Consider the following 57,163-nt stretch of genomic DNA (forward strand, 5'->3'; position numbering starts at 1 on the left):
CCGAAACAAGCCATGCTGTCAGCTGAGTGACATACGGATCCAGCTTGCTCGGACGATCCGGCGTCTGAAACGCTGGCTCAACAATCCCCTCCCGCAAATACTTCTTGATCGTGTTGCGCGAGATGCCCGTGCGCCGCGCGATCTCGCGAATGGGCATCTTCTCTCGCAGCGCCCATCCCCGGATAACTTTTAAAAAACTCATGTCTATCACTCCAAGTGCCCCCAGCTGATTCAAGCTGAGGCAAGGTTGCACATGGGTCAGTTCTCAGTGACAATTTTTGCTGTTGCCGGGTCAGTTCTCAGTGACAATCAACACCAATAATGCCTCAGACGGCAGACCACTCTCGATGATATGGTTCGGGGCCAAGGCCTGGATGACACCGTCCCAGCCTTTGAACGCGTATTTCGGGCGGCGGGTGATGATGACCCGGAACTTCGCCGGGATTACATCCAGCCGTTCGGCCACGTCTTCGCCAATGAGCACCTTCTGCTTGCCGGCATGTTCTGGCAGGTCGTCAGGCTCAATGACCACTTCGACACGCTCGAGATGCGGTGGGAAGCCTTTACGTGGCCGGGGTGACCGCTTCTCGTGTGAAGCCTGGCCCTTGCCGATCTGCGCCCGCAGGGCCGAGATACCCGTCTCGATCTCCTCGAAGAGGAAAGCCTGCTGCGCATCCTCATCACCCGTCGCGGCAGAACCAAGTTTCTCGGACCGTCGTCCAAACCGTGCCCAATCATAAGCCTTCAGGATCTGCATCAACCGCTTGATCCGCTCATCGGCATCCGCGTTACGAGCTCTGAGCGTCTGGATCTCACGCTCCAGCGCGTCCGTACGGGACGCTTGCGCCGCCATGGCGCGCACCATGGATTTCAATTGATCCATGTCATCAGGAAGGGGGGATTCACTGCTGCTCATCACCTTCGATTAGAGCATGGTTCCCCTTGTTTTACTCGCGTTTTCTTCATGGAGCGGCTCAAATTATCACTCCAGCAGGACCGGTCAGTCGACTGTTTCGGGGCGCCGGATGGAGACCGGCCGCACCCGTTTCCAGTCCAGATCATACACCAGCGCCATCAGCTGGACAGTCTTCAGCTGAACCCGGGCATGACCGATACGGGGCCAGTAGAACCCGGCTTTCTCCAGACGCTTCGCATAAAGGCAGACCCCGCTGCCGTCCCACCAAACGACCTTGATGCGATCCGCACGTTTCGCACGAAACACATAAAGTGCCCCGCTGAACGGGTCGCTCCCTGCATCGCGGACCAGCGCCAGCAAGCTGTCCGGTCCCTTGCGGAAGTCGACAGGGTGGCTGGCGAGGAAGACCTTCACGCCGGACGGGATCATGCTGTGCGCACCGCACGAATGATCCGACACAGATCCGCTTCCCCGATATCCGGGTTGACACGAATGACTGCGTCCCCGATCACGATCTCCGTCAGTGCCTGCAGGGAGCGATGCGCTGATGCCGCCTCATCTTGGGTCCTGAGATATGCCCTGCGCCAGCCAAACAGTTGCGCCGGCGAAATCCCCAATCGACGCGCCAAAGCTGAAATATTGACCTCTGGAGCCATGGCCGCGGCGACAGCCTGCGCCTTGTACTCATCAGACCAGCGACGACGCTCGCCCACCGGCCCACCGTCAAGACGTTCGACAACGGCCTCAATCAACTGAAAGCTACCACCCGTAGGCATAGGCGTAGGACTGGTCGTAGACATAGAACCTCGGCGCTTGCGTGAACGTCGCAAACCTACCCCGGAATAGGCCGCCGATTAACCCACGGGGCTGCCTTTTCGCTTACGTCAGAGTAGTATCCTCCCAAAAACGGTCGCTTTTGGATGTCGCTGTCAGCCGAAGTTGCCGCCTACAATCATGATATTCGCGGGTGCATTTTTTGGACGCAATGGGCACAAGCCGACCATTGCAGCGGAGCCAGTTTTTTAGGCACCAGTAGCTGTATGCTGACCCACCTCGCGCTTTATAATAGCGGCAGCGAGCTTTGAGCTCCGGTCGATCAAGCTGGCGATTTTCTGGTTGAGCCCCTCCGTGAACGGTGTGGTCAATGCAATCGATGCCTTGCCGTGCTGAATCATCGGCACAAGGTTGAACACTTCGCCTTTGTCATTCAGCTCGGGATGGAGCCAGAACGGTTTGTGCGCCATCGAGTTGCGAATGGTGCGCAGTTCGGTGAGGTCACCCCGGAGGTTGTTCACCTCATCTTTGGTCAGGAAATGCGGGGCAATCAGCAGCACCACGTTGATACGTCGGTCGAAGGTGAGCGTTGTTAGCAGCCCTTCGTCAAATGCAGTTTGCACTTCGTCGCGCTCAACTCTGTCACCAAGCATGAAGTAAACAATTGCTGCGCTCAAATGGCGCTCGATGGTGAAGACGCCACCAAGCACCCCGCCACGCACCTGCCGCACCCACTCGTAGATCGACTTGTGGCGAGCATCCATGTCGAAGCCTTCAGCCTCTGGCTTAGGTCCGTTAGGGCCCCAATTTGACGCACCATCTTCAATCATCATTGCTTATCGTTCATTAACTTTACGAACGCCGAAAGCGTGGCGGATTATTCGATGAATGTCAGATATAAGCAGAAAGCGCGACCACGTTCTGCGAGTTTTCAGCGTCCGTTCTCTGCACATAGTTGATACTCGGGTGATATACCAAAAACCCTCGTTTTGGAAACATATAGAAATAGCCGCGTTTGATGCCACCAAAAACCCCGTTCAAAACCGGCGCAGTTGTTGAAGGTTTTTTCTCACCTGTGAGGAACGGCCTTCATGGCGCTGAGGAGGCGCTTGTGTCGTTTCCCCCACAAACAAAAACGGCGCGCGGGTTGCACTGCGCGCCGTCTTATTTTCGTCTTTAACGCTTACTTCAGCTCAGTCGCGCGTTCTGCATCAACCACGCCTTGGGCGGTTGCCACGGCTGCCATGAACGCATCCAGTGTTTCTGGGCCGCCTTTGACTGAGGACTTGAACCATTCGAACACTGGCGCGGCGGCGGCTTTGAAGGCGGCTTTTTCATCGGCGGTTGGAACGTAGATGTCACCACCAGCGGCCTTGAAATCAGCATAAGCCTGAATTTCCTTACGCTTTGGGCTGGCGAAAGTGGCTTGTTGCAGGGCGGCAAAGCCATCCAGCACGACCATTTTCTGCGCGTCGGTCATGCTGGCGAAACGGTCTTGGCCCATCCACCAGAAAGCCCCCATGTAGGAGTGGCCATCCAGCGTCAGGTATTTCAGGCCGGCATCAGGGAACTTCATGTTCATGATGTCGGTGATGCCGTTTGCGGTGCCTTCAACCACGCCGGTTTGCAGCGAGGTGAACAGTTCTGGCCATGCGATTGGGGTTGGCGATGCACCCACGGCGCGGGCGGATTCCTGTGGCAGATCGGCAGGCACAGTGCGCATTTTCAGGCCTGCAAGGTCGGCAGGGCCCATGACGCGCTTTTTGGTGTTGGCATAGTTGCGCCAGCCGCCGGTGTTGCCGATGGTCATCAAGCGGATTTTATCGCCCGAGTCTGCCATAACCATGCCGCGCAGTTTCGACGTAAAGTCGGTGCTGGTCAGCACGGTTTCGGCGACGCGGTCGTCCGACATCAGGTAGGGCAGATCGAGGACCTGAATGTAGGGGAACAGGCCAGCAGCGCCGCCCGAAGTGGAGATATAGATGTCGATGGAGCCATCGGCCACGCCGGCCAAGCATTCATCGCCCTTGCCGCACAGCTGGGTGCCGATGAACAGTTCCACGGCGATATCGCCGTTGGACGCATTTTCGACATAGTTTTTGAAGACGACAAGGCCGTCATAATCTTCGTCGTTTTCGTTCGAGTTTGCGGTGGCGCGCAGAGTGATGGATTGCGCCATTGCCATGCTGGTTGTGCCTGCCAAAAGGGTGGCGAGCAGTAGTGTTTTGATGGTGTTTTTCATTGGTCTTCTCTCCCTAAGTCGTTTGGTTAGTTGGTTGGTTACTGGACGAACCCGAAAAATCGGGGGACGGCTAGGCTTATCTCGGGGATGAAAGTGATCATGAAGATCACGATGATTTCAACCGCGAGAAAGGGTAGGGTGGCCTTGGCGATGGTTTCGACGCGCAGGCCGGACACCGAGGAGGTGACGAACAGAACAAGGCCCATGGGGGGCGTCAGCAGGCCGACAGTTAGGTTGACGGCCATGATGATAGCGAAATGGACACTATCGACGCCCAACGAGGTAAAGATCGGCCCAAGGATGGGGCCAAGGATAATGATCGCGGGGCCTGCGTCAAGGAACATGCCGACGATGAACAGCAGCAGATTGATGAGGAACAACAGGATCAGCGGGTTGTCGGACAGGCCAAGAATGATCGATGCCAGCAGTTCGGGTGTGTGGCTGAGGCTGGCTACGGTTTTGAACGCCATTGCGGCGCCGACAAGAAGAAGAACCACGGCGGATGTCATGCCTGCGTTGGTCAGGACCTCGGGAAGGTCGCGCAGGTGCAGGGTGCGCATGACGAACAGGCCGATAAGAGTGGAATAGCCCACAGCGACGGCTGCCGCCTCGGTCGGGGTGAAGACGCCGAGGAGGATGCCGCCCATGATGATGACGGGGGTCATCAGGGGCCAGACGGCCTTGAGGCTGGCCTGTCCGCGTTGGCCCCATGTGGCGCGGGTTGTGCGGGCGGGCAGGTCGTATTTATCGGCGAGGAAGTGGATCATCAGCATTAGACCGCCGCCCATCAGCAAGCCCGGCACGATGCCTGCAAGGAACAGGGCGGCCACGCTTTCGCCCATGACATAGGCGTAAATGATCATGATGCCGGATGGGGGGATGATGGGGCCGATGATCGACGAAGCGGCGGTGATGGCAGCGGCAAAGCTGCGGGTGTAGCCTTGTTTTTCCATCGCGGGGATCAGCATTGACCCCAGCGCCGACACGTCGGCCACAGCCGAGCCGGAGAGGCCTGCAAAGAGCATAGAGGACAAGACGTTCACATGGGCCAGACCGCCGCGCAGGTGGCCCATCATGGCTTGTGAAAATTCGACCAAGCGCAGGGTGATGTTGGAGCGGTTCATCACCTCGCCCGCCAGCATGAAGAACGGAATCGCCATGAGCGGGAAGCTGTCCATGCCGTTATAGACATTGCGGTAGAGCAGCACGATGTCGCGTTCTTGGCCGTTGAGCCAGAGCAGGATCGCGGGGGCGGCGATGAGGCCAAAGAACACTGGCAGCCCGAACAGCAGCAGGACGAGGAACAGGGGGAGGAAAAGAGACAGCATTATTCGGCCCCCCCCATTGCGGCGTGCGGGATGGCGATAAGCTGATTGGCGCGGCCCGAAAGCGTGAGCAGGCTGCGCAGGATCAGTTCAATGCAGACCGATATCAGCATGGCAAGGCCCACCACCAGCGACAGCATCATCCAGGATTTGGGCACCTTGGCCCATGTGGAAAGGTCGAATGCGGTGGGGTAGTGCAGGCTGTCCGTGGCGAAACGGCCGCCGAGGCCTGTCACCTCGGACCAGCCGATCTGGACGCCGACGACCATGACGGTCAGCGACAGGCCCAAGAGCAGCAGCGACAGGATGGCCGATGGGGCGGGTGGCAGCAGGCGGGTTAGCATTTCGATAGATACAAACCCGCCGCGGCGAAAGGCAGTGGGGGCCATGAGGCCGGTCATCCAGAGCATCAGGAACCGCGCCGCCTCTTCCGGCCAGGCGAGCGCATTGCCGAGGACATAGCGGAAGAACACCTGTAGGAGGATGACGATAACCATCACGGCCACCATGCCAGCCCCCGCGCGGCGGCCAAAGGTCAGTAGGGCGGCGTTCACCATCCCCAGCCCATTGGTCAGACCCAGCACTGCGCCCATGGCGCGTCCCTCCCTAATACCCGCCCAGCCTTTGTGGCCGGTGCGTCCCTTTTGTCTGTTTGCCCTCTTATTGGGGCATTCAGCCGTCTTATCAGTCGGCGGTAAACCCGCCGTACTGACCTTGTGTAAACACCAGTGGCGCGCCTGTGCCTTTGGCGCAGCGCACCACACGGCCCACGACGATCAGGTGATCGCCTCCATCATGGGTCGCGTGTTGTTCGCAGTCAAACCGCGCCAATGTGCCGGGTAATAGCGGCACGCCTTCGTCATTGCGGTGATAGGACATGCCTTCAAACCCCAAACCGCCACGGATAAAGCGTTGGATCAGGTCGGTTTGGTTATGGGCCAGCACGTGAATGGCATAGTGCTGCGCCGTGGCATAATGGGCAAAGCGCGACGATGATTTGGCCGGCGACCACAGCACCAAAGGCGGGTCCATCGACAGGCTGGCAAAGCTGTTGGCGGTAAAGCCCATTGGACCATCGGCGGATTGCACCGTGACGATGGTCACACCCGTGGCAAAACACCCTAGCGCATCGCGAAATTCGCGGGCATTGGCGGCATCGGGGACAAAGCTGGTTTCGGCCAGCGTTGCCACGTTTGGCATTTGATCGGCGGAAACAAGGTTATCTGGCATCATGCAACCTCATGCCCCAGCATCAGGGTATAAAGTTCAAACCATGTTTGACGGTCCATCTGAATGTCCATTGCCGTGCCGATGGTGTCGATCCGCGACAAGCTGTTGGTGCCCATGACCGGAATGATGCGCGCAGGGTGGCGCAACAACCATGCCACGGCGGCGGCGGACCAATCGGAGCCATAAGTCGCGCCAATTTCTGTCAGGCGGGCGCGCAAATCCTTGCCGGATTCGGCCAGCAGACGCCCGCCTGCCAGTGGCGACCATGCCATTGGGGGGATGCCGCGTTCTTGGTGGAATGCCAGATCGCCGTTGGTGAACGCCTCATGCGCCACAAGGCTGAGTTCGATTTGGTTGGTGACCAAAGGGGTTTTCATGCCTGATTGCAGCAAGGTGAAATCCCACGGGCGGAAGTTGGACACGCCAACGGCGCGCACCTTGCCCGATGCAACCAGCGCGTCCAATGCGGCACCCGTTTCCATATGGTCCATCAACGGGTCGGGCCGGTGGATCAGCAGCAGGTCGATATGGTCAATCGCCATATCCGTCAGGCTGGCATCGACGCTTGCGTTGATATGGGCTGCGGACGTGTCGTAATGCTTGACCCGCGCGCCTGCGTGGCGGCCAACGGGGGCGACAATATCGCATTTTGTGATGATTTCCATTGTGTCGCGCAGATGGGGGGCCGCGCGCAAGGCGTGGCCCAACAATGCCTCGGCTGTATAGCCGCCATAGATATCGGCTTGGTCAAAGGTGGTGATACCTTGGGCCAAGCAGGATTCGATTTTTGCCTGCACGTTTTTGGCGCTGGTGTCGGTATCATCGCCCAGCCGCCACATGCCATAGACAAGGCGTGACAGGTCGATGTTGCCCAGTGAAATCCGTTCCATTAGCGCCGTTCCCCAATTCCGAGTGGTGTGGCGGGGGTGCTGGCTGGCACCCTGCCGTATGCGTGTGGCAGTGAGCAGGTTTTAAGCTGCGGTAGCACCTTTGTACCGAAATGATCGCATTCATCCATATGCGGGTAGCCCGAAAAGATGAAAGCACGGATGCCCATTTTCTGATACGCCTCAATTTCCGACATAACCTGATCAGTGGACCCGACAAGGGCAGCACCACAACCCGAGCGCGCGCGGCCAATGCCTGTCCACATATGCGGTTCGATATAGCCGAACTGATCGGCCAATTCGCGGGCGCGGGCTTGGTGTGACACGCCCAAGGATATGCTGTCATGGGCGCGATCGCGGATCAGTTTGCCGTATTCATCATCCAGTTTGCTGGCGATGTATTCGGCGTATTCCTTGGCCTCGGTTTCCGTGTCACGCACGATCATATGCACGCGCAACCCGTAGTCGAGCGTGCGGTTATGGGCCGCCGCGCGGGCGTGAACCGCCTTCATCCGTTCGGCCAGTGTGTCGCGGGTTTCGGGCCACATCAGGTAGACATCACATTGCGCGCCGCACAGTTCCAACGCATCGGGGGAATAGCCGCCGAAATAGAGCAAGGGGCCACCGTTTTGCTGATACGGACGCGCGGGATCAGCGGAAACCTTGCTGATCTTGTAAATCTCGCCATCATATTCGATGTGATCTTGCGTCCACGCCTGACGCAGGATTTCGACGACTTCATGGCTGCGTTTGTAGCGGTACTTGCTGTCGGCCACTTCGCCGGGGAAATCCGAGGAGATGACGTTGAGGGTAAGGCGTCCTTTCAGCATATGGTCGAGCGTGGCCACGGTGCGGGCGAGCATGACAGGCTGCACCTCGCCGCAGCGAATGGCGGCCAGAAAGTTGATGTTTTCGGTGATCGGCGCGCAACCGGCCACGAAAGACAGGGTGTCTTGGCCGACCTGATAGGAGGAGGGGCACAGGATGTTGCGGAAACCGTGCTGTTCGGCGCGTTTCACGATGCCCGAGCAGTGATCCCATGAGGAGCGGAGTGCGCCATCGGGTTGGCCAAGGAATTGGTAATCATCAGAACACAGGGCGGCGAACCAGCTGACCTCGGCTGCGTCCAGATCGGGGGAGGTGATGGGAACGACGGTCATGATAATTCTCCCTGCGAGCTGCGCGTGATTCTCTCTACCAGAGAGTCAGCTTTTCACTTGCGTAGCATTGGAATTGATGTAGATCAATACTGTATCAATTTATTCAGATGTGGTGCTGATGCCCTCTCCCGGTTCCCTTCCGTTGTTTTTACAGATCAGCGAATTGCTGATCCGTGACATTGCGGCTGGGCGGTTGATTGACGGAGAAAAACTGCCGCCCGAGCGTGAGATGGCGGCGCAATTGGGGATCGCCGTGGGCACCTTGCGCCAAGCGCTAAAGGAACTGGTCGCCAAGGGCATGCTGGTGCGCGTGCAGGGGTCGGGGAATTACATCCGCGCAGTTAGCGATCCGGCCTCGGTCTATGCGCTGTTTCGGTTGGAACTGGTGACGGGGGGCGGGTTGCCCACGGCGCGGGTTTTGTCGGTGGAGCGGCGTGTGAAGGATGCAGAGCTGCCTGCGTTTGGCGACAGTGCGGACGGGTTTCGCATTCGGCGCTTGCGGTATCTGTCGGGCAAGGTGGCGGCGGTTGAAGAGATTTGGCTGGATGGCAGTTATGCGGGTGCGATTGCGCCTGCGGATTTGTTAGAGTCGCTGTACCTGTATTACCGCGAAAAGCTGGGCCTGTGGATCGCACGGGCCGAGGATCGGGTCGGGCTAGGGCATTGCCCCGTTTGGGCGCCCGAGACATTTCCGCATGTCGCAGGCACGGCGTTGCCCCAGATCACGCGGGTCAGTTGGGGCCAAGATGGCCGCAAGGCCGAGGCCTCTTGGACGTGGTACGACCCGAATGTCGCGCAATATGTGGCGCGTTTGAAATAGGGCGCAGGGATTTGCTTTGAATATAAGGGGCTTGGGATGAAAACGGTTCGGTATGGCATCATCGGCTGCGGCATGATGGGGCAAGAGCATTTGCGCAACATAGCCTTGTTGCCACAGGCCGAGGTGGTGGCGATATATGAGCCCGATGCAGGGATGCGCGCGCTGGCGGCCGCTATGGTCCCGGGCGCCGCAATGGTGGACAGCGTGGCTGCGGTGCTGGCGGTTGAGGCGGTGAATTGCCTGATGATCGTTAGCCCGAACTTCATGCATTTGCAGCAGTTGGAAGAGATTGCCGCCATCCGTCCGCTGCCTGTGCTATGCGAAAAGCCGCTGTTCACCGACCCCGCCGATACCCCGCGCCTGAACGCGTTGCGGGCCGCATACCCCGCGCCTATTTGGGTGGCGATGGAATACCGCTATATGCCGCCCGTGGCGCATTTGATCGCGCAAGCACAGGCGGCGACGGGGGGTGTGAAAATGCTGACGATCCGCGAGCACCGCTTTCCGTTCCTTGAAAAGGTCGGCGATTGGAATCGCTTTAACCGCAATTCCGGTGGGACTTTGGTTGAAAAATGCTGCCACTTCTTTGATCTGATGCGGCTGGTTGCGGGCTGTGACCCTGTGCGGGTTATGGCGTCGGGCGGGCAAACGGTGAACCATCTGGATGAGGTGTATAACGGCGAGGCATCGGATATTTGGGACAATGCCTATGTGATCGTGGACTTTGAAAACGGTATGCGCGCGATGTTGGAATTGTGCATGTTCGCCGAAGGGTCGCGATACCAAGAGGAAATCAGCGCAGTGGGGCCGTTGGGCAAGATTGAAGCGTTGGTGCCGGGGCCAGGGCGGTTCTGGCCGGCGCATTTGGGCGCGGCGCCGGTGCCGCAAGTGGTGGTTTCGCCGCGCAGCCCTGCAGGCCCGCGCGTGCTGGATGTGCCCGTGGACCCGTCCTTGCTGGCGGCAGGGGATCACAACGGATCGACATTCTACCAGCATCGCGGCTTTGCCGATGTGGTGGCGCATGGCGGCGTGCCCGAGGTGGGGCTGGCCGATGGCTGGTGGGCCGTGGCGATGGGCATGGCGGCCCAAATCTCGGCGGCCGAGGGGCGTGCGATTGGGGCCGAGGAGTTGCAGGGGTTCGCGCCCTAGGCGCGCCCGCCTGCACCCGCTTTGACCAATTCATCGACCAAGGCGCGGGCGATATGGGGTAGGGCCGCAATGTCACGCACCAGCACGCTGCGGTCGCGGATGGCCCATGGATCTGAAATAGTGATCAGGGCAATATCCATTGTTTTTGCATGGCGGCGGGCCGCGCTTTCGGGGGTGATGCCAATGCCAACACCTGCTTCGACCATCCGGCACATTGCCTCAAAGCTGCGCACCTGAATGCGCAGAGCGCGGTCATATCCGTGCCGTTCCATCAGGCCGCGCAGAAAGGCCAGCAGGGTGCTGCCTTCGTGCAGGCCGATATGTTCATAAGCCAACGTATCGGCAAAGCTGACCGATGTTTGCGCGGCCAGCGGGTGGTTGCGCGGGGTGGCTAGCAACAGGTGATCGGTGGAAAACCGGATCGCCTGCAACCCTGCATCCGGGATTGGGCCCGAAGTAATGCCTAAATCGGCGGTGCCATCCAGAATGCCGCGCTGGATGTCTTGGGTTAGGCGTTCTTGCAGATCGACCGTCACTTTTGGGCGGTCTGCAAGGAAACGCGCAAGGATTTCGGGCATAAATTCCGTCACAGCAGTGGTGTTGGCGAAAATGCGGACATGGCCGCGATCGGCCGCGCCTAGATCATCTTTGAGGAATTCGATTTGGCGCAGGATCAAGCGGGCGTGACGGAGCAGGGCTTCGCCCGATTTGGTCAAGCTGACGCCGCGATTACCACGATAGAGAAGGGGCTGGGCAAGGCTGGTTTCCAGCGCCTTGATGCGTGCCGATGCGGCAGGGGGCGACAGAAAGGCACGTTGCGCGCCAAGCGTCAGGTTGCCCGCTTCGGCGATGGCCACAAACAGGCGCAGGTCAGATAGGTCCATTATGTCAGCCTTTTGCAATTTGGAATGCAGGCCCCAGAAAATACGAATTTGCAGAATGTGCAAGCCGTGGCAAACAGGGGCAAAGCAAGGTGGGGCATTTCGCGTGATTGATATTGAACATTTGCAGGGTTGGGTCGGGCGGTCGGAAACTGTCACGGATCAGATTACACCGTTTCAGCCGAATGCGCTGGCCGCGACCCTGAACCGCGATGATCAGTTTGCCACTGGGTCGGACCTGCTGCCCCTGTGGCATTGGCTGCATTTCCTGAAAATCTTTCGGCTGGACGAGGCGGGCTATGACGGGCACCCCGCGCTGGGCGGATTTTTGCCCCCCGTGCCGCTGCCGCGCCGAATGTGGGCGGGGAGCCGTTTGAAGTTTTTGGCACCGTTGAAGGTGGGGGAGGTGGTGACAAAAACCTCTACCGTGACCCGCGTTGACCATAAGGCGGGGCGGTCTGGGGATTTGGTGTTTGTCACCGTGCGCCATGTGTATGACGAGCGGATTGAGGAGGAACACGACATCGTTTACCGCGATGTGGCGGCACCGGATGCGCCTGTTGCGGTGCCTGTGGCCGCGCCCGATGTTTGTGATTTTTCGCGCGATGTGGTGCCCGACCCCGTGTTGTTGTTTCGCTATTCCGCGCTGACGTTCAACGGCCACCGCATTCATTATGACCAGCCGTTTTGTACGGGAACCGAGGGGTATCCGGGGTTGGTGGTGCATGGGCCGCTGCTGGCGACGCTGTTGCTGGACGGGTTGCGCAGGCATTTGCCCGATGCGGTGGTGACAGAGTTTGAGTTTAGGGCGATGGCCCCGGTGTTTGATACGGACCGTTTCGCAGTGCAAGGTGCGGCGGTAGAGGGCGGCTATCGGCTGTGGATACGGCGCGGTGATGGTGCGTTGGCGATGGATGCAAAGGCGGTGTTGGCATGAATGATTATCAGGACATTCGGGATGCGGTGCGCGACCTGTGCGCGACATTTCCGGCAGAGTATCACCGCAAGGTGGACATGGAACGGGGATACCCAGAGGCGTTTGTGGATGCTTTGACCAAGGCCGGTTGGTTGGCGGCGATGATCCCCGAGGCGTTTGGCGGATCGGGGCTTGGGCTGACCGAGGCGAGCGTGATCATGGAAGAGATCAACCGATCAGGCGGCAACTCTGGCGCGTGCCACGGCCAAATGTACAACATGGGCACGCTGCTGCGCCACGGGTCGGATGCGCAAAAACGGGAATATTTGCCACGAATTGCCAGCGGTGAGCTGCGGTTGCAAAGCATGGGCGTGACCGAGCCGACCACGGGCACTGACACCACCAAAATTCGCACAACGGCGGTGCGAAGGGGTGACCGCTATGTGATTAACGGGCAAAAGGTCTGGATTTCGCGGGTCCAACATTCGGACCTGATGATCCTGCTGGCCCGCACCACGCCGCTTGAGCAGGTGACGCGGAAATCACTGGGGATGTCGATTTTTCTGGTCGATTTGCGCGATGCGATTGGCAAAGGGCTGGAGGTGAAGCCCATTCCGAACATGGTGAACCATGAGACGAATGAGCTGTTTTTCGACAATCTGGAAATTCCGGTCGAGAATTTGATTGGTGAGGAAGGGATGGGCTTTCGCTATATTCTTGATGGATTGAACGCCGAACGGACCCTGATCGCGGCGGAATGTATTGGGGATGGCTATTGGTTCATCGACAAGGTGACCGCCTATGCCAAGGAGCGCGTGGTGTTTGGGCGGCCGATTGGGCAAAACCAAGGCGTGCAGTTCCCCATTGCGGAAAGTTTTATTGAGATTGAGGCGGCGAACCTGATGCGGTTTGACGCGTGCCGCCGCTTTGACGCAGGTGCCGATTGCGGCGCGCAGGCGAATATGGCGAAATACTTGGCGGCCAAGGCGAGTTGGGAGGCGGCGAATGCCTGCATCCAGTTTCACGGCGGTTTTGGGTTTGCCACGGAATACGATGTGGAACGGAAGTTTCGCGAAACGCGGCTCTATCAGGTCGCGCCCATTTCGACGAACCTGATCCTGTCTTATGTGGCCGAGCATATGCTTGGTTTGCCGAGGTCGTTTTAAGTGCTGCCGCTGGAGGGGATCACGGTTGTGTCGCTGGAACACGCGATTGCGGCCCCGTTTGCGACGCGGCAATTGGCCGACCAAGGGGCGCGGGTGATTAAGGTGGAACGCCCGCAGGTGGGAGATTTCGCGCGGGGGTATGATGGCCGCGCGCGGGGGTTGGCGTCACATTTTGTGTGGACGAACCGCAGCAAAGAAAGCCTGACGCTGGATGTGAAACACCCAGCGGCGGGGACGATTTTGCGGGGGCTTATCGCTCGCGCCGATGTGGTTGTACAGAATTTGGCACCGGGGGCTGCGGCGCGGTTGGGGCTTTCGTATGACGCGCTGCGGCTCGACCACCCCGGGCTGATCCTGTGCAATATCTCGGGCTATGGGGCAGATGGGCCGGACCGCGACCGCAAGGCCTATGACCTGCTGATCCAATCCGAAGCGGGGTTCTTGTCGGTGACGGGCGAGGATGGGCCAGCCAAGGCGGGGATTTCGGTCGCGGATATTGCCGCCGGAATGTATGCCTATACCAACATTCTGACTGCCCTTATCCAGCGCGGGCGTACGGGGTTGGGGCGTGAGATTGATGTTTCCATGCTGGAGGCGATGGCCGAATGGATGGGATACCCGATGTATTACGCGATGGACGGTGCGCCGCCGCCTGCGCGGGCGGGGGCGAGCCATGCGACGATTTACCCCTACGGCCCGTTTGAGACGGCGGATGGCACGGTGATGCTGGGGTTGCAGAATGAACGCGAATGGGCGGCGTTTTGTGGTGGGGTTTTGGACGCGCCGGATTTGGCCAGTGATGCGCGGTTTGTGACCAATGCCAAGCGGGCCGAGAACAAGGTGGCGCTGGGCGCGATGATCCGCGACAGCTTTGCCAATCTGTCCGTGGCGCAAGTGACAGCGCGGTTAGACGCGGTGGGGATTGCCAATGCGCGGATGAACGATATGGCGGGGCTGTGGGCACATCCGCAACTGGCCGCACGCAATCGCTGGCGGCAGGTGGATACGCCAGCAGGCCAGATGCCCGCGCTTATCCCTGCGGGCTGGGGCGAGGATGAGCCCTGTATGGGCCCTGTGCCCGCTCTTGGCGAACATAGCGCCGCGATACTGCAGGAATTGGGCTATAATGCGGCGCAAATTTCCGCGCTGGCAGCGGACGGGGTTATCTAAACCCGCAGCCTTGTACCTGTGGCGAGGTTTCGCCACGGGTTTGGCAAGGTTCCCCAAGGCAAATTTACCCGTTTTGCCGAAAAGGTTTTGTTTTTGACCCAAAATCCTTGCAAGGTGGCGCAGGTCGCAGCGCTGCGCTGTGCCACCGAGGAGGAGACATCACGGGAAGGGGTGCCAGCCTGCATGCGCCAAAGGTGCGTGGGGGCTGCAACGGCACATGTGCCGACCCGTCTTGTGACGATACGGTCAAAACGACCGATAATAATTAGGGAGAGAGACATGAAATTCACCAATCTAGCCATGACCGTCGCCGCTTTGGCGATGTCGACAACTGCTGCCTTTGCAACCACGGGCTGCGATGATGGCGAAGTAAAGATCAAGTTTGCGCATGTGACCAACGGCGACAAGCACCCCAAGGGTATTGCGGCCCAGATGTTTGCCGACCGTGTGAACAGCGAAATGGATGGCAAAGCCTGCGTCGAAGTGTTCCCGAACTCGACCCTGTATGATGACGATCAGGTACTTGAGGCGATGTTGCAGGGTGACGTGCAACTGGCCGCGCCATCGCTGTCAAAGTTTGAAACCTTTACCAAGGTTTTCCAGATTTTCGACCTTCCGTTCATGTTCAAGAACATTGCAGCGGTTGACGAATACCAAAACTCGGAAACCGGTCAGGCGATGAAGGATTCCATGACGCGCCGCGGTTTGCAGGGCTTGGAATTCTGGCACAACGGCATGAAGCAGTTTTCGGCTAACAAGCCGCTGGTTCTGCCAACAGATGCCGCGGGCTTGAAGTTCCGCGTGCAGCCGTCTGACGTGATCGTGGCACAGATGGAAGCGCTGGGCGCATCTGCGCAGCCAATGGCGTTTGCCGAAGTGTATGGCGCGTTGCAGACCAAAGTTGTGGATGGTCAGGAAAACACCTGGTCCAACATTCGCGGCCAGAAGTTTTTCGAAGTGCAAGACGGTACGACCGAAACCAACCACGGCTTGATCGACTATCTGGTCGTCGCTTCGGTTGACTGGTTGGAAAGCCTTGACCCTGCCGTGCGCGAGCAGATGACCACCATTCTGAACGAAGTGACGGTAGAGCGGAACGCTGCCGTGAACGATGTCGATCTGGAAGCGCGTCAGGCGATTTTGGACACCGGCGCGGTTATTCGCGAGCTGACACCCGAGCAGAACCAAGCCTGGGTTGATGCGATGAAGCCGGTTTGGGCCAAGTTTGTCGACGGTGTTGGTCAAGACAACATTGACGCTGCACAAGCGATCAACGCCAAGCACTAACGGCTAAGTACGGCGCGCGGGGACCAACCCTGCGCGCCGTTTTCATCCTTGGGAGGGGATCAGATGAGCGCCAACTATGCGCCCCAAACGGCCTTTGGCCGTGCCATCAACACATTCGAGGAAAGCGCCATCGCCATAATTCTGGGCGCGATGACGATGCTGACCTTTTTGAACGTGGTGATGCGCTATGTCTTTAACAGCTCTATCTTTTGGGGGTTTGAACTGACTCTGTCGCTGTTTGCGTGGCTGGTTTTGTTTGGCATGTCTTATGCCGTCAAGATCACGGCGCATTTGGGCGTAGACGCGGTGGTCACGATGTTCCCCAGCAAAACACGGCGCATTATGGCGCTGGTGTCGGTGGTGCTGTGTCTGATCTATGCCTATCTGCTGCTGAAAGGTGCATGGGATTACTGGGCGCCTTTTGCCGGATTTCAACAAACCAGCGGGCGGTGGTTGCCGTTCTATCTGGGTGACGGGCAGTGGACATCTGATTTCTTTATCAAGACCCGCGATCAGGGCTGGTATGTGACCGAAACGATCCCGATGCCCCAATGGCTGCGCTTTATCGAGGGGACGTTCAACGCGGGCGAAGAATATGAAAAACTGCCGCGCTTTATTCCCTATTTCATGCTGCCCTTTGGCTGTGCCCTGTTGCTGTTTCGCTTTGCCCAAGCGGCCGTGGACATTGTGCAAGGCAAGCGCGGCGGGTTGATTGTTAGCCACGAAGCCGAAGACGCGATCAAAGACGTCCGCCATATGAATGCAGAGGATTAAGTCATGGAAATAGTCCTGCTGTTTGTGATGGTGATTGGCTTCATGCTGATTGGTGTGCCGATTTCGGTGTCGCTCGGCCTAAGCTCGATTTTCTTTTTGCTGGCGTTTTCAGACACGTCTCTGGCGTCAATTGCCCAGACGTTGTATCAGGCGATGGAAGGGCATGCGACCTTGCTGGCCATTCCATTCTTTATCCTTGCGTCGACGTTTATGTCGACGGGGGGGGTGGCGAAACGGATCATTCGCTTTGCGATTGCCTGTGTTGGGCATTTGCCCGGTGGTTTGGCGATTGCGGGTGTGTTTGCCTGTATGCTGTTTGCGGCGCTTTCGGGGTCTTCGCCTGCAACCGTGGTGGCGATTGGGTCCATCGTTATCGCAGCGATGCGGCAGGTTGGGTATTCCAAGGATTTCGCGGCGGGGGTTATTTGTAACGCTGGCACCTTGGGAATTTTGATCCCGCCGTCGATTGTGATGGTGGTCTATGCGTCTGCTACCGATGTGTCGGTGGGGCGTATGTTCTTGGCGGGCGTTATTCCGGGGTTGCTGGCTGGCTTTATGCTGATGGCCACGATTCTGGTGATCGCGATTGTGAAAAACCTGCCCAAAGGCGATTGGAATGGTTGGGGCGAGGTGTGGCATTCGTTCAGCGATGCGTTCTGGGGGCTGATGCTGATCGTGATTATCATGGTGGGGTTGTACGGTATTCCGGGCATCACCAGCGGTATCTTTACGCCCACCGAGGCAGCAGCGGTGGCGGCGGTCTATGCGTTCTTTGTCGCGAACTTTATCTACCGCGATATGGGGCCGCTGTTTCGGGACGGTGAAAATGCCAACACGATGCTGTGGCACAAGCCGCAAGCGCTGATCACCAGCTTTTTCCACCGCGACACGAAGGCCGCGCTGTTTGAGGCGGGCAAGCTGACCATCACCTTGATGTTCATCATCGCCAACGCGCTGATCCTGAAGCACGTTCTGACGGATGAGCAGATCCCGCAGAAGATCACCGAAGCGATGCTGGGCGCTGGGTTCGGGATGATTACATTCCTGATCGTGGTGAACGTGATTTTGCTGATCGGTGGGCAGTTTATGGAGCCATCGGGCCTTATCCTGATCGTTGCACCCTTGGTGTTTCCGATCGCGATTGAACTTGGGGTGGACCCGATCCATCTGGGCATCATCATGGTGGTGAACATGGAAATCGGGATGATCACTCCGCCGGTGGGGTTGAACCTGTTCGTCACGTCCGGCGTGGCAGGTATGCCGATCATGCGGGTGGTACGGGCATCTCTGCCGTTCCTTGCCGTGTTGTTCGTATTCCTGATCATGATCACCTATATCCCCATCCTGTCGACATGGTTGCCGACACTGATGATGGGGCCGGAGACAATTATCCGGTAAAACCAAATTAGGGGGCGCTTCGGTGCCCCCTTTGCATTGTCATATTGATGACATTCCACAGCCCAGCCAATTTGGGTCATGCGCTTGCCTAGGCCCATCAGATTTTGCCAAGGAAATACATCTGCCAAAGCAAACGTCGCGCGTGAAATCACCACTTCAAATCTATTTCAGATAAAGTGGTGAGCCGGTCGGGATCCGAACCCGAGACCTACTGATTAAAAGTCAGTTGCTCTACCAACTGAGCTACCGGCCCACGCTGCGTGCTAACTAGAAACTCTAGCGCGGGGGGTCAAGCGGTAATCGGCATAATTTTCGACTCTCTGGCAAAAACTTTACAAGCGGCGTATATGCGCGGAATGAATCAGAAAAACATCTCCAACGGCACAACGTTTCTAAAGATGCATGGGCTGGGCAACGACTTTGTGGTGATCGACTCGCGCGGGGGCGGGGTGATTGTCACGCCCGCCTTGGCGCGGGCCTTGGGTGACCGCAACCGCGGCGTAGGGTTTGACCAGCTGGCCGAGATCCGCGATGCCGACGGCGCTGACTTTGCCTTGGACTTCTGGAATTCCGACGGCAGCCGCGCGGGCGCTTGCGGCAATGCCACCCGATGCGTGTCCGATCTGGTGATGCGACAGACGGGTGCGAATGCGGTCAGCCTGCTGACCGCGCGTGGCAGCTTGTCGGCGCTGCGCCGCACCGATGGCATGGTGTCGGTCAACATGGGCCCGCCGCAGCTTGACTGGGCCGATGTCCCGCTATCGCATGCCGTGGACCAGTTGCATCTGCCCTTGCAAGGCGATCCGGTGGCTGTCGGTATGGGCAATCCGCATTGCGTGTTCTTTGTCCCCGATGCTGATGCCGTGGCCCTGACCACCCTTGGCCCGCGCTTTGAAAGCGACCCTCTTTTCCCGCAAAAAACCAATGTAGAATTTGTGTCCCAAATCGCCCCCGACCATCTGCGCATGCGGGTGTGGGAGCGTGGGGCAGGGGTCACACTCGCCTGTGGGTCTGGCGCTTGTGCTGTGGCCGTGGCGGCCCATCTGCGCGGGATCACAGGTCGCAAGGTACGGCTGGACGTTGACGGTGGCACGTTAGAGATTGACTGGCGCGACGATGGTGTCTGGATGACAGGGCCGGTGGCCCATGTGTTTGACGGCACCCTCACCCCGGAATTCATGGCGGCCCACAGATGACCGCTCCCATTTTCTCCACCCTCGGCTGCCGCCTGAACGCTTACGAGTCTGAGGCGATGAAGGAACTGGCCGAAGCCGCTGGCCTGCAAGGCGCTGTCATCGTCAACACCTGCGCGGTTACCGCCGAGGCGGTGCGCAAAGCCAAACAAGAAATCCGCAAACTCGCCCGCGAAAATCCGGGCGCTGCGGTGATTGTGACAGGTTGCGCCGCGCAAACCGAACCCGAAACCTTTGCCGCCATGCCCGAAGTCACTCGTGTCATCGGCAATACCGAAAAGATGCAGGCCGAAACGTGGCAAACCCTGCGCGCCCCCGACCTGATCGGCGCGACGGAAAAGGTGATGGTCGATGACATTATGTCGGTGCGTGAAACCGCAGGCCACCTGATTGACGGTTTCGGCCGCCACCGCGCCTATGTGCAGGTCCAAAACGGCTGCGATCACCGCTGTACCTTCTGCATCATCCCTTACGGCCGCGGCAATTCCCGCTCGGTTCCGGCAGGCGTGGTGATCGACCAGATCAAACGGCTGGTGGACAAAGGTTTCCATGAGGTGGTGCTAACGGGCGTCGACCTCACCTCTTGGGGTGCCGACCTGCCTGCCACCCCCCGATTGGGCGATCTGGTCATGCGCATCTTGCGCCTTGTCCCCGACCTGCCTCGCCTGCGCATCAGCTCGATCGACTCGATTGAAGTCGATGACAACCTGATGCAAGCCATCGCAACCGAACCGCGCCTGATGCCGCACCTACACCTGTCGCTTCAGGCCGGCGATGACATGATCCTGAAACGCATGAAGCGCCGCCACTTGCGCGATGATGCGATCCGCTTTTGCGAAGACGCGCGCAAACTGTGCCCCGATATGATCTTTGGCGCCGATATTATCGCAGGCTTTCCCACGGAAACCGAGGATATGTTTGAAAACTCGCTCAAACTGGTCACAGATTGCGACCTGACCTTTCTGCACGTCTTTCCCTATTCGGCGCGCAAAGGTACCCCTGCCGCGCGTATGCCAGCGGTAAAAGGCCCCGAGGTGAAATCCCGCGCGGCCCGTTTGCGCGCGGCAGGCGATGCCGCATTGCACCGCCATCTCACCGCACAACTGGGCAAAACCCACCACATTCTGATGGAATCCTCGCGCATGGGCCGCACTGAACAATTCACCGAAGTGCAATTTGGCAGCGATCAACCCGAAGGCCAAATCATCACCGCCGAAATCAGAGGGGCGTCCCCAACAACGCTCCTTGCCTGATCGTGCTTTCTTTTCGGCAAAAATATCCTCGGGGGGTCAGCTTTGCGTTTCGCAAAGCTGTTTGGGGGGCCGACAGCCCCCCGCTACCGGCGGCCGCCAGCCCTACTGCCGGATGGTATCGCCCAACTCCAACGTTGGCGACAGCTCCACCCGCTCGCCCCCGATCAACCCGCCGGGATGGATGCCTGCGATAATCTGCGCGGCAGTGCGGCCAATTTCCAAGCGACAAGCATCCATCGTCGCCAAACGGCGCGGCAGGCCTTGTAACAACTCGACCCCGTTAAACCCGGCCAGGCCCAAACGGTTCGGCACATCAATGCCCTTCTCCAAACAATAAAGCAGCCCACCCGCCCCGATCATGTCATTAGAATAGTACAGAAAATCCAAGTCTGGACTGCGCTTCAAAATCGTCTCGGTCATTTCGCGGCCCTTCAACAGGGCCGACCCGCCCGAATAAAACTCGCGGTCCGCCAACGTGATCCCAGCGCTCGCCAACCCCTCTTCCAACCCCTCCAACCGCTTACGCGCCCGATGGTCATAGGGCATCATCGTGCCCAAAAACCCGATCCGCTTGTACCCGGCCGCCAAAATCGCCCCAGCCATTTCCAGCCCTGCGCGGCGGTGCGAAATGCCCACAACCGAATCCACGGGCTCGCCGTCCACATCCATCACTTCGACAATCGGAATGCCCGCATTGCCCATCATCGCACGGGCCGCATCGGTATGTTCCAACCCTGCCAAAATCACGCCTGATGGCCGCCAGGACAGCATCTCATACAGCACCGATTCCTCGCGCTCGGGCAGGTAATGCGTCACGCCGACAACGGGTTGCAGGCCGGTATCTTCCAGAACTTGGGAAATCCCCGTCATCACCTCGGGATAAACCATGTTCGACAAGGACGGAATAATAACCGCAACTAAATTCACCCTCTGGCTGGCTAGCGCGCCGGCGATTTTATTGGGCACATAGCCCAGCGTGCGCGCCGCCGTCAGCACCCGTTCGCGCGTGGCATCCGACACATCGCCACGGCTTCGCAGCACGCGGCTCACGGTCATTTCAGACACGCCCGACGCCTCGGATACATCACGAAGCGTCAGTGGGCGGCGGATGTCTGGTCGAATAGTGTTTGTCACCGGCAGATGGCCTTCTGAAAGGGATGATCCCTTACTGTTACCGCTAAAATTCTGCCTTGTCCAAACTTCCCTGCGCCCCCAAATGCCGCCCGCTTGCGTTATTGCCGAAAGCGCCCCCGCAGTGTAAGAAACGGGCAGAAGGAAAATGCGTCTGCGTAGCTCAGCTGGATAGAGCACAGGATTCCTAAGGTCAAAATTGGGCGCAGCGTTTGGAAACTACGCTGCGGATCTGCTCAAATTCGGGGAACGCTTCGGTGCACGTTGCACCATGCCAATCCCGAGCCAAGCCCCATATCGGGGAAGGTGTAGAGACTGGTAGGGCAGGACCTAACGGCAACACGCCTATGGTCAAGGGACAGTCCAGACCACGAACGCCCCGTTGGGGCGGCGGTGAAAGCCGAAGTGGTACGAATCCTGGGGCCGTGGGTTCGAATCCCGCCGTGGACACCATTTTCCTTCTGCTTTTATCCAGCCGCCGCGCGACCAGCCCACAAACCCGTGGCCAAACAGGCGGTCAGCAAATATCCCCCCGTTGGTGCCTCCCAATCCAGCATTTCGCCGCAGGCAAACACACGGGGTAGGGCGCGCAGTTCCAACCCTTCGGTCAGCGCCGCGTGGGTGACCCCACCCGCCACCGATATCGCCTCATCCATCGGGCGCGGGCCTGTCAGTGGCACCGGCAGCGCCTTCAACAGCGGTGCCAGATCATCGGGCAAAGGCCGCCCCCATTCTTGCACCAATGCCACCACCACGGACGACAGGCCCAACTTACGCAACCGTGCGCCAACCGTATCGCCCCGCCGCGCGCGGGCCAATCGTTCGGCCACGGCCTCAACTGTCAAATCCGGTAACAGGTCCAAGCGCAGCGCCGCTCCTCGCCGCAAGGCGCGGCTCATCGCATAAATTCCGCCGCCTTCCAGCCCTTTGGAGGATACGACAAACTCGCCCCGTTCGCGCGTACCGTCGACACACAGCGCGACACCTTTGACCGGCGCACCAAAAAACCGCGCCATATGCGGCGACCAATCCACCTGAAACCCCATATTCGCGGGCTGAAACGGTGCAACCTTCACCCCGCGCTCCACCAGCATCGGCACCCAGGCGCCGTCTGATCCCAGCCGAGCCCAGCTTGCGCCCCCCAGCGCCAGCACCGTCACCGCAGGGTGCAGCACCACAGGCCCGTCGGGTGTGTCAAAGGCAAACCCTTCGCCCGAAAACCCCGTCCAGCGCCACCGCGTCCGCAGTTCCACCCCCGCCGCATCCAACCGCGCCAACCACGCCCGCAGTAAGGGCGACCCCTTCATCACCACCGGAAACACGCGGCCCGAAGACCCCGTAAACACTTCTTGCCCCAAACCGCGGCACCAATCCTGCACCGCGTCTGGTCCAAAATCCGCCAGCACCGGGGCCAACCAGACCTCTGGGTAAGCCGCCGCAAAATTGCTGCCCGTATGGGTGATATTCAGCCCCGATTTCCCCGCCATGAGAAATTTTCGCGCAGGGCTGGGCTTTGCGTCCACCACCAAAACCCGCCGCCCCGCCGCTGCCAGCGCCTCGGCGGCCATTAACCCCGCAGGGCCGGCCCCGATGACCAAGGCATCCGTCACGGGCGGGCAACCTGTCCCGGCATCGGGCCCTTAAATTCGACCACTCGGTGCGGATAGGGAATTGTAATCCCGTTATCTTTCAACGCGTTCCAGATCGCGAACAGCACCTTGCTTTGGTACTTGTTCTTACCGTCATCAATGCCAGACACCCAATATTCCACCGCAAAATCAATCCCGCTGTCGCCAAAGCCGCGCAGCTCGCAATCAGGCGCGTCGGGGTTGGTCAGTACGAATCCCAACGCCCCCACGGCCGCCTCAATCATCGCCGGAACCGTGTTGATATCGGTGTCATAGCTAACCGAAAACGCCGCCTCATAGCGGTTGGCGGACCCTTGGTCGGAATAGTTCACCACCCGCGTGGTGATGAAATGATCGTTCGGCACCACGATCCACTTGCCGTCAAACGTTTCCAGAATACAGGCCCGGGCGGTCATTTTAACAATGGTTCCCGCCTCGCCTCCGTCCAACTCCACATAATCGCCAACAGTCGTTTGCCCCTCGACCAGCAAGATCACCCCCGACACAAAGTTCGCAGCGATCTGTTGCAGGCCAAGGCCAATCCCCACGCCCAAAGCACCACCCAAAACGGCAATCGCCGTCAGGTCGATTCCCATAATCGACATCAACAGCAAAAACGCCGCGCCGAAAATCGTAATCTCTGCGGCCTTAACGGCCAATTGCCGCGTGGCAGGGCGCAGTTCCTTTTGCTTTTGAATGTAATCCGCGCTTTGACGGTTCGACCAGCCGCCCAACCAAAACAGCAAACTTCCCGCAATCAACCCACGGATCAGCGACAATACCGAAAACCGGATATTTCCCAGCTCGATCATCGTCTCGCTTAACCGCAGCATCATCGGGTCCAGCGCGCCGAGCGTATACAGCGCGGCCACGGGGATTAGCACATAGCGTCCCAGCATCCGCAAAAACGGGTCGGTCAGGGCATCGCGCACCAGCGCCCGCACGGCGATGAACAAAAACACCCGTTTGCCAAATGCAATCACTGCGCCCGACCCGAACAAGGATCGCGTAAATTCCTCGCCCACCGCCGTCAGCGCATAGGCCAGAAGTGGCATCAACAACGGTGACAGACCAAGGATAAAGAGCCGCGCCTGCGAGATCATCCCTTCAACCCCCGTCGCGGGAGTCAGCAGCTTGGTCACGATGGGCTGCAAACGCCGGGTCAGCAAAACCGCAGCGACAAACGCCACCGCCAGCAGCGCAAACTGTGACCACGCGGCGGGGCTGACCAGCCATTCCATCGCCGTATCGGTAAACGGCTTTACCGTCTCCAACAGGTTTTGTACAAACGTCGGCATCTTATCCATGAACTCTTGCCCTTGTCCCGTTGGGTTTCGTACTCATTTACGGCCTCATCCTTACCAAGAACAAGCGCGCCACCCAAGCCCCAAGCAACATCGCGCAGCATCACGCACGGCCAAACGCTCCCGCCACGCCTTGGCCAAGGCGCGCGGCCGGGCTTACCCCAAGGGGCGGGCGGCAACCTCTTGCAATAGCGCAATATGGGACTTGCCCATCAAGGCCATATAAGCGGCCAGACGTTGGGGCGTGAAATGACCTTCCTCGGCCAGCAGATTGGCGGTGCCCACCACATGCGCCCCCCGTAAAATTGGCAAGTTGGCACAGGATCGGCACCCCAACGCCACGATCTGCGCATGGTCGGGGAACAGGTGCTGGAACGTGCGGTCCTGATTGGTGGCAAACGCTTCACCCCGCCCGATGACCTGCTGGGACCACGCATCATCTGACAGCGGCTTGGTGCCCAAAACGGGATAGGCCGCAGGGTTTTAACTGAATGCGCGCCGTACCAAGCCTTGCGCGGGGTCGTGCAATGTCACCGTGAACAGGCGAATGCCAAGGGCGGTGCAGTCGGCGCACAGATCATCATAAACGCTCACTTGGCGATCTCCTGATCCAACTATTCAAGGAAAGTCGGGCTGTGCTGGTCAAATAGTGCACGGTCGGACGGGTAATGGGGGCGAACAGATCATCGGACAAGCGGCGCCTTGACCATATCATTCCGTTCCCTCCGGATGGTGCGCCTTGGCCAACGCCGCAATCAAATCGGCGCGGGTCACAAGGCCAACCAGCCGCGCCCCGTCCAAAACCGGCACGGCCTGCTGCTCCCCTTGGGCCAAAAGGTCGATCAATACCCCCAAAGGTGTGAATTCTGACACCGTGCCCACCATGCGCTCCATCACGTCAGCGGCGACAGGTTCGGCCACGTCGCGGCTGGCCTTCAACAGGCGCTGCAAAACGCCGTCGGCAGGGCCCTCGGGCTTGTGCAGCACGCGCACCAAATCGGTTTCCGTTACCAACCCCTGAAACACTCCGTCAAACCCTACTACGGGAATGGTGCGAATGCGGTGCTGGCGAAACAAGGACGCGATTTGCCCCAGCGGCATTCCCGGATGGGCGGTCACCAAATCGCGGGCCATAATCTTGCCCGTCTCCACCCCGTCAAACAAATGCTCGGCCGCCAGCCCATGTGCGGCGTCAATCAGACGGGCAAGGTCGGCCGCCCCAATGTTGGCATCCAACCCCAAACGCTGCAAAATCGTGGTCAAATCCGCATCTTTGATCACGGGGCGCAAGCCTGCGTCGCCAATGGGGCGGGGGGAGTGTTCCCGTGGCTGCCGGAACGGATAGACCCGCCCCGTCATCCGGTTAAACGCCACCGCCACTAGCAACAATAACGCCGTATCCAACAAGACCGGACTAAACGCATAGGAAAACCCAACCTCGCGCACCGCATCTGCGGTCAAAACCGTGCCAAGGGCGATGCCCGCGGCAGGCGGATGAGTGGCCCGCAGCATCATCATCGCGATCATCGCCAGCGTTACTGACAGCCCCAGCGCCAACCACGGCTCGGCCACCGTCAACACTACAGCCACACCAACCAGCGCCGACACGGTATTGCCAACCAGCGCCGACCACGGCTGCGCCAGCGGACTGCTTGGCACGGCAAAGGCCAACATCGCCGTGGCCCCCAAGGGCGCTATCAGCAACAATGTCGGGTCCGGTCCAGCGGCATTGACAGGGGCCATCGTCAGGCGCACCAGAAATGTACACAGCGTCAGGCCGATGCCTGCACCAATACAGGCGCGTAACATTTCGCGGGGAGGCGGGCGGCCGACAGCAGGCCCCAATGCGCGGGCTATGCGGCGCGCCCTTGTCACTTTGGCGCCATTGCCAAACGGATCAACGTGCGCTCCATCACCGCCATCGCGGGTGCGCGGCTGGTGGACCGCAAGGTCAGGTCGGTTTCCAACAATTCCCCCAGCGCCCATTCCAGCACGGGAACACGCCAACCTTGAATCTGGCGTAACATCCGGTCGCGGCGCGGACCAAACACGCGCATCCGCACCATGCCATTCGCCGCCCCGCCGCTGTCTGTCGCCGCCCCGTGCAACGCCTTGAAGTGCCGCAATGCGCCGATGCACAGGGTCACAGGCGCAACACCTTGCCCCTCCAGCCGCCGCATCAGCGCACCCACTTGCCGCTGGTCACGTTCGGCCACGGCATGGATCACGTCATCCACTTCCGCCTCTATCGTGCCGGGTGCACAGGCTGCCACATCAGCCGAACTCAAAGGATCGGACACCCCCCACTGATACAGCGCAATCTTTTCCAGCGTTTGCCTAAAATCACCGGGGTCCAGCGCACGGGCCAAAACCCCCAAATCGGTCATCGCTTCGGGCGCAATCGCGGCCAATCCGGCGCGTTTCAGCTCGGCCTCGATTTCCTCACGGCTGGGCGGTTCATCATACAGGCCAATGCAAACGGCATCGCCCGAATCATCAAATACCTTTTTCAACGGCGATTTCGCGGTCAGCGCGCCCGCAGTCACCACAATTGCCGCATCCCCGTGTCGCCATTCGCGCAAGGTGTCCGCCAGCAAGGGGGCCAAACCATCCGTCGCCTCCTCGACAAAGGCCACACGCGGGCCGGGGAAAAATCCGGTGGACCGCATGGCATCCGACAGCGCCGCGCCATCCTTGCGCAGCTCGGCGGCGGGCAGGCGGGTCAGGCGCATCTCGGCCTCACCCTGCGGACCAACCAGCGCCAAAATCGCCTCTTGGCGTTTCAACGCCACGCGCATCGGATCGGCCCCGAATATCAGCAACCCTGCCTTTTTCGGGTCAGGCGCGGCCAGATACTTGGCCGCCTGCTGGCCTTTCAGGTTCATTTAACCGCCCATTCCCCCGAGGTTGCCAGCAATTGGCTGACAATCTGGTCCGCGATAATCCGCATCAGGCGCTGGGCCGCATCCTCTTGCGCGGCCAAGCCCGCCACGGTCGACCCTGTCGCCGAATAGGACGTAAAGTTCTGCGTCTTGCCCCCCGCCAGCCGCGCGCGGGTGACTGTGTCGGTCAATTCCCAGTCCACAATGCCTGTCAGGTTATAGCGCGTGATCGCATTGTTGGTGGAAACGCCAACGCCGACAGGTGTCAGCGTGATGGTGTAACTCAGGTCGTATTTCCGGTTGTCCGCTGGCCCCAGCCGTTCCTCCAACCGTTCGACAAGGTCAAACGCGGCCTTGTCGCGCGGCTCGGCGGCCAAAACGGTGTTTTGCAAGGCTGTGCCGCCGCCCCCCGGCCCATAGGCGGGGGTAAAGCCGCAAGCGGCAAGCGTTAACGTGCAGGCCAAGAAAAATTTAGATAACCACATTCACAATCCGCCCCGGTACTACGATCAATTTCTTTACAGGCTGCCCCGCAAGGAACTTGACCACAGCATCATCCGCCAGAACAATCTTTTCAACCTCGGATGCAGGCATATCGGCAGGAACCGTGATTTCCCCGCGCCGTTTGCCGTTAATCTGAATGGGCAGAACTATCGTATCTTGCACCAACATGGCAGGATCGGCCACAGGCCATGCCGCCTGCGCGATCAGGCCCGCGCCGCCCATCTGCGCCCAAATCTCCTCGGCCAAATGCGGCACCATGGGCGACATCAATTGCGCCAAGGTGCGCACAGCCTGCACCATCGCAGGCTTGCCCGCCTTGGATTTCGACAAGGTGTTGGTAAATTCATAGAGCTTTGCAATCGCCTTGTTGAAGGCAAAGCTTTCAATCCCGCGCGTCACATCCTGCACAGAACGGTGCATGGCGCGCAGCAAATCCTCATCACCTTCGCCTGTACCCTCCGGCATGGCGGCGATGCGTTCGGCCAAGGCAGACACACGGCCAAGGAATTTGGCCGTCGCCTCGGCCCCTGAGGCGGTCCATTCCACATCACGTTCCGGCGGGCTGTCCGACAGCACAAACCAGCGCGCGGTATCGGCACCGTATGTCGCGATAATATTCATCGGGTCCACGACGTTTTTCTTGGACTTCGACATTTTGATGATCGGTCCAACCTCAACCGGCGTTCCATCGCGCAAGGCGGCGCTGCCATCGGTTTTCACCACATCTTCGGGCATCTGCCACACTTCGCGGCCATCGGGCCCGCGCGTGGCATAGGTTTCATGCGTCACCATGCCTTGGGTGAACAGTGCGTTGAACGGCTCAATCGCCTTTTGCGGCAAATGCCCCGTCTTGTGCATCGCGCGGGCAAAGAACCGCGAATACAGCAAGTGCAAAATCGCATGCTCCACCCCGCCGATATATTGGTCGACATTCATCCAATAGTCGGCATCCGCCGCATTGGTTGGCGTTTCCGAATGGGGTGCGGTGAACCGCGCGTAATACCAAGAACTGTCCACAAACGTGTCCATCGTATCGGTTTCCCGCCGCGCCGCCGCCCCGCATTTAGGGCATTTGCAGTCGCGCCACGTTGGGTGACGGTCCAACGGGTTGCCGGGAATGTCGAATGTCACATCATAAGGCAGCTCGACCGGCAGGTTTTCCTTGGCCTCGGGCACCACGCCGCACGCCGCACAATGCACCACGGGGATCGGGCAACCCCAATAGCGTTGGCGCGATACGCCCCAATCGCGCAGGCGGTAATTGGTCACGCCGCGCCCCACACCCTTTGATTCGCAAAAGGCAATCGCCGCATCCACTGCATCCGCGCCCGTTTGCACCTCATCCCCCGCAAACCCGCGGATATAGCGCACGGGTTCGGATTTCAGCGGCACGAAAGCCTCGGTCAGTGCTGCGTCCTCGGCCCCCTCGGCCACGAACACGGGCGGAATCGGCAAATCATACTTGGTCGCAAAGTCAAAATCGCGTTGGTCATGCGCTGGGCAACCGAAAATCGCGCCCGTGCCGTATTCCATCAACACAAAGTTGGCGATGTATACCGGCAGCTCCCATGCCGTATCAAACGGATGGCGCACCCGCACGCCCGTATCCATCCCGCGCTTTTCGGCCTTTTCCAAGGCCTCCTCGCTGGTGCCGATCTTGCGACATTCGGCCACAAAAGCCGCCACGCCCACGTCATGCCGCTCCAAATGCTTGGCCAAGGGGTGATCGGGACTGACCGCCACGAAACTTGCCCCCATCAATGTATCCGGCCGCGTGGTATACACCTCAACGCGGTCAAACCCGTCCGGCGCGCCGACGGTGGAAAACGCAAACTGCAAGCCGCGCGATTTCCCGATCCAGTTCGCCTGCATCAGACGCACCTTTTCCGGCCAATCCTTCAACCCGTCCAGCGCCTCCAGCAATTCCCCCGAATAGTCGGAAATCTTGAAAAACCACTGCGTCAGCTCGCGCCGTTCCACCACAGCGCCGGAACGCCAGCCCTTGCCGTCAATCACCTGCTCGTTCGCCAAAACGGTCATATCCACCGGGTCCCAGTTCACCACAGCATTCTTGCGGTACACCAACCCCTTTTCCATCATGTCGATAAACATCGCCTGCTGCTGGCCGTAATACTCCACATCACAGGTCGCAAACTCGCGGGACCAGTCAATCGACAGGCCCAACGGCTTCATCTGCCCGCGCATGTCGGCGATATTGCCATAGGTCCAGTCCTTCGGATGCCCGCCCCGTTCCATCGCAGCGTTTTCCGCCGGCATGCCAAACGCATCCCACCCCATCGGATGCAACACAGAAAACCCGCAGGCCGCCTTATACCGCGCGACCACATCGCCCATGGTATAGTTGCGCACATGCCCCATGTGAATGCGCCCCGACGGATAGGGGAACATCTCCAAAACATAATACTTGGGGCGGCTGGCATCGCGGCGCGCGGTAAACACCCCCGCCGCCTCCCAGGCCTCTTGCCAACGCGTCTCGATTACGGCGGGTTCATAGGGCATGATGCGCGGGCCTTCCACATGGGGTCAAATATCCCGCGCAGTTAACCCAACAGCACCCACAAGGTCCAGAGACCCCATAGGCTTCATCTTTGCAAAAATACTCAAATCAGGCCAAAAAACCTAAAGCTTGTCGTCGCGAATGCGCAACTGCCGTGCCCGCGTCAAAATCGCGTCCTCGACAGCGCGCTGCGTGTCACGGCTTACCGATGCACCGCCGCGTGTCTGCAACGACACCTTCAGGCTGCGCGCATCCAGCGCTGGGTCTTGCACATACACAGTCGCACGGTACGCACGCCCACCACCGGGCGGGGTGCCATAGCCGGTGACAATCACACCCGTAAACGGATCAACCGTTTCCACTGGCAAAAAGTTCAGAATGTCCAAGCTGGCATTCCAGATATACTTGTTCACCTTGATCGTGGTGTTCGGGTCCGCCGCATTGTCGAACAACTCCCAAATCGTTCCGGTCCGCTGCTGTGCGGGCGATGCCTCGCGCGCCGCGTCCTCGGCATCCACCAACGCCTGCTGCTCGGCTGTCATTGGCACGGTGCTTTTGCCCCGCCCGCCAAAACCAAACCCCGAATCCCCGCTTGCAAAGCCGCAAGCAGTAAGTGTTGTCACGGCAGCCCCAAGCGCAGTCGCGCGCAGCAGATGATGCAAGGTCATATGCGTCCCTCGATTGATATCTTTGTTTGTCTAACTGACGCCCCCCCGCAGAACAAGGGGTTTAACGGCCCGCCCCATCGCGTTTTGCGGGGGCTTTGCGCTTTCCCTTGCTTCATACGCCGCGCGATTGCAGGTCAAACGGCCCCAAACGCACAGATTCGGGCGGTGCCAAACCACCCCGATAAACCGCGCGCCACGCTGGCCCCTATATAAGACGTAAGGAATTGCCGCCCGAAATCACCCAAATTTCGGCGGTAATCCCGCCAAGCCGCTGAACAATCCTTGGGCGCCGTGCCATACTGTGGCCCCGTACTGTTGCAATGGCGCACCACAAACCACGTCTTTCCTGTTCTGGCCGCAGTCGTCGTTGCAATCAAACGCGTTAGGGTGGATTACAGGAACATACCCAAGTTGGATTTCACCAGTTTGGGCAGCACCTTTGACAAAAACACGAGGGAAGAACATGAAAAAGATTTTGATCGCGACGACCGCTCTTGTCGCAACCGCTGGCGTTGCCGCAGCTGACGTTACCCTGTCCGGTTATGGCCGTTTTGGTATGGACCACAATAGCGGCGCTACTTCGCCTGCTACCCAGACCCGCATCAACAGTCGCTTCCGTCTGAACTTCGACGCAACGACCGAAACTGATGCTGGTGTAACTTTTGGTGCCCGCGTTCGTTTACAGCAGAGCAGCGGTTCATCGTTTAACGGTATTGCGGCAAGTAGCACACTGGGCACCGTCTCTGCCACCAATGGTGCATCGTTGAACGCAGCACAGTTCTCGGCTACGTACCAAGGTTTCCGCATGGAAGTTGGTAACGCAAACACCGCGATCGATTCCGTTGCGTTGATGTACAACTCGGAAATCGGTTACCTTGATCGTGGCTTCGGCGACCCAATCGGTGGCTTCCAAGCTTACTCCTCGACTCCTTATTCGGCTGACCTTACTGGTGAAGATGGCGCTTCCGGTCGTATGGGTGTATTCGCGTCTTACAAGCTCGGTGCCGGTACTGTTCGCGCGTCGTACATTAACCCGAACCAAAATGTCATTGCTTCGGGACGTGTTTTGAAAGCTGAAACATCGATTTCTGCTGACTATAACTTCGGTCAGTTCACCGTTGCTGGTGCTTACGCTGATAACGCTGCATTCGCAGACAACGCTTCCTCGCTGTTCCTTGGCGCTGAATACGCTGTAATGCCAAACGCAAACGTTGGCCTTCTGTACTTCCAAGACGACAGCGGTGTTGCTGGTGTAGCAAACCAAGACCGCGTAACCATCTATGGTAACTACAAAATGGACGCTATGACCTTCAAAGGTTATATCGCTGATGACAATAAAGTTGGTAACCTGACAGACACCGCTTTTGGTGTTGGCATGGATTACGATTTGGGCGGCGCTCGTCTGGCTGCGGACATTCACCGCAACTACAACAAAGATACCATTGTTGGTCTGGGTGTACGCTTCAACTTCTGATCCTAGGATCTGAAGCAGAGATAGAAAGAGCGGGCTTAGGCCCGCTCTTTTTGTTTTGCAGAGGACTGTGCAATCGCGCCGCTTTGCGGGTTCGGGCGCGTTTTGCCAAAACCACCCCCGCCGTGCGCCTTCCCTTTCCCCCCGCCCCCCGTTAGGTTCGCCGCACATCCAAAAGGCAGCCCAACATGACCCTTTCCACAATCCAGTCCCGTCTCCTCGCGGCCTGCGCCGCCGCGAATCGCGAGTCCGCCAGCGTAACCCTGATCGCCGTGTCCAAGGTGCAGCCAATCGAACGGGTCCGCGCCGTGTTATCCCAAGGGCATCAGGTGTTCGGCGAAAATTATGTGCAAGAGGCGGTGCAAAAATGGCCTGACCTGCGCGCCGAATTTGGCCCTGTTCAGGTCCACATGATCGGCCCTTTGCAAACCAACAAGGCCAAACCAGCGGTCGACCTGTTTGATGCGATCCACACCCTCGATCGCCCGTCCTTGGCCACAAAACTCGCCACCCTCGCCCAATCGCGCGGCACCAGCCCTGATTTGTTTATCCAGATCAACATCGGGTCCGAACCGCAAAAGGCAGGCGTTCTGCCTGATGACGCAGATGCGTTCATCGTCACCGCCCGCGCGCTGGATCTGCCCATTCGCGGTCTGATGTGCATCCCCCCCGAAGATCAGGACAGCACACCGCATTTCAAATCCTTGTCAGAAATCGCCGCCCGTAACGGCCTATCCGGCCTGTCGATGGGGATGAGCAGCGATTTTGAATCCGCCATCGCAGCCGGTGCCACCCATATCCGTGTCGGTTCCGCTATTTTCGGGGAACGAAACTATGGTTAACGCCTAACAATCAGCCGCGCGCCCAGCTGAACCCGCGCTGCAATCCACCGCAAATCCACAGGGTTAAACGCCACACAGCCCGCCGTAGGAAAGCCCACCCGCCGCCATTGGTGCAAGAAAATCGCCGACCCGCGCCCCGCCACGGCATCGGGCCAGTTCCAATCGGTAATCATCACCATATCATAAAGCGGGTCCGCGCGCCGCATCACCTCATGCCCGAACGGGTGGGGCGCGCGGACAAGGTGGTTGTAATCTGGGTCCGTCACGTCATCCGACCACAAATCCCGCAATCCGATCGGCTGCGCCCAAGCCGGTAAATCCGCCCCGCGCAGCCTGTCGGGCCGGTAATACATGCCCACAATCCGGTGCACCCCCACAGGTGTCGCCCCATCACCTTCGCGCTTGTCCACCGCAATCCCGCCCCGCCCGATGGTGCAAGCAAACCGCCGCCCCGCAAACCGCAGGCCCGTTGGCGTCAGAATGAGATCTTTCACGCTCACAGCAAATGCCCCGATTTGGCCACCTTGGTCGCCAGATAGGCCGCGTTTTGGTCGGTTTGGCCCACGCGCAGCGGCACCCGTTCGGCCACATTAACGCCCATCGCCTGCATCATCGCAATCTTGGCGGGGTTATTGGTCAGCAACCGCACCGCGCCAAAACCCAATTCGCGCAAAATGCCCGCACCCAGCCGAAAATCCCGCTCGTCATCCTCAAACCCCAGCCGGTGGTTCGCCTCGACCGTGTCAAACCCTTGGTCCTGCAAGGAATAGGCGCGCATTTTGTTGGCAAGCCCAATCCCGCGCCCTTCTTGGTTCAGGTACAGCAAAACCCCTGCGCCCTCATTGCCCATCTGGGTCAGCGCAGCATGAAGCTGCGGCCCGCAATCGCATTTCAAACTGCCCAGCACATCGCCGGTAAAACAGGCCGAATGCAGCCGCGCCAAAACGGGCTTGCTGCGGTCCGGCCGCCCCACCTCAATCGCGTAATGTTCCGGCCCGCCATCCTCGGGGCGCAGCACATGCACGCGGCCCGATCCGGCCAAAAGCATCGGCAACCGCGCGGCACTGACAGGATGCAAAGGTGACGACCGGCCAAGCTCTGGCATCACGGCAGGCACCGAAAGCCGCGTCAACGCCTCCATTCCTGCTGCATCCGGGGCCACCGCAACGGCAACGACTGCAGGCAGCAACGGTGCCGATTTAGCCAACAGTATTGCCGCGCGGTGTAAATCGGTCGCGCCACCCCGCACGGCCCGCAGCGGCCCTTTCATCGGAAAACGCAAGTCATCGGCGGGGTCGGCCAACGCGCGCAACCACGCCAGCCCAGCGTCGACAGGCACCTCAATCCGCACCAAATCACCGTCATAGGCGGGGGTTTTCAGCGTTTCGGCCCGCCGCGCAGTCAGCGCCAATTCCAACGCCCCAAGTACGCGCAGCGCTGCCAGCCGTTCCACCGACAGCGATTCGACAGCCACCACCAGCGCCGCGCGCCCGTCGGCATGCAGAAAAACCGGCACCCCCATACGCAAATCACCCCGCGCGCGGGTCAGTTGTTCCACAATTGTCAGGCACAACGCCATCTGCGTCCCCTTAATCACATTCGCTTTATGTAACGCCAGCGCTGGCAAATTGAAACATAAAGCCTGAAATCCACACGTCCGCGTGAAAACCTTGACGCATATCTTGCCGAAACCGTGTGTCAGGCGCATCTCAATACCAACACAGAGGAGCGGACAATGGCACAATTGCGCAAAATTCTTTTGGTAGATGATGATGACGACCTGCGTGAGGCACTCAGCGAACAGCTGGTGATGACCGAAGATTTCGACGTGTTCGAGGCCGGAAATGGCGCCGACGGCATGGCAAAGGCCAAAGAGGCGCTTTATGATTTGGTCATTCTGGATGTCGGTTTGCCCGATACAGATGGCCGCGAGCTGTGCCGCCGTATGCGAAAGGCAGGCGTGAAAAGCCCCATCATTATGCTGACAGGTCATGACACCGACGCCGATACCATTCTTGGCCTTGATGCCGGCGCCAATGATTACATCACCAAACCGTTCAAGTTTCCGGTCCTTCTGGCCCGCATCCGTGCGCAGTTGCGCCAGCATGAACAATCCGAAGATGCCGTATTCCAACTTGGGCCATACACCTTCAAACCCGCCCAAAAAATGCTTTTGGATGAAAAGGATAAGAAGATTCGTTTGACCGAAAAGGAAACGAATATCCTGAAATTCCTGTACCGCGCATCGTCATCCGTGGTGGCCCGCGATGTGCTGCTGCATGAGGTGTGGGGCTATAACGCTGGCGTCACCACCCACACGTTGGAAACCCATATTTACCGTCTGCGCCAAAAGATCGAGCCCGATCCGTCAAATGCCCGTTTGTTGGTAACGGAATCAGGTGGATATAGACTTGTTGCCTGACTGCCATACTAACGCTAAAATCGTCACCTATGACATGATTTATGCGCGATTGTAGCGTATACAGGTTGAATACAGTTCCCCTTGTCGCGTCGGGGTCATGGCGCGCACCTCCCTGTTGGACCTTGGCCGGGCACGCTGCCCGGTCTTTTTTTGTCCAGTGATTTCCCCGAATGTGAGATATCTGATTTAGGTCAAGGTTCGTTAACCTTTTTCTGGTCAGATAAAGGCTCCTCCCTGTTGTACTGGGCCGGGCCGCTGACACGCTGTGCCCGGTCTTTTTTTATGGGGCTTACGGCCTGCGCAAATGGGTCAGCGCATAGGCCAGCACCAGCAGTGTCCCAAAGGTCGCCACAGCAAAGGGCAGGCGCAGCGCGGCCTCGCGGCCCCAACCCTATTGCCCCAGACTAACCAATGCACCGCCTGCCAAGGCCTCTATCGGCATCGCGCCCCACCCAAAGAATCGATAGATGCTGTTCACACGCCCCAAAATCGTATCGGGGATAATCCGTTGGCGAAACGAAATCGTCGCCACGTTCCACACCATCGACCCAAAGGCTCCAATTGCCAGCGCCAGCCCCGCGACCAGCGCCTATCCGGTCAGCACAAACAAAATGTAATTCACGCAAAACGCGATCAGCCCAAAAATCATGCTGCCGCGCAACCCCAACCGTTTGCAGATTTGCGGTGCCAGCAGCCCACCCAAAACGCCGCCAACTGCGCCTGCGGTCATCAAAAATCCTGTACCCACGGCTGACAACCCAAGGACCTCTTGGGCATGTAAAACCAACACCGTCAGCCCCGCCATATGGCTGGCATTTACCGCCACCAGCATCGCAGCGCGCGTCAGCAAGGTCGCCAACCACGGCAGCGCCAACGCCGACACCCCATCGCCAAGGTTAGAAATGGCCGAGGCTGAAAACACTAGCCGATAGTTCCGGTTCTTGGCCAGCAGCATCCGCGCCCCCTCTTGCGCCGTGATGATGCAAAGTCGGTGCAGCACCTACAAGCCACAAATCGGATGGGGGTTGAGCCTCCCTCTCCACACCCCTAGGGTACCCCCAACCCAGATCAGGAGCTTGCCATGACCTTTACCCTCGCCACTTGGAACATCAATTCCGTCCGTCTGCGCGAAGGTTTGGTTGCCCGCCTCTTGGGCGACGAAGCCCCCGATATCTTGTGCCTGCAAGAATGCAAAAGCCCTGTTGAGAAAATCCCGCTGGAACAGTTTCAGGCCCTTGGTTACCGCTACATGGTCGCGCGCGGGCAAAAGGGCTATAACGGCGTGGCAATCTTGTCGAAACTGCCCTTGATGGACGCAGGCGACAAGGATTTCGCAGGTCTGGGGCAGGCCCGCCATGTCGCCGCACGGCTGGAAAACGGCGTGACCATCCACAACTGCTATGTCCCCGCAGGCGGCGATATCCCCGACCGCAGCGTGAACGAAAAGTTCGGCCAAAAGCTCGATTACCTGACAGAATTGCGCGATTACTTTCGCTGGGAAAAACCCAGCCGCGCCATCCTTGTTGGTGACCTGAACATCGCCCCGCGCGAAGATGACGTCTGGGGCCACAAGCAATTGCTGAAAATCGTCAGCCATACACCTATTGAAGTTGAGCATTTCAACGCGGCGATGGAGGCGGGCGATTGGACCGATGTCACCCGCGCCGACATCCCCCAAGGCCTCTTGTACAGCTGGTGGTCCTACCGCGCCAAGGACTGGGATGCGGCCGATAAAGGCCGCCGGTTGGACCACATATGGGCCACTGGCGACATCGCCAAATCCGCCCATTCCAGCCGCATCCTGCGCGATGTGCGCGGTTGGGAACAGCCCAGCGACCATGTTCCCGTCTTTGCGACCTTCGATCTGTAACCACCCAAAGGACCCGCCATGCGCCTGTTTTCCATCAAGGATCGGCCCGTCCATCTTGGCCCTTTTCCGCTGGAACGCCTTGCGCGGCACGCGGGCGCGCCTGACCTGACCGCTCTTCCCGCGCCCGAACCCTTGATCTTTCACCACCCCGATCCCGAAAACCTGACCAACGCGATGGCGCGGTTCATGGGTATGTTCGACACGGTCCGCGATGGCGCATTGGCCCACGGTGCCGCCGAAATTCCCGACACACCACAAGACCGCACCGACCACCTAAAGGCCGCCAGCTATTATTTCGATGCCTCGATGGTTGGCATTGCGGCCCTGCACCCCGACCACCACCTAACCACCCCCCACCGCAACCCCGATATTGATGCCTTGCGGGTGGAACTTGAACAGGGCCAACCCGCCACCCACGCCGCAGGTATTGATCAGATTTACGCCGATGTGCTGGATGCCGCGCGCCTGACCCACGGCCTAATTCCGCACCACAGCCACGCGCTTGTTTTCCTTGTCGAATACACCCGCGACCCCGCACAGGCTGAACCCGGCACCGATTGGCTTCACGGGTCCCAAGCCCACCGCGCCGCCCTCCTCGCCAACAATACCGCTGTGGTCATCTCCAGCTACCTGCGCCTGCTGGGCCACCCCGCCCGCGCCCATTCGGCCAGCACATCCGATGTCGACCTTTTGCGCCTTGCGGTCAGCGCGGGGCTGGTGGACGAATCCGGCACTGCCCCCTATGTCGGCAAACGCTTTGCCCTCGCGGCGGTTACCTCCACGATGGAACTGATCCCCGACCAACCCCTAGCGCCCAACGCGGGCCATAACGGTTGGCGCAGTCACGGCCCCGATTGGCAGATGGGCCGCCACACGCCGCGCTCGGCCGCCACCGCCGAACCTTTTGCCAAACGCCCGTTCCACCTTGGCCCCTATCCGTTTGAAACCCTTAAACGCGTGCCAAAACCCACCACCTTTATGGATGAACCCCGCATCCCCCGTTTCCCCAAACGCGCCGAATTTTTCGCCCGCGCCCTGTTCGGCGATATGGGCAAATCGGTGCAAGAGGTGGCAAAGGGCGGCTATTATGTGGTCAAAAGCCCCATCGGTGCCTGTGCCCGCCGTGCGCTTGGTGCTCTCCTTCTCCTCCAATTCGGCGGCCCGCGCGGCCCCGCCTCACCGCAGGCCACAGACCCCAAGCGCAACGCCCAAAACCTCAAAGCCGCCAGTTATTACCTGTCGGCCGATGCCGTGGGCCTGTGCCGCGTGCCCGAATGGGCGTGGTATTCGCACGGATCAAACGGTGACCCGATCGACGCCCGCCACCCAAACGGCGTCAACCTGCTGCTCGACCAAGGCTATGACACTATGGAAGGCGCGTCTGGCGACGACTGGATTTCCGTAGCCCAATCCATGCGCGCCTACCTGCGCTTTTCCCTGCTGGGCGGTGTGGTGGGCGAACAAATCCGCCGCATGGGCTATGACGCCCGCGTCCATTCGGTGATTGATGGCGAGGTGCTGCAACCGCCGCTTTTGCTGCTGTCGGGGTTAGGTGAAGTCAGCCGGATTGGCGAGGTTATCCTTAACCCCTTCCTTGGCCCGCGCCTCAAATCGGGCACCGTCACCACCGATATGCCGATGGACCACGACTTGCCGATTGATTTTGGCCTGCAAACATTCTGCAATTCTTGCAACAAATGTGCCCGTGAATGCCCGTCTGGGGCCATAACTGCTGGCCCGAAACTGATGTATAACGGCTATGAGATTTGGAAATCCGATGCCGAAAAATGCACCCGCTACCGCCTGACCAATGCGGCGGGCGGCATGTGTGGCCGCTGCATGAAAACCTGCCCGTGGAATCTGGAGGGGTTGTTTGCGGAAAGCGCCTTTCGCTGGGTCGCGATGAAAGCGCCGCAAACCGCCAAGGCACTGGCGGCATTGGATGATAAGCTGGGGCGCGGTCGCATCAATCCCGTGAAGAAATGGTGGTGGGATATCGAACTCGACCCAAAAACCGCCCGCTACGTCACCGCCCGCGCGACCAATACGCGGGGGTTAAGCCCCGAAATTGATCTGCAATACAAAGATCAAACACTCGCCGTTTACCCCGCCGATGTGATGCCGCAGCCCTATCCCGTGATCCAGCCGTTGAACCGCGAGGCGGGCATCAAACGCTACCGCGAACTTTTGCTGCCCGCCGACTATCAGGCGCGGCTTGCGCGTGGTGAAACAGACGGCCTCGCCCCAGGCCCGCAACCGCTTGCGGAGCCGCCCGTGTTTCCTGTCATCGTCACCAAACGCGATGACCTGTCCCCCGATGTCGCGCGGTTTGAACTGCGCCGCGCCGATGGGGGCGACTTGCCGCCCTTTACCGCTGGCGCGCATATCGACGTGGTCATTGCCCCCGAATACCAGCGCCAATATTCGCTGGCAGGCGACCCGGCGGACCCGTCCAAATACGTGCTTGGTCTTTTGCGCGAACCCTTGGGGCGCGGCGGTTCCGCCCTCATGCACCGTATTTTCCGCCAAGGTCGCCGCCTGTTCATCAGCCCGCCCCGCAACCATTTTCCACTCGACGAATCCGCGCCCTTCAGCCTCCTCATGGCCGGCGGCATAGGAGTGACGCCGATGTTGACCATGGCGCACCGCTTGCACGCCTTGAACAATGATTTTTCGCTGCACTATTCCGCCGCCAATCTGGAATCGGCGGGTTTTATGGCTGAAATCGCCGCCCAACCGTGGGCAACCCGCGCGCAACTCCATCTGTCGCAATCGGGCACCCGCGCCGATCTGGGGGCACTCATCCCCGATTACACATCGGGTTTCCGCCTTTATACCTGCGGGTCCAACCGCTACATGGATGCGGTTTTTGCCGCCGCCACCGCCAAAGGCTGGCCCGAAGCGGCGCTGCTGCGCGAATATTTCACCGTCCCCGAGGCCCCCGATTGGGTGAACCACCCCTTCACGCTGGAACTGACCAAATCCGGCAAAACCCTACAGGTGCCCGCCGATAAATCGGCAACCGATGTGCTGGCCGAAGCAGGCATCCCCGTGACGACCAAATGTTCCGACGGCATCTGCGGCGTCTGCGCCACAACCCTGCCCGTGGGCCAAGAGGTTGAGCACCGCGATTACGTCCTGTCCGCGGCTGAACGTGAAACCCGCGTCATCCTGTGCTGTTCGCGTGCCGCCAAGCCGAACGGCACGCTGCGGATAGACCTTTAAGCGGTTTGCCCGCACTCTGAGCCAGAGTGCGGGCAAACCAAGACAAGGAAACCCCTGTCCGAATATTTAGGCTATAGGTCCAACGCCCGATCACCCGCCGCATCCCTGATCCGCGTGGGCAGGCCCAGTTTGGCCAGCAGCCCCAAAAACGGCTTGGGGTCCAGATCTTCGACATTGGCCATATGCCCTACGTCCCAAACCCCATCTGCAATCAGCATGGCTGCGGCCACAGGTGGCACGCCGGCGGTATAGGAAATACCCTGTGACCCCACCTCATTATACGCGTCCTTATGGTCGGCCACGTTATACACAAACACCTCAACCGGCTTGCCATCCTTGGTGCCCTTCACAAAGTCACCAATGCAGGTTTTGCCGGTATAATCCGGCGCAAGGCTGGAGGGGTCGGGCAGCACGGCTTTGACAACCTTCAGCGGCACAACCTCCAACCCTTCGGCGGTGGTCACGGGCTGCTCCGACAGCAGCCCGAGGTTTTTCAGCACGGTAAACACATTGATGTAATGGTCGCCGAACCCCATCCAGAACCGCACATCGGCATGCGGGTAACGTGCGGCCAGCGAATGCACCTCATCATGCCCCGACAAATAGGATTTCTGGCGGCCCACCACGGGCAAATCATCCTCGCGCCCCACCTCGAACATCGCATTCTCAGTCCACGCGCCGTTTTGCCACGCATAGACCGTGCCAGTGAATTCGCGGAAATTGATCTCGGGGTCAAAGTTGGTGCTAAAGTATTTCCCATGGCCGCCCGCATTAATATCAACAATATCAATGGATTGCACCTCATCCATGCACGCATCCACCGCATAGCGGGCAAAGGCATTCACCACGCCCGGATCAAACCCCGCGCCCAAAATCGCGGTCACACCAGCAGCGCGGCAGGCCTCGCGCTTTTTCCACTCATAATTCCCGTACCACGGCGGCGTCTCGCAAATCTTGGCGGGGTCCTCATGGATCGCCGTGTCGATATAGGCGGCACCCGTGGCAATACACGCATCCATCACCGTCATATTCACGAACGGTGCCCCCACGTTGATGACAATCTGCGCCCCGGTCTGACGGATCAACACGGTCAGCGCGTCCACATCCATCGCATCGACCGTATAGGCATGAAACGCCCCCGGCACCTGCATCGACGCTTTGGCCCGCACGCCTTCAATAATAGCCTCACATTTGGCAACCGTCCGGCTGGCGATATGCAAATCCCCCAATACATCATTATTCTGCGCGCATTTATGCGCCACAACCTGCGCCACACCGCCCGCGCCAATAATCAAAACATTGCGTTTCATATCAAACCCTTTCAGCCCAAATTGCCTTCAAAATCCGCATAATCAAATGTCCGCGCCACGGTCAAAGTCCCGTCCAATTCGCGCAACACGATCGACGGCATCTTGACGCCGTTAAACCAGTTTTTCTTGACCATCGTGTACCCCGCCGCATCGGCAATCGACAAACGATCCCCAACAGCCAGCGGCGCAGGGAACGAAAACTCGCCAAAAATGTCCCCAGCAAGGCAGGACTTCCCGCAGACCATATAGTCATGCGGCCCCGTCACCGCCATCTTGGCAGGTTCACGGTAAATCAGCAAATCCAGCATATGCGCCTCGACCGAACTGTCGACAATCGCCAAATCCTTGCCGTTGTTCAAAACGTCCAGCACCGTCACCTCCAGGCTGGCACAGCCCGTAATCGCTGCCTCGCCGGGTTCCAGATAGACTTGCACGCCAAACCTGTCGGCAAACGCCCGCAGCCGCGCGGCCAGCCGTTCCAACGGATAACCCTCACCCGTAAAGTGAATACCGCCTCCAAGGCTTATCCACTCCATCCGTTCCAAAAATCCGCCAAACTCGGCCTCAATCCGTGTCAACTGCTGGTCAAACAGCTCAAAATCGCCGTTCTCGCAATTGTAATGGATCATCACGCCTGAAATCCGGTCCGCCACCGCATTCAGTTTCGCCAAATCCCATTCGCCCAAACGGCTGAACGGGCGGGCAGGGTCGGCAAGGTCAAAATGCGATGTCGAAAACTGCGGGTTCAACCGCAACCCCCGCGCAATCCCTGCGGTTTTGCCCGCAAATCGTTCCAACTGGCTGATGGAATTAAAGATGATCTTGTCGGCATAGCTCACAGCCTCATCCACCTCATCCTCGGCCCAGGCAACCGAATAGGCATGCGCCTCATGGCCAAATTTTTCGCGCCCCAAACGCAGCTCATACAGACTGCTGGACGTCGTGCCATCCATATGGCCCTGCATCACATCAAACGCGGGCCAAGTGGCAAAACACTTCAGCGCCAACAGGCATTTCGCACCCGAAAGGTCGCGCAGGCGGTCCATCTTGGCCATATTTTCGGCCAGCTTGGCCTTGTCGATCAGGTAATAAGGCGTCGGTATCATGGCGTCCCCCAACAAACTACTGGCCCCAAAAGGCAAGGGGCCGGATATAGGCCACCCCCCTCACCGATGCAAGGGACAGGGGCCAGATCCGGCCGCAGCGGATCGCGCCACGGGCCGCGCAAAAAAATACCCGCAAATTTCCTCTGGCCCCGAGGGTCGAGCCCCCCCATCATGGGGGCAAATCATAAGGGGTCTTCATGCTGCGTTTTTTCACACTTGGTTTCACACATCTGATCGCAGTGGCAATCGGCTTTGCGCTGGGCGTCTATTTTCTGCCCATCATCACGGCCCCGCCATCCCTCGGTCAGGCGCAGTTGCAAGAACAGGCCTCAGGTGCAATGTTCACCGCCGATCTAACGCGCGATCTACGTGGCAGTGATTTCTTGCATTGGGGTGAAGGTAAAATCAGCCTGTCCCCTGATCGTATCGTCCATGAAGGCACCCTTGCGCCCGGCCCCGATTACAAGCTGTATCTGGTCAAGGAATTCGTCGAACACGAGGATGAGTTTTTGCCGCTGAAATCTCAGGCGCAGCTGATTGGCGATATCAATACCTTTAACGGCGTGGTTTTGCCGGTGCCCCAAGGCGTTGATATCACTCAATACACCACAGTCCTTATTTGGTGCGAGGCGTTTGGCGAATTCATTACGGCTGCGAAATACCGTTAGTCCGCGGGCTTAATGCCGCCGCGCCACCATCGCCTCTTGCGCCGACACGATCCCTCGCGCGGCAAGGTCAGACACCTCGGCAGCGTGGGTTTGCAAGGCGGCCACCGTTTCGGCATCGGTGGATGTTTGGGTGATGATGATGCCCGTGTCGGTCGGGTCCATTTCCGTCACGATCAGCGCGCGGTTTTTGAACAAAATATCCAGCGTGGGGCTTTGGATCATAACGCGCGGGTCGCGGCCTTGGTCAACGCGGTCGATCATGCCGATTACATGGGAAACCAATTCGTCGCGCAGCTTGGGGTTGGTGGTTTCGGTCACGGTACGAATACCATCGGGCAGGTTTTCCACCGTGCGGGTGATCTGCATGTGGCCCTCAAACATGGCGCGCAGCTCGGATTCCTCGGCCTCGGTTGTGTCCACGCCTTTGAACATATGCCCCATGCCCATGCCGCCCATGTGCCCCGCGCCCATGCCGTGCATTTGTGACATGACGGTATGTTCCAGTGCATAGCGGTTGGCATAGGCCAAGCCGCCCAGCACCACGACCGCGCCAAGGATGATCAGATATCTGCGTTTCATGGCGCACCCCTTTATATTCACAATATTGGATATATGGGCCGTCGTGGGGCAAGGGTCAAGCAATGCGCATATGTCCGCGCGAACGCGGGTTAATATTTGGTAAAGAAAAATATGAATACTGTTTAATATCAGTATGTTGTGGAAATGTCCGCGCGCGAACATTCCGCGGTCAATTCATCCGGATCACATCTTTTCCCACCGCCAAAACATAGCCCCTGCGGGCAATCGTTTTGACCAGCAGTTCCGAAACCAGCTGGTTTCCAAGGGCGTCCCGCAGCCTTTTTACCCGCGTGGCCCCCGCCGCCTCTTCACAATCCGATGCATCGCGGCCCGAAATCACCCCTTCAATCTGGGCCCCGGTCATCACATCATCATCCATCCTTGCCTCGGCCAGAACCGACAAGGTTTCAATCGCCGCCTCGGTCAGCTTGAATTCCAGATCGTTGATATAAACCGCATTGCTTTCGCGGCTGATAAATAGGCTAGAGACTTGGATCCCCGACCTTTGGATCGCCGAAATCCGCCGATTCAAGGCAACAATAGTGACCAGAAAAACCAGTGCCGCGATCATCAAAGCCGTGGCAAAAACCAGCAGCACGAAAATCACGACGCGGTAGCTGGACAAAACATCCGAAAACGCGGTGCCCGATTGGGCCAGAATTTCCAGCAGCTTAATCTCGGCCCCCGTGGTCAGCCCGTCGTTTTCTACAAACAACCGCTCCACCCGCGCATTGAAAGCGTTGGCATCGGGCAGATTCAGGAACAAAAAAACAGCCGTGCCAAACAGGATCAAAACAATGGCGGCAATGCCACCCGCCACGACCCGGTTGCCCGCCCGCAAACTTTCAGAAGGAGAGGAAGTAGGCACCCGCACTGGCTTTCCTTTCGGCAAGACCCTCAGGGCCAAAGATGGACAGGACGTTCAACAGTGTCCAGCCCTCTCGGGCCAAACGCGGCGCAATCACCCCAGCCGCCGCCCCTTTTGTGCAGGCAGTGTCAGGCAGGGCCATGACCCCGTAATGCAGCCGCAAGGGGTTGTCCTGTTTGGCCTTATAATCGGCATAGCATTCCGCCTGCGCGGCCCCGGCCAAAGCGACGCCAATCGTTAAGGCTGCAATTCCCTGTTTCAAACTCACGGCGCGATCCTCCTGATCTGCGGGTTGGGGGTAATCTGCCCTGAATGCTGGTTGTTATTCAATATCACGCGGTGGGTCCGGCGGGGTTATCGCATAGCCCTGCGCCGATATTGCCTGTCAAGCTGGGGGGCGGCCAGTGTGATCCCATCAACCTCGGCGCCAAAACGCGTTGACCCAAGTCAAAAGGATCTTAGCATGTTATTCCTCAAATCCCCCGCCGCCCGCCGTTTTACAGCAACCCTTGCGGCCACGGCGACCGCCCTTGCCTTGATGACCGCCGCGGCAGTTCCGGCTCGCGCAGATATACGCGGGGATGATCTTGCCAAAGCTTTGGCTGCGATTGCTGCCGTTGCCATCATTGGCTCGACCCTAAACAACAACAAGAGTTCTCGCGCTGCCGAGGTTCACCAACCACGCTATAGGGACGTGCCGCCGCGCCACCGCCGCGCGACGATTTTGCCCGCCCACTGCGCCGTAGAGGTGCGGGGCCGCCGTCACAGTAGCGTCGCATACCCCGAGCGTTGCCTGCGCCGTGCGGGAATTGACCAACGTTTGCCTCGCCAATGCGAAATTGACATCCACAGCCGGGGGCGTGACCGCACGGCATATGATCAGAATTGCCTGCTGAACTCGGGGTTTCGCACGCAAGGACGTGGCCGCCACTAATGGCCATGCAGTGGCGCGGAACCGTTCCCCGCTGACGCGCGTCCAAACTTGGGGTGGAGGGGTGAGCAGCCTCCGCCCCTTTTTCATTTTGTGCCCCTTTCCATTTTCGGTTCCATAGGGTTTGGTAGGACCATGAAACAATCTGCCCCAGATGACAGATATGAAATAGCCGCCCGAAACCGGGGGGCTTTGTGCATTGCGGGCGTCGATGAGGTGGGGCGTGGGCCACTTGCTGGCCCCGTGACCGCCTGTGCCGTGCGCTTGTTGCCGGGGCGGGTGCCGGCGGGCCTGAACGACAGCAAGGCGCTGACGGCGCGGCGACGCGAAGCGTTGTTTGACGCGATCATGGATATGGCAGAGGTGTCGGTCGCCCATGCTTCGGTTGAGGAAATCGACGCTTTGAACATTCTGCGGGCCAGTCATTTGGCGATGGTGCGGGCCTTACAGGGGCTGCCAACGGCTCCTGACTATGCTTTGATTGATGGAAACATGATGCCACGCGAAATGCCCTGCGCCGGCGAGGCGATTATCAAAGGCGATGCGCAAAGCTTGTCGATCGCGGCGGCGTCCATTGTGGCAAAAGTGACACGCGATCGGATCATGGTGGATTTGGCGCAACAGCATCCGGGCTATGGCTGGGACCGCAACGCCGGATATCCGACAAAAGAGCATCAGTTGGCGCTCCTAAATCTTGGGGTGACCGCGCATCATAGACGTTCGTTCAAACCTATACACAATATCTTGTATCAAGATAAATCTGTAAGTAGTTGATTCAATAAAGAATTTGACGTCGAATCAGGAATGACTCATCTTTAGCCTTAACAAACGACGCAAAATGCGCGGGGCAGAGGCAGAGATGATGATCAAAACAAAGACACCAGAGGCGGCTGTTTTGCCGTTGAACCAAATTCTTGCAGGTGACTGCATTGAGGCGATGAACAGCCTTCCTGCGGGGTCGGTTGATCTGATTTTCGCGGATCCACCCTATAACCTGCAATTGAAGGGCGATTTGCATCGCCCGGACAATTCCAAGGTTGATGCGGTCGATGATCATTGGGACCAGTTTTCCAGCTTTGCCAAGTATGACCAATTTTCCCAAGCCTGGCTTGCGGCGGCGAAACGGTTGTTGAAACCGAATGGCGCGTTGTGGGTGATTGGGTCGTATCACAATATTTTCCGGGTTGGGGCGACATTGCAGGATCAAGGCTATTGGGTGCTGAATGACGTGGTGTGGCGCAAATCTAACCCAATGCCGAATTTCCGGGGCAAACGCCTGACCAATGCCCATGAAACGCTGATCTGGGCCAGCCGTGATGAGGGCGCTAAATATACCTTCAACTATGAGGCGCTGAAGGCGCTGAATGAAGGGGTACAGATGCGGTCGGATTGGGTTTTGCCGATTTGTACCGGGCATGAAAGGTTGAAGGATGAGGCGGGGGATAAGGCCCACCCGACCCAGAAACCGGAAAGCCTGCTGCACCGGATTTTGATCGCGACGACGAATCCGGGCGATGTGGTTCTGGACCCGTTTTTCGGGACGGGCACGACGGGGGCTGTGGCCAAGATGTTAGGTCGCGATTTTATCGGGATTGAGCGCGAGGAGGCTTACCGTAAGGTTGCCGAAAAGCGGATCGCCAAGGTTCGGAAATTTGACGCCTCGGCGCTGGAAATCACGGGGTCAAAACGGGCGGAGCCGCGGGTTCCATTCGGGCAAGTGGTCGAGCGGGGTATGTTGCGGCCGGGAGAGGAACTCTATTCCCTTGGGAACCGTTATAAGGCCAAGGTTCGGGCCGATGGGACCCTTGTGGGCAATGATGTGAAGGGGTCCATTCATCAGGTTGGGGCTGCCATGGAAGGCGCGCCAAGCTGTAATGGCTGGACTTACTGGCATTTCAAGCGGGAAGGAAAGATGGTTTCCATCGATATTTTGCGCCAGCAAATCCGCGCCGAAATGGATGAGAGCCGGCCCCACTAGGCCCCCCCAGATTTTCAAAGTTTACCGCCTGCGTCAGGGGCCGCCCCTGATGCTACTTGCCCGCCGTGCTTGCATGGCGGGTTTTTTTGCCTGAAATGTTCGCGCGCGGACACATTTTTAAGCTATTGTAATACAACAATAATTACATTTTCATTAACCAAATATTAGTGCGTACACAGCCGCGAACGCACCTAGCGCGGAGCGGGGTTCAACGCCTTGTTATAGCTGTGCCAGTCGGTGATGTCGGGATAGTTGACCTTGCGCCAGTTGCGCACACGCGGGTTCATCATGCGTTTGAACAGGGGCGGCACCATCGCGGCGGCGGTCATGACCGGATAGCCGTAAGGCAGTTGCGGGGCCTCGTCTGCCGTGTAGGTTTGCAGCAAGGGAAAGCGGCGGTCGGGTTTGTAATGGTGGTCGGAATGACGTTGCAGATTGATCAGCAACCAGTTTGACGCGGTGTGATCGGCGTTCCACGAATGGCGGGGCAGGACGTGTTCATACTTGCCTTCGCCCAGATGGCGGCGGGTCAGGCCGTAATGTTCGACATAATTGACCAGTTCCAACTGCCAGATGGCCACGGTTGCCTGATACAAAAACAGTGCAAGGCCCATCCAGCCCCCGACGAGCAGCGCGAGGAGGAGCATGGCGGTTTGCAGGGCAGCGTAGCGCCAGAACGGGTTGCTGAAATCGGTCACAGGCAGGTTGCGCCGCGCCAGCATGGCCTTTTCGGCCTTCCAACTGGACAGGAGCGACTGGCGTAGAACGCGCGGCAAGAAGCGGTGGAACCCTTCGTTATAGCGCGCGGTCACAGGGTCGCGCGGGGTGCCGACATAAAGGTGATGCACGCGCAGATGTTCGGACCGGAAATGGCCGTAGAGGACCGAAGCAAGCAGAAGATCGCCCAACCAGCGTTCGAGTTTGGATTTTTGGTGCATCAGTTCATGGCTGTAATTGATGCCCACAGTGCCGGAAATGATGCCCATACCAAAGAAAATGAGGATCGATTCCAGCGCGCCCAAATGCTCGGCGCGGGGAACGTAATAGAGCAGCCACATAAGCAAAGCGAATTGCACCGGAAACCAGATCAGGGTGATCGCGCGATACCATTGAAGGCCGGACTCGGGCGTTTCCAGGTCGGGGTTGTCGGTGTTGCGGCCGATGATGGCGTCCAGCACCGAAAACAACCCCCAAGAGGCCAGCGGCATCAAGAGAACCGCCCAGCCGCCAACAAGTGCCGAGAGCACCGCCACAGGCACAAGACCAAGAGATAACCAGAAGGGCAGAGCGTGGTTGATGCGGGACACTTCGGCGGCGGGAATGGTTGTCATGGGGCACCTTTATGGATTGGGCGCATGATGGCTGTGCCCCACGCCACGGTCAACGTGGCAAAAGGGCTGGCAACGCAAGGTCATAGGCCTTGCGCATCAATGTGGGCAGGTTTTCGGGGTTAACGGGCTGAAACGTTCCGTGATCGGGGGGCGCGCTTGTGGTGGCAGCCAGCACGGTTAGGTCGGCGTGGAAATGGGTGAAGGTGTGGCGGATACTGCCCATATCTTGCCAATTGGCGGTGATGGGGGCGGCACTGTGGGGGGATTTCGTATCCCAGCCGTTGCCCGGAAAGCCGATAGTGCCGCCCAAAAGCCCCTTTTCGGCGCGCTGTTCCACGAGCCAGCGGCCATCGGGATGACGGGCGAGCCAAAGGGTGCCCGCGCGCGTGGGCTTTTCCGGTTTCGGGGTTTTGCGGGGCAGAGTGGTTTGGGTGCCATGTGCGTAGGCGGCGCAGTATTCGCGCAATGGGCAGAGGCCGCAGGCAGGGTTGCGCGGGGTGCAAATGGTGGCGCCAAGGTCCATCACCGCCTGCGCATAATCACCTGCGCGGGTTTGGGGCGTCAGGGTGGTGGCAAGGGCGGTAAGTTCGGGTTTCGCTGCGGGCAGCGGCGTGTGGATGTTGAACAGGCGGGCCATGACCCGTTCGACATTGCCATCCACCACGGTGGCGGGTTCATCGAACGCAATTGAGGCCACGGCGGCGGCGGTATAGGGGCCGATGCCCGGCAGTTTTATGAGGGTTGCGTAGGTATCGGGAAAGCCGCCTAGGGCCTGCACAGCGCGCGCACATTTCAGCAGGTTGCGGGCGCGGGCGTAGTAGCCAAGGCCCGCCCATTCGGCCATGACATCGGCATCATCGGCATTTGCGAGGTCGGTGACCGTGGGCCAGCGGGCCGTGAAGCGGGTGAAATAGGCGCGCACGGCGGCCACGGTGGTTTGTTGCAACATCACTTCGGACAGCCAGATGCGGTAGGGGTCGGCTTGTTGGCCGCTGTGGGGCGGGCTGCGCCACGGCATTTTGCGGGCGTTTTGGTCGTACCATTGCAGCAAGGCGGTGGATTGGGGGCGCATTGGTTTTTCTTTACCTTCATTCCTGCTGGCACCGCGCAGCACTTGGGGTAAGATAGCGGCAGTTGAAGGAATGACCAGATGAAGCCGCCCAAGGGCCAACAGTTTGAGGGAAAAACCCGCCGGATGCGGGGGTTTGAGGCGGCCTCGGGGCTGTTGAAAGAGCGTATTCGCAGCGCGGGGGAATCGCGGGGATTCGCGGTGACGCGGTTGTTGACGGCCTGGGGCGAGATTGTGGGCACGGAATTGGCGGCGGTGACGCGGCCCGTAAAGGTGGGCTATGCCAAGGGTGGGATGGGGGCGACGTTGACGCTGCTGACCACATCATCTAACGGGCCAATGGTGCAGATGCAGCTGCCCGCGATCAAGGAAAAGGTGAACGCCTGTTACGGATATGCGGCGATTTCGCGGGTGGTGGTGACGCAAACTGCGCCCATGGGATTTGCCGAGGGGCAGGCGGAATTTGCGCCGGCGCCGGTGAAAAAGGCGGCCCCCGACCCTGCGATAAAGGCCGAGGCGAGCCGGATTGCAACAGGTGTTCACGATAATGCGTTGCGGGATGCACTTGAATCTTTGACGCAAAACTTCTTATCTCGGGCTAAATCACAAAAGGGCAGATCATGAACCGTAGAGAATTCACCCTGGCGCTGGGCGCTGTTTTGGCCGCAACTGCGATGCCGGTTTGGGCGCAAACCGCGCCTGCTGCGGATTTGCCCGTGGTGCCGGATATGGCGATCGGGAATATGGACAGCAAGGTCGTGCTGACGGAATACGCGTCCTATACCTGCCCGCATTGTGCGACGTTCCATTCGGAAGTGTTCAAGGATTTGAAGCGCGATTACATCGATACCGGCAAGATCAAGTTCGTGTACCGCGAGGTGTATTTTGACCGTTACGGTTTGTGGGCGGCAATGATTGCGCGGTGTGGCGGCGAAATGCGGTATTTCGGGATTCAGGATTTGCTGTTTGCCAATTTGACCGAATGGGCGGGGTCAGATGATCCGGCCAAGGTGGTGGACAACCTGCGGCGTTTGGGGCGGACCGCCGGGTTGGAGGACGCGGCGATGGATGCTTGTCTGAATGACGGGGCGATGGCGCAGGCGATGGTGAACAAGTATCAGGCGGATAGCGAGGCGGACGGGATTAATTCGACCCCGTCGTTTGTGCTAAACGGGGTGAAGCATAGCAATATGAACTATGCCGATCTGAAGGCGTTGCTTGACGCTGAATTGGCGAAGTAAGCGATGGATGCGCCGCTGAAAGGTATTCGGGTCATTGAGTTGGCCCGTATTTTGGCTGGACCTTGGGCTGGGCAAACCTTGGCCGACCTTGGCGCGGATGTGATAAAGGTAGAGGCCCCGGAAGGCGATGACACGCGCCGCTGGGGTCCCCCCTTTGTCGACCACGATGGCGAGCGGTCGGCGGCCTATTTCCATGCGACCAATCGGGGGAAACGATCTGTTACGGTGGACTTCCGGACTGCTGAGGGGCAGGAGGTTGTGCGCCGGCTGGTGGCCGATGCGGATGTGGTGATCGAGAATTTCAAGCTGGGGGGGCTTGCGAAATACGGGTTGGATTATGCCAACCTGTCGCAGGTGAACGCGGGACTGGTGTATTGTTCGATCACCGGCTTTGGCCAAACCGGTCCCTATGCGCACCGCGCAGGGTATGATTTCATCATCCAAGGCATGTCGGGGTTGATGTCTGTCACGGGCGAACCGGACGGCCAACCGCAAAAGGTGGGCGTGGCGGTAACGGATATTTTCACCGGCATCTATGCGTCCACCGCAATTCTGGCGGCGTTGCACCAACGCACCAGCACAGGGCAAGGCCAACATATCGACATGGCGCTTTTGGATGTGGCCACGTCGATCATGGCCAATCAGGCGATGAATTATCTGACCACGGGCACCGCGCCGCAAAAGATGGGGAATGCGCACCCGAACCTTGCCCCCTATGCGGTGTTTGATTGCGCCGATGGATGGATCATCATTGCCACCGGAAATGACGGGCAATACCGCAAGCTGTGTGATCTACTCGGCCTGTCTGCCCTTGGCACAGCGCCCGAATTTGTCACCAATGCCGACCGTGTTGCCAACCGTGTGGCGATGACCGAGGCACTGACCCGCGCCACCAATCAGCGCAGCAAGGCCGACCTTTTGGCCGCTTGCGAGGCGCATGGCGTGCCCGCGGGCCCGATCAATGACCTTGCCGAAGTGTTCGCTGACCCCCAAGTTATCGCCCGCCAAATGCAGATCGCGCCCGGTGGGTTGAAAGGCGTACGCTCGCCCATGACCTTTTCACGCGCAGATTTGTCGCTGGATCGCCCCGCCCCGAAACTGGGCGAACACCAAGATGAGATCTTGGGTAAACTCTGACTCCTCCAATTCTCTTTGGTCCAAATATCCATCTGCCCTTTGCGCTCGTGCCTCTCTAACGGCATTGTGCGCGGTTGTAACACCAAGGGGGGCTGACAGACGGGCGGCGGGTAGGCTAGTCAAAACAACCTGCCCAGAAAGGCCCCGCCCATGATTGACGCCGCGATTTTGCCCATCATAAGGGCCGTGCTGGATGCGCCCGCACGGGCGTTGTTGGCGCGGGGCGTGGGTGCGGATCAAGTCACGCTGGCAGGGTTTGGGATCGGGCTGTTGGCGCTGCCGGCGCTGTGGTTGGGCTGGTACTGGCTTGCGCTTGCGCTGATTTTGACAAACCGGATTGCGGACGGATTGGACGGGGTTATCGCGCGGCATGACGGCCCCACGGATCGCGGCGCCTTTCTTGATATTGCGCTTGATTTCTTTTTCTATGCCACGGTGCCTTTGGGCTTTGCGCTGGCGGCCCCTGAAAATGCCTTGGCGGCGGCGGTGTTGATCTGTGCTTTCGTTGGTACAGGGTCGTCCTTCCTTGCCTTTGCGACCATCGCGGCCAAGCGGGGGATGCGGGCCGAGGCGTACCCAACCAAAGGCATTTTCTATCTGGGCGGGTTGACCGAAGGCACCGAAACCATCGTGGTGTTCGTGCTTATGTGTCTGTTTCCTGCGTGGTTCGCGCCCTTGGCTTATGGCTTTGCGGCGGCGTGCCTGTTCACTACCCTTTTGCGTTGGCTGCAAGGCTGGCGTGCATTTTCATGATCTTTGTAAGGAACTTCACATGCGTTCACTGATGATTGCGGTCCTTGGCCTTGGCCTTGCCACCCCTGCGCTGGCCGATTGGCAGCAAACCCTTGACGCGGCACGTGGCCAGACGGTGTATTGGAACGCCTGGGGCGGCGATGCGCGGACCAATGCGTTTATTGAATGGGTGGGTCAGCAGACCGAGGCGAAGTACGGCGTGAAGGTAGAGCAGGTCAAGCTGACCGATACCGCGACAGCCGTGACCCAAGTGATTTCGGAAAAGGCGGCAGGCAAGGACAGCGGCGGGTCGGTTGATATGATTTGGATCAACGGGCCGAATTTCTTGTCGATGAAGGAACAAGGCTTGTTGCACGGGCCGTTCGCGGCTGATTTGCCCAATGCCAAATATGTGGATTTGGGGCCGGAGGCTGCGGCGGCGGTGGATTTTACCGTGCCGGTTGAAGGGTATGAAAGCGCGTGGCGGTTGGCGCGGTTTGTGTTCACGTATGATTCGGCGGTGGTCACGACCCCGCCGCGCGATATGGCGGGTTTTCTGGATTACGCGCAGGCCCATCCGGGACGTGTGACGCACCCTGATGTCAGCAATTTCATGGGGGCCACGTTTTTGAAACAGGCCTTGGTAGAATTTGCGCCGGATAAGGCGGCGTTGTTGGCCCCTGTCACGGATGAGGCCTTTGAAAATGCCACGGGGTTTTTGTGGGAGTGGTATGACGCGATGCGCCCGTTTATGTGGCGCGAGGGGGCGACATTTCCCGAAAACCAATCGGTGCAGCAGCAATTGCTGAACGATGGCGAGGTGGACTTTGGCGTGTCGTTCGACCCTGCATCAGCGGCGGGGGCGATTGCCGAAGGGCTGTTGCCGGATACCGCGCGCGTGTTCGTGCCGCGGGGCGGGTCGATCGGGAATATATCCTTTGTGGCGATCCCTTATAACGCAGCCAACCGTGAAGGGGCCGAGGTTGTGGCGAACTTTTTGTTGGACCCAGCCACGCAGGCGCATCAGCAGAATATTGAGGAATTGGGCAGTTTTTCGGTGCTGGACCCAGCGCGGTTGAGCGATGAGGAGAAGGCCGTGTTTGCGGCCTTGCCATCGTCGCCGGCCTTGCCAAAGTTGGAGGATTTGGGGCCGACGTTGTTGGAGCCGCATGCAAGCTGGATGACCAAGCTGGTTGACGCTTGGGGCGAGCGTTACACCAAGTGACAGAGGGCCGTGCGTTACGGGCTGTGGTTGCCTTGGCCTTGATGGGCGGCGTTGTGCTGCCCATTCTAGCCGGGTTTGCCCAGACGGCGCGGGCGGCTTTTGGTGTGTTGCCGGCGATTGGGGCGGTTGATTGGTCGTTTGAACCGTGGCGGCAGTTGATGGATTTGCCCGGGTTTGGCACCAGTTTACGGCTGAGTTTGGCGACCGGGCTGGGGTCTACGGTTTTGGCACTGGGGTTGGCGGCGGGGTTTTGTGCTTTGCTGCATGGCCGGATGGGGCATGGCGCGATGGGACGGTTGTTGATGCCGTTTTTGGCGGCACCGCATGCGGCACTGGCGATTGGGTTGGCGTTCTTGCTGGCCCCGTCGGGGTGGATTGCGCGGATGGTTTCGCCTGTGTTGACGGGGTGGGACAGGCCGCCGGATCTGGCCACGGTGAATGACGGGTGGGGTGTGGCGCTGATGGTCGGGTTGTTGATCAAAGAGGTGCCGTTTTTGCTGTTGGTGATGGGGTCGGCCTTGGGGCAGTTGCCGGTGCGGGCGCATTTGGCGGCTGGGCGGGCGCTGGGCTATGCGCGGGGGGTGGTGTGGGTCAAGGTGATCTTGCCGCAGGTTTACCCGTTGATACGGCTGCCGATTTTCATCGTGTTGGCGTTTTCGCTGTCGGTTGTGGATATGGCGATTATCCTTGGGCCGTCGAACCCGCCGACGTTGGCCGTGGCGATTGTGCGGTGGTTTTCGGCGCCGGATGTGGGGTTGATTTTGCCGGCATCTGCGGCGGCACTGTTGCAGGCGGGGGTTGTGGCGGCGGCGGTTGGTGGCTGGATTTTGGGGGAACGGGTGGCGTGCCATGTGGGCCGTTGGTGGCTGCGGCGTGGCGGGCGCGGGCATGGGGCCGAGCCGGGGTTATGGGCGGCAAGTGCGGTGGTGGCGGGGTTGATGGGGCTGGGTGCGCTTGCGCTGGTGGCATTGCTGGTCTGGTCATTCTCGTGGCGCTGGTCGTTTCCGCAGGCCTTGCCGCAAAGCTGGTCGATGAAGTTGTGGATGACGCCTGGCAGCGGTTGGGGGCGGGCGTTGCAGGCGACGGTGGTGATTGGCGTTGCGGCCACGGTGGCGTCTTTGGTGCTGGCCGTGGCGTGGCTGGAGGGCGAGGACCGTGCGCGGCGGGGGCGGGCTGGCTGGGCGCAGGCGTTGATTTATTTGCCGTTACTGGTGCCGCAGATCGGGTTTCTCTACGGGCTGAATGTGTTGTTTTTGACCATCGGGATCAGCGGCGGGATGCTGGCGGTGATTTGGGCGCAGATGCTGTTCGTCTTTCCCTATGTGATGATCGCACTGTCGGACCCGTGGCGTGCGCTGGACCCGCAGCATTTGCGCGCGGCGGCGGCGCTGGGGGCGGGTCCGTGGCGGCGGTTGTGGGCGGTGAAGCTGCCCATGTTGGTGCGGCCGTTGATGGTGGCGGCGGCGATTGGGTTTGCCGTATCTGTGGCGCAGTATTTGCCGACCTTGTTCATGGGGGCGGGGCGGATTGCCACGCTGACGACCGAAGCGGTGACGCTGGCAAGCGGGTCTGACAGGCGGGTCGTGGGGGTGTATGCGGTGTTGCAGGCGGGGTTGCCGTTTTTGGCGTATGGTGCCGCGCTGTTGGTGCCCGCCATCGTGTACCGCAACCGGCGCGGGTTACTGGGAGGGGCCGTATGAGCCTTGAGTTACAAGAGGTTGGCGTGGGGCCGAAAGGCGGCCCGCCGTTGTTTGCCGCGATTACCTTGCGGGTGGAACCGGGTGAGGTTGCCACCTTGATGGGGCCATCGGGGATTGGGAAATCGACGCTGCTGGATGCGATTGGCGGGCATTTGGCGCATGGATTTGTGGTGGCCGGTGCGGTGCGGTTGAACGGGCGGGATGTGTTGGCCCTGCCTGCCGAGGCACGGCGGATCGGGGTTTTGTTTCAGGATGCGATGCTGTTTCCGCATTTGTCGGTGG

57 protein-coding genes, 1 tRNA gene and 1 pseudogene (1 of these 59 cut by a window edge) are annotated in these 57,163 nt (G+C 59.3%); 26 read left to right on the plus strand and 33 right to left on the minus strand.

Features of this window, described 5'->3' with window-relative positions; translation table 11 throughout:
• The 11 genes and pseudogenes from G560_RS0100005 to G560_RS0100060 form a co-directional block, all read right to left on the minus strand.
• Positions 1 to 202 (minus strand): helix-turn-helix domain-containing protein (locus G560_RS0100005; protein WP_028913542.1); only part of this gene is annotated, 202 nt, incomplete at its 3' end.
• A 105-nt stretch (positions 203 to 307) separates the two neighbouring features.
• Positions 308 to 916: pseudogene (locus G560_RS18100) on the minus strand (transposase domain-containing protein); the annotation flags it as partial.
• 84 nt (positions 917 to 1,000) lie between these two features.
• Complete coding sequence (gene tnpB, locus G560_RS0100015) at positions 1,001 to 1,345, minus strand: IS66 family insertion sequence element accessory protein TnpB (protein WP_022702254.1); 345 nt, start codon at positions 1,343 to 1,345, stop codon at positions 1,001 to 1,003.
• Positions 1,342 to 1,692 (minus strand): transposase, encoded by a 351-nt coding sequence (locus tag G560_RS0100020; RefSeq protein WP_028913543.1) that lies wholly within the window; start codon positions 1,690 to 1,692, stop codon positions 1,342 to 1,344. Before G560_RS0100020 ends, tnpB begins: the two co-directional genes overlap by 4 nt.
• Positions 1,693 to 1,938: 246 nt before the next feature.
• Entirely contained in the window at positions 1,939 to 2,523 is a 585-nt protein-coding gene (locus G560_RS0100025; protein WP_022702256.1) for a hypothetical protein, read from the minus strand.
• A gap of 350 nt (positions 2,524 to 2,873) precedes the next feature.
• Positions 2,874 to 3,932, minus strand: coding sequence for a TRAP transporter substrate-binding protein DctP (gene dctP / locus G560_RS0100035; protein ID WP_022702258.1), 1,059 nt, complete (start codon positions 3,930 to 3,932; stop codon positions 2,874 to 2,876).
• Between the two features lie 38 nt (positions 3,933 to 3,970).
• A complete protein-coding gene (locus tag G560_RS0100040) occupies positions 3,971 to 5,260 on the minus strand; it encodes a TRAP transporter large permease (protein ID WP_022702259.1) in 1,290 nt (429 codons plus the stop codon).
• Positions 5,260 to 5,850 (minus strand): TRAP transporter small permease, encoded by a 591-nt coding sequence (locus tag G560_RS0100045; RefSeq protein WP_022702260.1) that lies wholly within the window; start codon positions 5,848 to 5,850, stop codon positions 5,260 to 5,262. Before G560_RS0100045 ends, G560_RS0100040 begins: the two co-directional genes overlap by 1 nt.
• A 91-nt stretch (positions 5,851 to 5,941) precedes the next feature.
• A complete protein-coding gene (locus tag G560_RS0100050) occupies positions 5,942 to 6,487 on the minus strand; it encodes a flavin reductase family protein (protein WP_022702261.1) in 546 nt (181 codons plus the stop codon).
• Positions 6,487 to 7,377: an aldo/keto reductase gene (locus tag G560_RS0100055; protein ID WP_022702262.1), complete on the minus strand. Its 891-nt coding sequence runs from the start codon at positions 7,375 to 7,377 to the stop codon at positions 6,487 to 6,489. The genes G560_RS0100050 and G560_RS0100055 overlap by 1 nt, the downstream gene beginning before the upstream one ends.
• The gene (locus tag G560_RS0100060) at positions 7,377 to 8,534 is read right to left on the minus strand and encodes an LLM class flavin-dependent oxidoreductase (RefSeq protein ID WP_022702263.1); all 1,158 of its coding nucleotides are present in this window, start codon (positions 8,532 to 8,534) and stop codon (positions 7,377 to 7,379) included. The genes G560_RS0100055 and G560_RS0100060 overlap by 1 nt, the downstream gene beginning before the upstream one ends.
• A 118-nt stretch (positions 8,535 to 8,652) precedes the next feature.
• Between G560_RS0100060 and G560_RS0100065 the strand changes: the two genes are divergently transcribed.
• Both G560_RS0100065 and G560_RS18105 read left to right on the plus strand, forming a co-directional pair.
• On the plus strand, positions 8,653 to 9,354 hold the full coding sequence (locus tag G560_RS0100065) for a GntR family transcriptional regulator (RefSeq protein WP_033419168.1): 702 nt from the start codon (positions 8,653 to 8,655) through the stop codon (positions 9,352 to 9,354).
• 36 nt (positions 9,355 to 9,390) lie between these two features.
• Complete coding sequence (locus tag G560_RS18105; protein WP_022702265.1) at positions 9,391 to 10,503, plus strand: Gfo/Idh/MocA family protein; 1,113 nt, start codon at positions 9,391 to 9,393, stop codon at positions 10,501 to 10,503.
• Here the strand turns inward: G560_RS18105 and G560_RS0100075 are convergent.
• The gene (locus G560_RS0100075) at positions 10,500 to 11,387 is read right to left on the minus strand and encodes a LysR family transcriptional regulator (protein ID WP_022702266.1); all 888 of its coding nucleotides are present in this window, start codon (positions 11,385 to 11,387) and stop codon (positions 10,500 to 10,502) included. The two genes, G560_RS18105 and G560_RS0100075, sit on opposite strands and share 4 nt — an antisense overlap.
• Before the next feature lie 103 nt (positions 11,388 to 11,490).
• Between G560_RS0100075 and G560_RS0100080 the strand changes: the two genes are divergently transcribed.
• The 6 genes from G560_RS0100080 (at position 11,491) to G560_RS0100105 (ending at position 18,095) form a co-directional block, all read left to right on the plus strand.
• Positions 11,491 to 12,321: an HTD2 family dehydratase gene (locus G560_RS0100080; RefSeq protein WP_028913547.1), complete on the plus strand. Its 831-nt coding sequence runs from the start codon at positions 11,491 to 11,493 to the stop codon at positions 12,319 to 12,321.
• A complete protein-coding gene (locus G560_RS0100085) occupies positions 12,318 to 13,466 on the plus strand; it encodes an acyl-CoA dehydrogenase family protein (protein ID WP_022702268.1) in 1,149 nt (382 codons plus the stop codon). Before G560_RS0100080 ends, G560_RS0100085 begins: the two co-directional genes overlap by 4 nt.
• Positions 13,467 to 14,636 carry a CaiB/BaiF CoA transferase family protein gene (locus G560_RS0100090; protein ID WP_022702269.1) on the plus strand — a complete coding sequence of 390 codons (1,170 nt, stop codon included), beginning with the start codon at positions 13,467 to 13,469 and terminating at the stop codon, positions 14,634 to 14,636.
• Positions 14,637 to 14,915: 279 nt separating this feature from the next.
• Positions 14,916 to 15,923 (plus strand): DctP family TRAP transporter solute-binding subunit, encoded by a 1,008-nt coding sequence (locus tag G560_RS0100095; protein ID WP_022702270.1) that lies wholly within the window; start codon positions 14,916 to 14,918, stop codon positions 15,921 to 15,923.
• Positions 15,924 to 15,986: 63 nt separating this feature from the next.
• Positions 15,987 to 16,697 (plus strand): TRAP transporter small permease, encoded by a 711-nt coding sequence (locus tag G560_RS0100100; protein WP_022702271.1) that lies wholly within the window; start codon positions 15,987 to 15,989, stop codon positions 16,695 to 16,697.
• A gap of 3 nt (positions 16,698 to 16,700) precedes the next feature.
• Entirely contained in the window at positions 16,701 to 18,095 is a 1,395-nt protein-coding gene (locus tag G560_RS0100105) for a TRAP transporter large permease (RefSeq protein WP_022702272.1), read from the plus strand.
• A gap of 177 nt (positions 18,096 to 18,272) precedes the next feature.
• On the opposite strand, the gene G560_RS0100110 is transcribed toward G560_RS0100105, so the two are convergent.
• Positions 18,273 to 18,348 (minus strand) — tRNA-Lys (locus tag G560_RS0100110).
• Positions 18,349 to 18,451: 103 nt separating this feature from the next.
• Here G560_RS0100110 and dapF point away from each other — a divergent pair.
• Together dapF and mtaB are read left to right on the plus strand one after the other, a co-directional pair.
• On the plus strand, positions 18,452 to 19,291 hold the full coding sequence (gene dapF / locus G560_RS0100115; protein WP_022702273.1) for a diaminopimelate epimerase: 840 nt from the start codon (positions 18,452 to 18,454) through the stop codon (positions 19,289 to 19,291).
• Positions 19,288 to 20,541: a tRNA (N(6)-L-threonylcarbamoyladenosine(37)-C(2))-methylthiotransferase MtaB gene (gene mtaB / locus G560_RS0100120; RefSeq protein WP_022702274.1), complete on the plus strand. Its 1,254-nt coding sequence runs from the start codon at positions 19,288 to 19,290 to the stop codon at positions 20,539 to 20,541. Before dapF ends, mtaB begins: the two co-directional genes overlap by 4 nt.
• 102 nt (positions 20,542 to 20,643) lie before the next feature.
• Here the strand turns inward: mtaB and G560_RS0100125 are convergent, their stop codons facing one another.
• The 9 genes from G560_RS0100125 to G560_RS0100165 form a co-directional block, all read right to left on the minus strand.
• The gene (locus G560_RS0100125) at positions 20,644 to 21,675 is read right to left on the minus strand and encodes a LacI family DNA-binding transcriptional regulator (RefSeq protein WP_022702275.1); all 1,032 of its coding nucleotides are present in this window, start codon (positions 21,673 to 21,675) and stop codon (positions 20,644 to 20,646) included.
• A 464-nt stretch (positions 21,676 to 22,139) separates the two neighbouring features.
• The gene (locus G560_RS0100130; RefSeq protein WP_022702276.1) at positions 22,140 to 23,282 is read right to left on the minus strand and encodes a TIGR03862 family flavoprotein; all 1,143 of its coding nucleotides are present in this window, start codon (positions 23,280 to 23,282) and stop codon (positions 22,140 to 22,142) included.
• A complete protein-coding gene (locus tag G560_RS18110) occupies positions 23,279 to 24,607 on the minus strand; it encodes a mechanosensitive ion channel family protein (RefSeq protein WP_022702277.1) in 1,329 nt (442 codons plus the stop codon). Before G560_RS18110 ends, G560_RS0100130 begins: the two co-directional genes overlap by 4 nt.
• A gap of 153 nt (positions 24,608 to 24,760) precedes the next feature.
• On the minus strand, positions 24,761 to 25,066 hold the full coding sequence (locus tag G560_RS19840; RefSeq protein ID WP_050525155.1) for a GAF domain-containing protein: 306 nt from the start codon (positions 25,064 to 25,066) through the stop codon (positions 24,761 to 24,763).
• Between the two features lie 249 nt (positions 25,067 to 25,315).
• On the minus strand, positions 25,316 to 26,590 hold the full coding sequence (locus G560_RS0100145; protein WP_155947067.1) for an HPP family protein: 1,275 nt from the start codon (positions 26,588 to 26,590) through the stop codon (positions 25,316 to 25,318).
• Positions 26,476 to 27,489 carry a DNA polymerase III subunit delta gene (locus G560_RS0100150; protein WP_022702279.1) on the minus strand — a complete coding sequence of 338 codons (1,014 nt, stop codon included), beginning with the start codon at positions 27,487 to 27,489 and terminating at the stop codon, positions 26,476 to 26,478. The genes G560_RS0100145 and G560_RS0100150 overlap by 115 nt, the downstream gene beginning before the upstream one ends.
• Positions 27,486 to 27,971: an LPS assembly lipoprotein LptE gene (lptE, locus tag G560_RS0100155; protein ID WP_022702280.1), complete on the minus strand. Its 486-nt coding sequence runs from the start codon at positions 27,969 to 27,971 to the stop codon at positions 27,486 to 27,488. Before lptE ends, G560_RS0100150 begins: the two co-directional genes overlap by 4 nt.
• Complete coding sequence (leuS, locus tag G560_RS0100160; RefSeq protein ID WP_155947084.1) at positions 27,958 to 30,513, minus strand: leucine--tRNA ligase; 2,556 nt, start codon at positions 30,511 to 30,513, stop codon at positions 27,958 to 27,960. Before leuS ends, lptE begins: the two co-directional genes overlap by 14 nt.
• Positions 30,514 to 30,630: 117 nt before the next feature.
• Positions 30,631 to 31,176 carry a DUF3576 domain-containing protein gene (locus tag G560_RS0100165; protein ID WP_022702282.1) on the minus strand — a complete coding sequence of 182 codons (546 nt, stop codon included), beginning with the start codon at positions 31,174 to 31,176 and terminating at the stop codon, positions 30,631 to 30,633.
• A gap of 463 nt (positions 31,177 to 31,639) precedes the next feature.
• Between G560_RS0100165 and G560_RS20130 the strand changes: the two genes are divergently transcribed.
• Positions 31,640 to 32,650 (plus strand): porin, encoded by a 1,011-nt coding sequence (locus G560_RS20130; protein WP_050525156.1) that lies wholly within the window; start codon positions 31,640 to 31,642, stop codon positions 32,648 to 32,650.
• A 185-nt stretch (positions 32,651 to 32,835) separates the two neighbouring features.
• The gene (locus G560_RS0100185; RefSeq protein ID WP_022702285.1) at positions 32,836 to 33,489 is read left to right on the plus strand and encodes a YggS family pyridoxal phosphate-dependent enzyme; all 654 of its coding nucleotides are present in this window, start codon (positions 32,836 to 32,838) and stop codon (positions 33,487 to 33,489) included.
• Here G560_RS0100185 and G560_RS0100190 read toward each other — a convergent pair.
• Entirely contained in the window at positions 33,486 to 33,989 is a 504-nt protein-coding gene (locus tag G560_RS0100190; RefSeq protein ID WP_022702286.1) for a L,D-transpeptidase family protein, read from the minus strand. The two genes, G560_RS0100185 and G560_RS0100190, sit on opposite strands and share 4 nt — an antisense overlap.
• Positions 33,986 to 35,068, minus strand: coding sequence for a GTP cyclohydrolase II (gene ribA / locus G560_RS0100195; RefSeq protein WP_028913551.1), 1,083 nt, complete (start codon positions 35,066 to 35,068; stop codon positions 33,986 to 33,988). The genes G560_RS0100190 and ribA overlap by 4 nt, the downstream gene beginning before the upstream one ends.
• A gap of 156 nt (positions 35,069 to 35,224) precedes the next feature.
• On the opposite strand from ribA, the gene G560_RS0100200 reads away from it, so the two are divergent.
• Positions 35,225 to 35,911, plus strand: a complete 687-nt coding sequence (locus G560_RS0100200; RefSeq protein ID WP_022702288.1) for a response regulator transcription factor — start codon at positions 35,225 to 35,227, stop codon at positions 35,909 to 35,911.
• Positions 35,912 to 36,302: 391 nt separating this feature from the next.
• Here G560_RS0100200 and G560_RS20905 read toward each other — a convergent pair whose 3' ends face one another.
• Positions 36,303 to 36,443, minus strand: coding sequence for a hypothetical protein (locus G560_RS20905; RefSeq protein WP_155947069.1), 141 nt, complete (start codon positions 36,441 to 36,443; stop codon positions 36,303 to 36,305).
• 57 nt (positions 36,444 to 36,500) lie between these two features.
• Entirely contained in the window at positions 36,501 to 36,911 is a 411-nt protein-coding gene (locus tag G560_RS20135; RefSeq protein ID WP_155947071.1) for an MFS transporter, read from the minus strand.
• An 81-nt stretch (positions 36,912 to 36,992) separates the two neighbouring features.
• On the opposite strand from G560_RS20135, the gene G560_RS0100215 reads away from it, so the two are divergent.
• On the plus strand, positions 36,993 to 37,781 hold the full coding sequence (locus tag G560_RS0100215) for an exodeoxyribonuclease III (protein WP_022702291.1): 789 nt from the start codon (positions 36,993 to 36,995) through the stop codon (positions 37,779 to 37,781).
• A gap of 18 nt (positions 37,782 to 37,799) precedes the next feature.
• A complete protein-coding gene (locus tag G560_RS0100220; protein WP_022702292.1) occupies positions 37,800 to 41,006 on the plus strand; it encodes a 4Fe-4S dicluster domain-containing protein in 3,207 nt (1,068 codons plus the stop codon).
• A 71-nt stretch (positions 41,007 to 41,077) separates the two neighbouring features.
• Here G560_RS0100220 and G560_RS0100225 read toward each other — a convergent pair whose 3' ends face one another.
• Together G560_RS0100225 and G560_RS0100230 are read right to left on the minus strand one after the other, a co-directional pair.
• Entirely contained in the window at positions 41,078 to 42,316 is a 1,239-nt protein-coding gene (locus tag G560_RS0100225; protein ID WP_022702293.1) for a saccharopine dehydrogenase family protein, read from the minus strand.
• A gap of 11 nt (positions 42,317 to 42,327) precedes the next feature.
• A complete protein-coding gene (locus G560_RS0100230) occupies positions 42,328 to 43,422 on the minus strand; it encodes a carboxynorspermidine decarboxylase (protein WP_022702294.1) in 1,095 nt (364 codons plus the stop codon).
• A 197-nt stretch (positions 43,423 to 43,619) separates the two neighbouring features.
• Here G560_RS0100230 and G560_RS0100235 point away from each other — a divergent pair, with 197 nt between their 5' ends.
• A complete protein-coding gene (locus G560_RS0100235) occupies positions 43,620 to 44,090 on the plus strand; it encodes a DM13 domain-containing protein (protein ID WP_022702295.1) in 471 nt (156 codons plus the stop codon).
• Between the two features lie 9 nt (positions 44,091 to 44,099).
• On the opposite strand, the gene G560_RS0100240 is transcribed toward G560_RS0100235, so the two are convergent.
• The 3 genes from G560_RS0100240 to G560_RS0100250 all read right to left on the minus strand — a co-directional run bounded on the left by G560_RS0100240 (position 44,100) and on the right by G560_RS0100250 (position 45,799).
• A complete protein-coding gene (locus G560_RS0100240) occupies positions 44,100 to 44,669 on the minus strand; it encodes a hypothetical protein (protein WP_022702296.1) in 570 nt (189 codons plus the stop codon).
• A gap of 169 nt (positions 44,670 to 44,838) precedes the next feature.
• Entirely contained in the window at positions 44,839 to 45,543 is a 705-nt protein-coding gene (locus G560_RS0100245; RefSeq protein ID WP_028913553.1) for a winged helix-turn-helix domain-containing protein, read from the minus strand.
• Positions 45,515 to 45,799, minus strand: a complete 285-nt coding sequence (locus G560_RS0100250) for a hypothetical protein (protein ID WP_022702298.1) — start codon at positions 45,797 to 45,799, stop codon at positions 45,515 to 45,517. The genes G560_RS0100245 and G560_RS0100250 overlap by 29 nt, the downstream gene beginning before the upstream one ends.
• Positions 45,800 to 46,000: 201 nt before the next feature.
• Here G560_RS0100250 and G560_RS20140 point away from each other — a divergent pair, with 201 nt between their 5' ends.
• The 3 genes from G560_RS20140 (at position 46,001) to G560_RS0100265 (ending at position 48,446) form a co-directional block, all read left to right on the plus strand.
• Entirely contained in the window at positions 46,001 to 46,471 is a 471-nt protein-coding gene (locus tag G560_RS20140) for a hypothetical protein (protein ID WP_022702299.1), read from the plus strand.
• A gap of 132 nt (positions 46,472 to 46,603) precedes the next feature.
• Entirely contained in the window at positions 46,604 to 47,242 is a 639-nt protein-coding gene (locus tag G560_RS0100260) for a ribonuclease HII (RefSeq protein ID WP_022702300.1), read from the plus strand.
• A gap of 85 nt (positions 47,243 to 47,327) precedes the next feature.
• A complete protein-coding gene (locus G560_RS0100265) occupies positions 47,328 to 48,446 on the plus strand; it encodes a site-specific DNA-methyltransferase (RefSeq protein WP_022702301.1) in 1,119 nt (372 codons plus the stop codon).
• A gap of 191 nt (positions 48,447 to 48,637) precedes the next feature.
• Here the strand turns inward: G560_RS0100265 and G560_RS0100270 are convergent, their stop codons facing one another.
• Positions 48,638 to 49,777 carry an alkane 1-monooxygenase gene (locus G560_RS0100270; protein WP_022702302.1) on the minus strand — a complete coding sequence of 380 codons (1,140 nt, stop codon included), beginning with the start codon at positions 49,775 to 49,777 and terminating at the stop codon, positions 48,638 to 48,640.
• Between the two features lie 49 nt (positions 49,778 to 49,826).
• The gene (mutY, locus tag G560_RS0100275; RefSeq protein WP_022702303.1) at positions 49,827 to 50,849 is read right to left on the minus strand and encodes an A/G-specific adenine glycosylase; all 1,023 of its coding nucleotides are present in this window, start codon (positions 50,847 to 50,849) and stop codon (positions 49,827 to 49,829) included.
• A gap of 78 nt (positions 50,850 to 50,927) precedes the next feature.
• On the opposite strand from mutY, the gene G560_RS0100280 reads away from it, so the two are divergent.
• The 7 genes from G560_RS0100280 to G560_RS0100310 all read left to right on the plus strand — a co-directional run.
• The gene (locus G560_RS0100280; protein ID WP_022702304.1) at positions 50,928 to 51,470 is read left to right on the plus strand and encodes a DUF721 domain-containing protein; all 543 of its coding nucleotides are present in this window, start codon (positions 50,928 to 50,930) and stop codon (positions 51,468 to 51,470) included.
• Complete coding sequence (locus G560_RS0100285) at positions 51,467 to 52,087, plus strand: DsbA family protein (protein WP_022702305.1); 621 nt, start codon at positions 51,467 to 51,469, stop codon at positions 52,085 to 52,087. The genes G560_RS0100280 and G560_RS0100285 overlap by 4 nt, the downstream gene beginning before the upstream one ends.
• A 3-nt stretch (positions 52,088 to 52,090) precedes the next feature.
• Positions 52,091 to 53,224, plus strand: coding sequence for a CaiB/BaiF CoA transferase family protein (locus G560_RS0100290; RefSeq protein WP_022702306.1), 1,134 nt, complete (start codon positions 52,091 to 52,093; stop codon positions 53,222 to 53,224).
• Positions 53,225 to 53,374: 150 nt separating this feature from the next.
• Positions 53,375 to 53,977: a CDP-alcohol phosphatidyltransferase family protein gene (locus G560_RS0100295; protein ID WP_022702307.1), complete on the plus strand. Its 603-nt coding sequence runs from the start codon at positions 53,375 to 53,377 to the stop codon at positions 53,975 to 53,977.
• Between the two features lie 19 nt (positions 53,978 to 53,996).
• Complete coding sequence (locus tag G560_RS0100300; protein ID WP_028913556.1) at positions 53,997 to 55,181, plus strand: ABC transporter substrate-binding protein; 1,185 nt, start codon at positions 53,997 to 53,999, stop codon at positions 55,179 to 55,181.
• Positions 55,178 to 56,881 (plus strand): ABC transporter permease, encoded by a 1,704-nt coding sequence (locus tag G560_RS21565; protein WP_022702309.1) that lies wholly within the window; start codon positions 55,178 to 55,180, stop codon positions 56,879 to 56,881. Before G560_RS0100300 ends, G560_RS21565 begins: the two co-directional genes overlap by 4 nt.
• A protein-coding gene (locus tag G560_RS0100310) for an ATP-binding cassette domain-containing protein (protein ID WP_022702310.1) crosses the window boundary here: on the plus strand, positions 56,878 to 57,163 show its 5' portion. The gene runs 344 nt beyond the window's last position; only the first 286 of its 630 coding nucleotides appear in the window; the start codon lies at positions 56,878 to 56,880; its stop codon lies beyond the right edge, outside the window. The genes G560_RS21565 and G560_RS0100310 overlap by 4 nt, the downstream gene beginning before the upstream one ends.

This window comes from Pseudorhodobacter ferrugineus DSM 5888 (genome assembly GCF_000420745.1).
In the GTDB taxonomy this organism is placed as follows: Bacteria; Pseudomonadota; Alphaproteobacteria; order Rhodobacterales; family Rhodobacteraceae; genus Pseudorhodobacter; species Pseudorhodobacter ferrugineus.

Bases quoted from the DNA above. Each gene is read 5' to 3' on its own strand.
- tnpB (WP_022702254.1), bottom strand. From the start codon at position 1,345: ATGATCCCGTCCGGCGTGAAGGTCTTCCTCGCCAGCCACCCTGTCGAC.
- G560_RS0100020 (WP_028913543.1), bottom strand. From the start codon at position 1,692: ATGCCTACGGGTGGTAGCTTTCAGTTGATTGAGGCCGTTGTCGAACGT.
- G560_RS0100025 (WP_022702256.1), bottom strand. From the start codon at position 2,523: ATGATGATTGAAGATGGTGCGTCAAATTGGGGCCCTAACGGACCTAAG.
- dctP (WP_022702258.1), bottom strand. From the start codon at position 3,932: ATGAAAAACACCATCAAAACACTACTGCTCGCCACCCTTTTGGCAGGC.
- G560_RS0100040 (WP_022702259.1), bottom strand. From the start codon at position 5,260: ATGCTGTCTCTTTTCCTCCCCCTGTTCCTCGTCCTGCTGCTGTTCGGG.
- G560_RS0100045 (WP_022702260.1), bottom strand. From the start codon at position 5,850: ATGGGCGCAGTGCTGGGTCTGACCAATGGGCTGGGGATGGTGAACGCC.
- G560_RS0100050 (WP_022702261.1), bottom strand. From the start codon at position 6,487: ATGCCAGATAACCTTGTTTCCGCCGATCAAATGCCAAACGTGGCAACG.
- G560_RS0100055 (WP_022702262.1), bottom strand. From the start codon at position 7,377: ATGGAACGGATTTCACTGGGCAACATCGACCTGTCACGCCTTGTCTAT.
- G560_RS0100060 (WP_022702263.1), bottom strand. From the start codon at position 8,534: ATGACCGTCGTTCCCATCACCTCCCCCGATCTGGACGCAGCCGAGGTC.
- G560_RS0100065 (WP_033419168.1), top strand. From the start codon at position 8,653: ATGCCCTCTCCCGGTTCCCTTCCGTTGTTTTTACAGATCAGCGAATTG.
- G560_RS18105 (WP_022702265.1), top strand. From the start codon at position 9,391: ATGAAAACGGTTCGGTATGGCATCATCGGCTGCGGCATGATGGGGCAA.
- G560_RS0100075 (WP_022702266.1), bottom strand. From the start codon at position 11,387: ATGGACCTATCTGACCTGCGCCTGTTTGTGGCCATCGCCGAAGCGGGC.
- G560_RS0100085 (WP_022702268.1), top strand. From the start codon at position 12,318: ATGAATGATTATCAGGACATTCGGGATGCGGTGCGCGACCTGTGCGCG.
- G560_RS0100095 (WP_022702270.1), top strand. From the start codon at position 14,916: ATGAAATTCACCAATCTAGCCATGACCGTCGCCGCTTTGGCGATGTCG.
- G560_RS0100100 (WP_022702271.1), top strand. From the start codon at position 15,987: ATGAGCGCCAACTATGCGCCCCAAACGGCCTTTGGCCGTGCCATCAAC.
- G560_RS0100105 (WP_022702272.1), top strand. From the start codon at position 16,701: ATGGAAATAGTCCTGCTGTTTGTGATGGTGATTGGCTTCATGCTGATT.
- dapF (WP_022702273.1), top strand. From the start codon at position 18,452: ATGAATCAGAAAAACATCTCCAACGGCACAACGTTTCTAAAGATGCAT.
- mtaB (WP_022702274.1), top strand. From the start codon at position 19,288: ATGACCGCTCCCATTTTCTCCACCCTCGGCTGCCGCCTGAACGCTTAC.
- G560_RS18110 (WP_022702277.1), bottom strand. From the start codon at position 24,607: ATGGATAAGATGCCGACGTTTGTACAAAACCTGTTGGAGACGGTAAAG.
- G560_RS0100145 (WP_155947067.1), bottom strand. From the start codon at position 26,590: ATGGGCGCTGGGGGAATTGTTGGAAACCGACCTGACCTTGCGGTCCAC.
- G560_RS0100150 (WP_022702279.1), bottom strand. From the start codon at position 27,489: ATGAACCTGAAAGGCCAGCAGGCGGCCAAGTATCTGGCCGCGCCTGAC.
- lptE (WP_022702280.1), bottom strand. From the start codon at position 27,971: ATGTGGTTATCTAAATTTTTCTTGGCCTGCACGTTAACGCTTGCCGCT.
- G560_RS0100165 (WP_022702282.1), bottom strand. From the start codon at position 31,176: ATGACCTTGCATCATCTGCTGCGCGCGACTGCGCTTGGGGCTGCCGTG.
- G560_RS20130 (WP_050525156.1), top strand. From the start codon at position 31,640: ATGAAAAAGATTTTGATCGCGACGACCGCTCTTGTCGCAACCGCTGGC.
- G560_RS0100185 (WP_022702285.1), top strand. From the start codon at position 32,836: ATGACCCTTTCCACAATCCAGTCCCGTCTCCTCGCGGCCTGCGCCGCC.
- ribA (WP_028913551.1), bottom strand. From the start codon at position 35,068: ATGGCGTTGTGCCTGACAATTGTGGAACAACTGACCCGCGCGCGGGGT.
- G560_RS0100200 (WP_022702288.1), top strand. From the start codon at position 35,225: ATGGCACAATTGCGCAAAATTCTTTTGGTAGATGATGATGACGACCTG.
- G560_RS0100215 (WP_022702291.1), top strand. From the start codon at position 36,993: ATGACCTTTACCCTCGCCACTTGGAACATCAATTCCGTCCGTCTGCGC.
- G560_RS0100220 (WP_022702292.1), top strand. From the start codon at position 37,800: ATGCGCCTGTTTTCCATCAAGGATCGGCCCGTCCATCTTGGCCCTTTT.
- G560_RS0100225 (WP_022702293.1), bottom strand. From the start codon at position 42,316: ATGAAACGCAATGTTTTGATTATTGGCGCGGGCGGTGTGGCGCAGGTT.
- G560_RS0100230 (WP_022702294.1), bottom strand. From the start codon at position 43,422: ATGATACCGACGCCTTATTACCTGATCGACAAGGCCAAGCTGGCCGAA.
- G560_RS0100235 (WP_022702295.1), top strand. From the start codon at position 43,620: ATGCTGCGTTTTTTCACACTTGGTTTCACACATCTGATCGCAGTGGCA.
- G560_RS0100240 (WP_022702296.1), bottom strand. From the start codon at position 44,669: ATGAAACGCAGATATCTGATCATCCTTGGCGCGGTCGTGGTGCTGGGC.
- G560_RS20140 (WP_022702299.1), top strand. From the start codon at position 46,001: ATGTTATTCCTCAAATCCCCCGCCGCCCGCCGTTTTACAGCAACCCTT.
- G560_RS0100260 (WP_022702300.1), top strand. From the start codon at position 46,604: ATGAAACAATCTGCCCCAGATGACAGATATGAAATAGCCGCCCGAAAC.
- G560_RS0100265 (WP_022702301.1), top strand. From the start codon at position 47,328: ATGATGATCAAAACAAAGACACCAGAGGCGGCTGTTTTGCCGTTGAAC.
- G560_RS0100270 (WP_022702302.1), bottom strand. From the start codon at position 49,777: ATGACAACCATTCCCGCCGCCGAAGTGTCCCGCATCAACCACGCTCTG.
- mutY (WP_022702303.1), bottom strand. From the start codon at position 50,849: ATGCGCCCCCAATCCACCGCCTTGCTGCAATGGTACGACCAAAACGCC.
- G560_RS0100280 (WP_022702304.1), top strand. From the start codon at position 50,928: ATGAAGCCGCCCAAGGGCCAACAGTTTGAGGGAAAAACCCGCCGGATG.
- G560_RS0100285 (WP_022702305.1), top strand. From the start codon at position 51,467: ATGAACCGTAGAGAATTCACCCTGGCGCTGGGCGCTGTTTTGGCCGCA.
- G560_RS0100290 (WP_022702306.1), top strand. From the start codon at position 52,091: ATGGATGCGCCGCTGAAAGGTATTCGGGTCATTGAGTTGGCCCGTATT.
- G560_RS0100295 (WP_022702307.1), top strand. From the start codon at position 53,375: ATGATTGACGCCGCGATTTTGCCCATCATAAGGGCCGTGCTGGATGCG.
- G560_RS0100300 (WP_028913556.1), top strand. From the start codon at position 53,997: ATGCGTTCACTGATGATTGCGGTCCTTGGCCTTGGCCTTGCCACCCCT.